At 29.7% G+C, this 57,671-nt stretch carries 55 protein-coding genes and 2 tRNA genes (2 of these 57 only partly in view); 36 read left to right on the forward strand and 21 right to left on the reverse strand.

Annotation, left to right across the window (positions count from 1 at the left end):
* From XO10_RS03070 to XO10_RS03085, 4 genes are all read right to left on the reverse strand, one after another.
* On the reverse strand, nt 1-754 hold the 5' portion of the coding sequence (locus XO10_RS03070) for a DUF3919 family protein (RefSeq protein WP_014296111.1). 17 nt of this gene lie to the left of the window's left edge; only the first 754 of its 771 coding nucleotides appear in the window; its start codon is at nt 752-754; its stop codon lies off the left edge, out of view.
* On the reverse strand, nt 747-2,183 hold the full coding sequence (locus XO10_RS03075; protein WP_175421113.1) for a HAMP domain-containing sensor histidine kinase: 1,437 nt from the start codon (nt 2,181-2,183) through the stop codon (nt 747-749). Before XO10_RS03075 ends, XO10_RS03070 begins: the two co-directional genes overlap by 8 nt.
* Nucleotides 2,161-2,853 carry a response regulator transcription factor gene (locus XO10_RS03080; RefSeq protein WP_175418152.1) on the reverse strand — a complete coding sequence of 231 codons (693 nt, stop codon included), beginning with the start codon at nt 2,851-2,853 and terminating at the stop codon, nt 2,161-2,163. The genes XO10_RS03075 and XO10_RS03080 overlap by 23 nt, the downstream gene beginning before the upstream one ends.
* A gap of 64 nt (nt 2,854-2,917) precedes the next feature.
* Nucleotides 2,918-3,808 (reverse strand): HD-GYP domain-containing protein, encoded by an 891-nt coding sequence (locus XO10_RS03085; RefSeq protein WP_014296114.1) that lies wholly within the window; start codon nt 3,806-3,808, stop codon nt 2,918-2,920.
* 121 nt (nt 3,809-3,929) lie between these two features.
* Here XO10_RS03085 and XO10_RS03090 point away from each other — a divergent pair.
* From XO10_RS03090 to XO10_RS03225, 28 genes are all read left to right on the forward strand, one after another.
* Nucleotides 3,930-4,004, forward strand: a tRNA-Thr gene (locus tag XO10_RS03090).
* Nucleotides 4,005-4,123: 119 nt separating this feature from the next.
* Nucleotides 4,124-5,074 (forward strand): tRNA lysidine(34) synthetase TilS, encoded by a 951-nt coding sequence (gene tilS, locus XO10_RS03095; RefSeq protein WP_175421114.1) that lies wholly within the window; start codon nt 4,124-4,126, stop codon nt 5,072-5,074.
* Entirely contained in the window at nt 5,061-6,968 is a 1,908-nt protein-coding gene (gene ftsH, locus XO10_RS03100; protein ID WP_075780365.1) for an ATP-dependent zinc metalloprotease FtsH, read from the forward strand. The genes tilS and ftsH overlap by 14 nt, the downstream gene beginning before the upstream one ends.
* Nucleotides 6,943-7,365: a thioesterase family protein gene (locus tag XO10_RS03105; RefSeq protein ID WP_014296117.1), complete on the forward strand. Its 423-nt coding sequence runs from the start codon at nt 6,943-6,945 to the stop codon at nt 7,363-7,365. The genes ftsH and XO10_RS03105 overlap by 26 nt, the downstream gene beginning before the upstream one ends.
* Nucleotides 7,366-7,395: 30 nt before the next feature.
* A complete protein-coding gene (locus XO10_RS03110) occupies nt 7,396-8,124 on the forward strand; it encodes a response regulator transcription factor (protein WP_014296118.1) in 729 nt (242 codons plus the stop codon).
* Nucleotides 8,125-8,183: 59 nt separating this feature from the next.
* Nucleotides 8,184-9,479, forward strand: coding sequence for a cell wall metabolism sensor histidine kinase WalK (locus tag XO10_RS03115; protein WP_041638465.1), 1,296 nt, complete (start codon nt 8,184-8,186; stop codon nt 9,477-9,479).
* On the forward strand, nt 9,454-10,773 hold the full coding sequence (locus tag XO10_RS03120) for a pyrimidine-nucleoside phosphorylase (protein ID WP_014296120.1): 1,320 nt from the start codon (nt 9,454-9,456) through the stop codon (nt 10,771-10,773). The genes XO10_RS03115 and XO10_RS03120 overlap by 26 nt, the downstream gene beginning before the upstream one ends.
* Complete coding sequence (locus tag XO10_RS03125) at nt 10,773-12,635, forward strand: phosphodiester glycosidase family protein (protein ID WP_014296121.1); 1,863 nt, start codon at nt 10,773-10,775, stop codon at nt 12,633-12,635. The genes XO10_RS03120 and XO10_RS03125 overlap by 1 nt, the downstream gene beginning before the upstream one ends.
* A gap of 27 nt (nt 12,636-12,662) precedes the next feature.
* Nucleotides 12,663-14,744 carry an elongation factor G gene (gene fusA, locus XO10_RS03130; protein WP_014296122.1) on the forward strand — a complete coding sequence of 694 codons (2,082 nt, stop codon included), beginning with the start codon at nt 12,663-12,665 and terminating at the stop codon, nt 14,742-14,744.
* 233 nt (nt 14,745-14,977) lie between these two features.
* Nucleotides 14,978-15,289 (forward strand): helix-turn-helix transcriptional regulator, encoded by a 312-nt coding sequence (locus XO10_RS03135; protein WP_014296123.1) that lies wholly within the window; start codon nt 14,978-14,980, stop codon nt 15,287-15,289.
* Between the two features lie 79 nt (nt 15,290-15,368).
* On the forward strand, nt 15,369-15,854 hold the full coding sequence (locus XO10_RS03140) for a Na+/H+ antiporter subunit E (protein WP_083635636.1): 486 nt from the start codon (nt 15,369-15,371) through the stop codon (nt 15,852-15,854).
* Entirely contained in the window at nt 15,851-16,099 is a 249-nt protein-coding gene (locus XO10_RS03145; RefSeq protein ID WP_014296125.1) for a cation:proton antiporter, read from the forward strand. The genes XO10_RS03140 and XO10_RS03145 overlap by 4 nt, the downstream gene beginning before the upstream one ends.
* Nucleotides 16,096-16,440 carry a monovalent cation/H(+) antiporter subunit G gene (gene mnhG, locus XO10_RS03150; protein WP_014296126.1) on the forward strand — a complete coding sequence of 115 codons (345 nt, stop codon included), beginning with the start codon at nt 16,096-16,098 and terminating at the stop codon, nt 16,438-16,440. The genes XO10_RS03145 and mnhG overlap by 4 nt, the downstream gene beginning before the upstream one ends.
* Nucleotides 16,427-16,672 carry a hydrogenase subunit MbhD domain-containing protein gene (locus XO10_RS03155; protein ID WP_014296127.1) on the forward strand — a complete coding sequence of 82 codons (246 nt, stop codon included), beginning with the start codon at nt 16,427-16,429 and terminating at the stop codon, nt 16,670-16,672. The genes mnhG and XO10_RS03155 overlap by 14 nt, the downstream gene beginning before the upstream one ends.
* Nucleotides 16,669-17,427, forward strand: a complete 759-nt coding sequence (locus tag XO10_RS03160) for a Na(+)/H(+) antiporter subunit B (RefSeq protein ID WP_014296128.1) — start codon at nt 16,669-16,671, stop codon at nt 17,425-17,427. Before XO10_RS03155 ends, XO10_RS03160 begins: the two co-directional genes overlap by 4 nt.
* The gene (locus XO10_RS03165) at nt 17,428-17,772 is read left to right on the forward strand and encodes a sodium:proton antiporter (RefSeq protein ID WP_014296129.1); all 345 of its coding nucleotides are present in this window, start codon (nt 17,428-17,430) and stop codon (nt 17,770-17,772) included.
* Nucleotides 17,765-19,165 (forward strand): complex I subunit 5 family protein, encoded by a 1,401-nt coding sequence (locus XO10_RS03170; RefSeq protein WP_014296130.1) that lies wholly within the window; start codon nt 17,765-17,767, stop codon nt 19,163-19,165. The genes XO10_RS03165 and XO10_RS03170 overlap by 8 nt, the downstream gene beginning before the upstream one ends.
* 1 nt (nt 19,166) lies before the next feature.
* A complete protein-coding gene (locus XO10_RS03175) occupies nt 19,167-21,008 on the forward strand; it encodes a proton-conducting transporter membrane subunit (protein WP_014296131.1) in 1,842 nt (613 codons plus the stop codon).
* On the forward strand, nt 21,005-21,916 hold the full coding sequence (locus tag XO10_RS03180; RefSeq protein ID WP_014296132.1) for a respiratory chain complex I subunit 1 family protein: 912 nt from the start codon (nt 21,005-21,007) through the stop codon (nt 21,914-21,916). The genes XO10_RS03175 and XO10_RS03180 overlap by 4 nt, the downstream gene beginning before the upstream one ends.
* Before the next feature lie 38 nt (nt 21,917-21,954).
* Nucleotides 21,955-22,500: an NADH-quinone oxidoreductase subunit NuoB gene (gene nuoB / locus XO10_RS03185; RefSeq protein ID WP_041638792.1), complete on the forward strand. Its 546-nt coding sequence runs from the start codon at nt 21,955-21,957 to the stop codon at nt 22,498-22,500.
* The gene (locus XO10_RS03190; protein WP_014296134.1) at nt 22,484-22,999 is read left to right on the forward strand and encodes an NADH-quinone oxidoreductase subunit C; all 516 of its coding nucleotides are present in this window, start codon (nt 22,484-22,486) and stop codon (nt 22,997-22,999) included. The genes nuoB and XO10_RS03190 overlap by 17 nt, the downstream gene beginning before the upstream one ends.
* Nucleotides 22,996-24,108, forward strand: coding sequence for an NADH-quinone oxidoreductase subunit D (locus tag XO10_RS03195; protein WP_014296135.1), 1,113 nt, complete (start codon nt 22,996-22,998; stop codon nt 24,106-24,108). Before XO10_RS03190 ends, XO10_RS03195 begins: the two co-directional genes overlap by 4 nt.
* A gap of 13 nt (nt 24,109-24,121) precedes the next feature.
* The gene (locus XO10_RS03200) at nt 24,122-25,975 is read left to right on the forward strand and encodes an FAD-dependent oxidoreductase (RefSeq protein ID WP_014296136.1); all 1,854 of its coding nucleotides are present in this window, start codon (nt 24,122-24,124) and stop codon (nt 25,973-25,975) included.
* A gap of 114 nt (nt 25,976-26,089) precedes the next feature.
* On the forward strand, nt 26,090-27,595 hold the full coding sequence (locus tag XO10_RS03205; protein WP_175421115.1) for an NAD(P)H-hydrate dehydratase: 1,506 nt from the start codon (nt 26,090-26,092) through the stop codon (nt 27,593-27,595).
* On the forward strand, nt 27,588-28,685 hold the full coding sequence (locus XO10_RS03210; protein ID WP_175421116.1) for a hypothetical protein: 1,098 nt from the start codon (nt 27,588-27,590) through the stop codon (nt 28,683-28,685). The genes XO10_RS03205 and XO10_RS03210 overlap by 8 nt, the downstream gene beginning before the upstream one ends.
* Nucleotides 28,672-29,325 (forward strand): thiamine diphosphokinase, encoded by a 654-nt coding sequence (locus XO10_RS03215; protein ID WP_014296139.1) that lies wholly within the window; start codon nt 28,672-28,674, stop codon nt 29,323-29,325. The genes XO10_RS03210 and XO10_RS03215 overlap by 14 nt, the downstream gene beginning before the upstream one ends.
* 128 nt (nt 29,326-29,453) lie before the next feature.
* Nucleotides 29,454-29,876: a MarR family winged helix-turn-helix transcriptional regulator gene (locus XO10_RS03220; RefSeq protein WP_014296140.1), complete on the forward strand. Its 423-nt coding sequence runs from the start codon at nt 29,454-29,456 to the stop codon at nt 29,874-29,876.
* A 26-nt stretch (nt 29,877-29,902) separates the two neighbouring features.
* The gene (locus XO10_RS03225) at nt 29,903-30,904 is read left to right on the forward strand and encodes an NAD-dependent epimerase/dehydratase family protein (RefSeq protein WP_014296141.1); all 1,002 of its coding nucleotides are present in this window, start codon (nt 29,903-29,905) and stop codon (nt 30,902-30,904) included.
* 8 nt (nt 30,905-30,912) lie between these two features.
* On the opposite strand, the gene XO10_RS03230 is transcribed toward XO10_RS03225, so the two are convergent.
* Genes XO10_RS03230 through XO10_RS03240 form a run of 3 tightly spaced genes read right to left on the reverse strand, consistent with a single transcriptional unit; the run spans nt 30,913 to nt 34,538 of the window.
* Entirely contained in the window at nt 30,913-31,764 is an 852-nt protein-coding gene (locus XO10_RS03230) for a methyl-accepting chemotaxis protein (protein ID WP_014296142.1), read from the reverse strand.
* Nucleotides 31,765-31,769: 5 nt separating this feature from the next.
* Nucleotides 31,770-32,537: an MBL fold metallo-hydrolase gene (locus XO10_RS03235; RefSeq protein WP_014296143.1), complete on the reverse strand. Its 768-nt coding sequence runs from the start codon at nt 32,535-32,537 to the stop codon at nt 31,770-31,772.
* Nucleotides 32,538-32,561: 24 nt separating this feature from the next.
* Complete coding sequence (locus XO10_RS03240; protein ID WP_014296144.1) at nt 32,562-34,538, reverse strand: hypothetical protein; 1,977 nt, start codon at nt 34,536-34,538, stop codon at nt 32,562-32,564.
* Nucleotides 34,539-34,668: 130 nt separating this feature from the next.
* On the opposite strand from XO10_RS03240, the gene XO10_RS03245 reads away from it, so the two are divergent.
* From XO10_RS03245 to XO10_RS03255, 3 genes are read left to right on the forward strand one after another with little or no spacing between them, the layout of a single operon-like run.
* Nucleotides 34,669-35,835 carry a chromate transporter gene (locus XO10_RS03245; RefSeq protein WP_075780372.1) on the forward strand — a complete coding sequence of 389 codons (1,167 nt, stop codon included), beginning with the start codon at nt 34,669-34,671 and terminating at the stop codon, nt 35,833-35,835.
* Between the two features lie 19 nt (nt 35,836-35,854).
* Complete coding sequence (locus XO10_RS03250; RefSeq protein WP_014296146.1) at nt 35,855-36,127, forward strand: acylphosphatase; 273 nt, start codon at nt 35,855-35,857, stop codon at nt 36,125-36,127.
* A 13-nt stretch (nt 36,128-36,140) separates the two neighbouring features.
* Nucleotides 36,141-37,361, forward strand: a complete 1,221-nt coding sequence (locus XO10_RS03255) for an alkaline phosphatase family protein (RefSeq protein ID WP_014296147.1) — start codon at nt 36,141-36,143, stop codon at nt 37,359-37,361.
* Here the strand turns inward: XO10_RS03255 and XO10_RS03260 are convergent.
* On the reverse strand, nt 37,347-38,453 hold the full coding sequence (locus XO10_RS03260) for a hypothetical protein (protein WP_014296148.1): 1,107 nt from the start codon (nt 38,451-38,453) through the stop codon (nt 37,347-37,349). The two genes, XO10_RS03255 and XO10_RS03260, sit on opposite strands and share 15 nt — an antisense overlap.
* Before the next feature lie 101 nt (nt 38,454-38,554).
* On the opposite strand from XO10_RS03260, the gene XO10_RS03265 reads away from it, so the two are divergent.
* From XO10_RS03265 to XO10_RS03285, 5 genes are all read left to right on the forward strand, one after another.
* Nucleotides 38,555-38,630, forward strand: a tRNA-Pro gene (locus XO10_RS03265).
* A gap of 106 nt (nt 38,631-38,736) precedes the next feature.
* Complete coding sequence (locus XO10_RS03270) at nt 38,737-40,752, forward strand: hypothetical protein (RefSeq protein WP_175421117.1); 2,016 nt, start codon at nt 38,737-38,739, stop codon at nt 40,750-40,752.
* A gap of 105 nt (nt 40,753-40,857) precedes the next feature.
* Nucleotides 40,858-41,418, forward strand: a complete 561-nt coding sequence (locus XO10_RS03275) for an RNA polymerase sigma factor (protein WP_014296150.1) — start codon at nt 40,858-40,860, stop codon at nt 41,416-41,418.
* Nucleotides 41,415-41,621 (forward strand): hypothetical protein, encoded by a 207-nt coding sequence (locus XO10_RS03280; protein WP_014296151.1) that lies wholly within the window; start codon nt 41,415-41,417, stop codon nt 41,619-41,621. Before XO10_RS03275 ends, XO10_RS03280 begins: the two co-directional genes overlap by 4 nt.
* 1 nt (nt 41,622) lies before the next feature.
* Complete coding sequence (locus tag XO10_RS03285) at nt 41,623-42,075, forward strand: SoxR reducing system RseC family protein (protein WP_014296152.1); 453 nt, start codon at nt 41,623-41,625, stop codon at nt 42,073-42,075.
* A 33-nt stretch (nt 42,076-42,108) separates the two neighbouring features.
* On the opposite strand, the gene XO10_RS03290 is transcribed toward XO10_RS03285, so the two are convergent.
* The 13 genes from XO10_RS03290 to XO10_RS03350 form a co-directional block, all read right to left on the reverse strand.
* Entirely contained in the window at nt 42,109-43,359 is a 1,251-nt protein-coding gene (locus tag XO10_RS03290) for an MFS transporter (RefSeq protein WP_075780374.1), read from the reverse strand.
* Between the two features lie 17 nt (nt 43,360-43,376).
* Nucleotides 43,377-45,350 carry an excinuclease ABC subunit UvrB gene (gene uvrB, locus XO10_RS03295; RefSeq protein ID WP_014296154.1) on the reverse strand — a complete coding sequence of 658 codons (1,974 nt, stop codon included), beginning with the start codon at nt 45,348-45,350 and terminating at the stop codon, nt 43,377-43,379.
* 86 nt (nt 45,351-45,436) lie between these two features.
* Complete coding sequence (locus XO10_RS03300) at nt 45,437-48,802, reverse strand: PQQ-binding-like beta-propeller repeat protein (protein WP_014296155.1); 3,366 nt, start codon at nt 48,800-48,802, stop codon at nt 45,437-45,439.
* A 105-nt stretch (nt 48,803-48,907) separates the two neighbouring features.
* Complete coding sequence (locus XO10_RS03305) at nt 48,908-50,119, reverse strand: 6-phosphofructokinase (protein ID WP_175421118.1); 1,212 nt, start codon at nt 50,117-50,119, stop codon at nt 48,908-48,910.
* A gap of 127 nt (nt 50,120-50,246) precedes the next feature.
* Nucleotides 50,247-51,419, reverse strand: coding sequence for an inorganic phosphate transporter (locus tag XO10_RS03310; protein ID WP_083635706.1), 1,173 nt, complete (start codon nt 51,417-51,419; stop codon nt 50,247-50,249).
* A gap of 56 nt (nt 51,420-51,475) precedes the next feature.
* Nucleotides 51,476-52,153 (reverse strand): DUF47 domain-containing protein, encoded by a 678-nt coding sequence (locus XO10_RS03315; RefSeq protein ID WP_014296158.1) that lies wholly within the window; start codon nt 52,151-52,153, stop codon nt 51,476-51,478.
* A gap of 11 nt (nt 52,154-52,164) precedes the next feature.
* Nucleotides 52,165-52,659, reverse strand: a complete 495-nt coding sequence (locus XO10_RS03320) for a J domain-containing protein (protein ID WP_014296159.1) — start codon at nt 52,657-52,659, stop codon at nt 52,165-52,167.
* A 92-nt stretch (nt 52,660-52,751) separates the two neighbouring features.
* The gene (locus XO10_RS03325; protein WP_175418159.1) at nt 52,752-53,354 is read right to left on the reverse strand and encodes a CPBP family intramembrane glutamic endopeptidase; all 603 of its coding nucleotides are present in this window, start codon (nt 53,352-53,354) and stop codon (nt 52,752-52,754) included.
* A 7-nt stretch (nt 53,355-53,361) separates the two neighbouring features.
* Nucleotides 53,362-54,945 (reverse strand): CTP synthase, encoded by a 1,584-nt coding sequence (locus tag XO10_RS03330; RefSeq protein WP_014296161.1) that lies wholly within the window; start codon nt 54,943-54,945, stop codon nt 53,362-53,364.
* A gap of 86 nt (nt 54,946-55,031) precedes the next feature.
* Nucleotides 55,032-55,286: an acyl carrier protein gene (gene acpP, locus XO10_RS03335; RefSeq protein ID WP_014296162.1), complete on the reverse strand. Its 255-nt coding sequence runs from the start codon at nt 55,284-55,286 to the stop codon at nt 55,032-55,034.
* Nucleotides 55,287-55,398: 112 nt separating this feature from the next.
* Nucleotides 55,399-56,253, reverse strand: coding sequence for a hypothetical protein (locus tag XO10_RS03340; protein ID WP_014296163.1), 855 nt, complete (start codon nt 56,251-56,253; stop codon nt 55,399-55,401).
* A 4-nt stretch (nt 56,254-56,257) separates the two neighbouring features.
* Nucleotides 56,258-57,523 (reverse strand): histidine--tRNA ligase, encoded by a 1,266-nt coding sequence (gene hisS, locus XO10_RS03345; protein WP_014296164.1) that lies wholly within the window; start codon nt 57,521-57,523, stop codon nt 56,258-56,260.
* A 10-nt stretch (nt 57,524-57,533) separates the two neighbouring features.
* Nucleotides 57,534-57,671, reverse strand: the final stretch of a protein-coding gene (locus XO10_RS03350) for a TrkH family potassium uptake protein (RefSeq protein ID WP_014296165.1). It continues 1,368 nt past the right edge of the window; the window shows 138 of its 1,506 coding nt (coding positions 1,369-1,506); its start codon lies off the right edge, out of view; it ends in the stop codon at nt 57,534-57,536.

Raw genomic sequence — 57,671 nt, forward strand, 5'->3', positions numbered from 1 at the left:
ATTCCAATACCTTTAATATGTTTCCTTTTCTGAGATACAAAAATTTGTCCATATAATATACAGCAAAAGTCTCTGCATCAAATATTTCAAAGGTTATAACATCTATATTGTCAAAAATAACTTTTACTTTATATATGGAATTTTTTTTATTTTGAAGAATTTTCCCTATCTTTTCTGAAGAATATATTTGAAGCGATGTATTTATTGTATTATATATTTCCATTATTAGCTTCTCATCATTTATTAAAGCACCATTTAATTTATCAAAAAAAATTATTTTAGCCCTATTGTCAAAAAGTAATTTTGAAATATTTGAAATGTTGAATAATTTTTCTTTCAATATCTCCTTAAAGAATTCTATATCTTCATCTGAACCATATATATATTTTCCAATTTTAAGGTCTTTATTAACCAAAAAATCTTTTTTTGAACCATCGAGAAAAAAGATACTTCCAATTATTGTCAAATTAGGATTATTAGAACTTTCTATATATTTATATACAGGAAGTTCTGAAATTCTTCGCCATACATTTAAAATAATCTCCGGCTCTGTAATCTCACATTGAGGCAAATAATCAATCTTAAACGTTATTTTTATTGGTGTTGAAGACATATATTTTTTTAATACTTCATTTGAATCATTTATAAAATAAACTTTATCAAATACTCTATTTAATGAAATAACTCCCCAAAAACCTATAAAAATCGTTATAAATAAAAATATTATTATATATTTTTTTATGGTTTTATTCATTATCTTTGCACCTCTTTTTATCAAGCGGAAACTTTAATACTATTTTTGTTCCGGTATTCGAAGACTCCATTTGAATTTCACCATTATGCTTTGCCATAATCTCTTTTGAAATTGTCAGTCCGAGACCAAAGCTGTTTTTCCCTTTTGACGAAATAAATGGCTGAAAAATTTCTTTTTTTATTTTTTCATCGATACCAATTCCATTATCTGATATTACCAGACAATAATAATTTAACTCTTTATAAGATGAGATAAATATTTCTGTACATTTACTATGTTTAATTGAATTATCCAGAATATTTAATAAAACCTCTTTTATCTTGAGATAATCTATACATAATAATTCTTCTTTAAAATTTTTTATTATTTTAATACCAAACTTTTTAAATCTTGGATTCAATAAAGAGATAACATCATTTATAAGTTCCTCGATTCTTATAAATGAAAATTCAAAATCAAATGAATTTTTGTTTATTTTAGAAAGATATAATACTTCTTCTACCATATCTAAAAGTCTATGTCCTTCTGAAAGGATATAATCTAAGGATTTATTTATATCTTCTTTGTTTTTTAATCTTTTTACTAATTCAGCATGTCCTAATATAGAGGTTATGGGTGTTTTTAATTCATGAGTTACGTTATCTATAAACATTTTTTGTTTTTCTTTTTCTTCTTTCAAAGAATATATATATTTTTCAAGGTTTTCTGCCATTTTATTAAATGAATTAACAAGTGAATTTATTTCATCATTGCTTTTTATATATATTCTTGAGTCAAAATTACCATTTGCTATTTTTTCTGTTTCTAACTTTAATTTTTTTATTGGCCTTACTATACTGTTAGAAAAATAATAATTCAATAATATAACAAAAATTATAGCTATGAAATCAAGAAATATAAGCTTTCTAGCTATAGAATTTATTATTCTAAATTCATTATTCATTGGATATATAAATCTGATAACCCCTATTACCTCATTTTTAAATAATATGGGTGAGGAAAAGAAAAGAATTTTTTCTTTTCCATATTTTTTTATTATATAATTTTTCATATTATTTGATGCATAATGTATATCCTGATAAACAAAATACTTTTTATTTGAAAAAGCAGTATCAAATAACAGTCTTTTTTTGTTATTATACAATTGAACCCGAAGATTGTATTTATTAGAGATATAATCGGCAAGAAATGGCGAGAGTTCTTCAAGTTGAAAATATACATCTTCAAAACTGAAATTTTTTAATGTATCCATTATATATATCTGTGATTCCTGACTATTTTTTATCATTTTTTTTATTACATTATCCAGAATGTTATTCTGAAAAATATTCAGAATAACAAAAAATATAATTAATAATATGGTAAATGTGAGAGAAATATTCAAAAATAATATCTCATTTCTAATGCTATTCTTCATTTGAAATTTCAAATTTATAACCAACTCCATATAAAGATTTTATTAAATATCCACATTTGCCTATCTTCTTTCTTATTCTTTGAACAGTCATATCTACAGCTCTTGTGTCTATAGATGAATCAAACCCCCAGATTTTTTCCAATATAGCATTTCTTGATAAAACTTTGTTTGTATTTTTTACAAGCAAATAGAATAATTCAAATTCTTTCTTTGTAAAATATATTTCCTTTGAATCTATTAATACCTTTCTTTCATCAGGATAAATTAAAATTTTATTCCTCACATTAAGAGCTGTTTTATCATCATTAGAAAATCTTGATTTTTTTATTCTTTTTAATATATTTCTTATTCTTAATATCAATTCTTTGCTGTCAAATGGTTTTGTAATATAATCATCCGCCCCTAATTCCAGACCTAATAATTTATCATTTTGATTATTTTTAGCAGTTAAAATAATAATTGGAATATTATAATCCATATTTTGCAACTCTTTTAAAACCTCAAATCCATCAATATCAGGAAGCATTAAATCCAATATAACAAGATCTGGCATTTCGCTTTTAAACAAATTTATCCCATCTTCTCCTCTTTCTGAGGAAATAACTTCAAAATCTTCTAAAATAAGATTCATTTTAATAAGATCAAGAATGCTTTTTTCATCTTCAATTATAAGTATTTTCATTATATCCCCCCATTTTTTAACAAAAATATCCCCCATCTTTTTGAAAATGGGGGATATTTAATACTTAAATAAATTTTTCTGTCTTAAGAAAATCTTTCATAAAATCTATAAATGATTGTCCAAGATTTGGATCAAACTTCTTTCCAAGATTAAACTCAATATAATTTAAAGCTTCTTCCGGAGATAAAATTCCAAAATGTTCAGAAGTTGCTGTGTGAGTGGCCCAATCAAACCAATCAACAATTCCTATTAAACGTGCATGATATGGAATTTCTTCACCTTTTAGGTGATCTGGAAATCCTGTTCCATTCCAGAACTCATGGTGAGATCTTACTACATCCATGGCATACCAGAGTTCTTTTCTATTTCCTAAAAATACAGAACCTGCTACTGTATGTTCTAAATCCCATTGTTCTAAATCAAAAACCCTTGTTTTTGAAAATAGCATTAATTGTTCAATACCAATTCTTCCTACATCGTGTAACATAGCTACATCATATATTAATTCAATTTCTTCAGGATCTTTTTTCATATATTCCGCCCATTTTTTTGAATAAAATGCTACACGTTGTGTATGACTCATACTTGTCTTTTTATCTTCAACTTCAAGAAGTACTATTAAATTTTTTATAAACTCTGCAACCTCTTTTCTTTTTTCTTCAAGCAAATATAAAAGTTCAAATGGAGCTTCCTCAAATGAATCAGATAACATACTCAATAAGAGAAGTTGAAATGCCTTTTCAGAATTTGGAATTGATTTCGGAAACCTTTCATCATTAATTAACTGTATTTCTTTATCTTTTATCAAAATGTAGGGCATCTCACATTCCATCTGCTTATCGGAAATTCTTATAACCGTATTTTTAGGGGTATCTACATATTCAAATAAAAATTTATTTAAAACCTTTCTACTTAATCCTGTAGGATCGTAGATTTTATGTTTTTCGAATCCCATCTTCATGCCTCCATTCAAAAAAAATGTTATTTCTATATAATTATACCATATTTATGTTTTTTAAGCATAAATACTTGACAAAATCATCTTTAAAATATATAATTATTTCGTCAATATTCTTGCCGGTGTAGCTCAACGGTAGAGCGGCTCATTCGTAATGAGTAGGTTGGGGGTTCGATTCCCTTCACCGGCTCCAGAATCTCCTGTATTAAAACAGGAGATTTTTTTGTTTTTTTCATTATAATAATTCTTTTTTGTATATCATTTTCCTGAGTTAATTTTATGTTATAATTAATTTTGAAATGGAGTGATTTTATGAAAATTGAATTTAAAGTATTAAAATTTATTAGAAAATATAATATGTATTCTCCGGGAGATAGGGTATTATTAGGGGTTTCCGGCGGACGTGATTCAATGGTAATGCTTGATATAATGGATAAATTAAAAGATATTTTGAAAATAGAGATAGGAGTTGCGCACTTTAATCATTCGCTCAGAAAAGAAGCAGATTCTGAAGAAGATTTTGTAAAAAGTGAAGTATTAAAAAGAAAAATTACATTTTATTCTAAAAAAGAAGATGTTAAAAACTATGCAAAAACGCATAAAATTGGCATTGAAGAAGCTGCAAGAACTTTAAGATATAATTATTTTAGGGAAATTTTAAAAAAAGAAAAATATAATAAAATAGCTATAGCTCATTATTCCAGAGATTTAAGCGAAACTGTGGTTTATAGACTGATAAAAGGTACAGGAATATATGGCATTGGAGGATTGCTTCCCATAAACGAAAATGTTACACGCCCGATATTAATTTTAAATTTTGAAAATCTCGAAAAATATGTTACAATTAACAATGTTAACTATGTAATTGATCAGTCGAATTTTGATACAAAATATACCCGAAATAAAATAAGGCATAAAATCCTTCCTTATTTCAAAGAAATAAATGAAGAATACGAAAATGCAATATTTAGATTTGCTGAAATAACATGGGAATACAGGAATTTCGTAGAAAATATCTTTAATTCGCGAGTTGAAATAAAAGAAAACATTTACATTCTTTCTTTAGAAAATGACTTTATTGACAATGAAATTCTAAGGTTTATTTTTTTAAAATTAAACAAGTTACCACCTTCAAAAGAAGAAACAGAAAAATTATTAAAAATGAAATCAAAAGGAAAAAGAAAAATCAACGGATTAATAATAATAAAGAATAAAGATAAGTTAGAGATATCAAAGGAGGTAAATTCTCTTGGCGGAAAATAAGAATAATGATGGAAAAAATTTCAAAAAGCATATAGGAATTATTTCTGTATATTTAGTAATTGGTCTGATTATATTCTTTATTATAAAAGGTATGTCAGTTGATACAACAAATCTTACTATTAGTTACACACAGTTTTTAGATCTCGTTGATAACCATAAAGTTTCAAAGGTAATTGTTGAAGATACAGGTAAAGTAAAAATAAAAACTATTGATGGTCAGAATTATGAACTTTTTGCTCCAGTTGTTTTAAAAGATAACGACTTTATTGATAAACTCATTCAAAATAAAGTGGAAGTTGATTTCAAACAGGATGTAACTTCTGGATGGATATATGGAATTTTAAGCTATGTAGTTCCATTTGTAATACTAATATTCCTGTGGATGATAATGTTAAGACCTCTTACCGGTAGAGGACCACAGGGAATGAACTTTACAAAAAGTCCTGCAAGAAAATATGATCCAGAAAAGGAAAGAGTTACATTTGATGATGTTGCTGGTGTTGACGAAGCAAAAGAAGAATTACAGGATATAGTAAAGTTTTTAAAAAATCCACAATCATTTAACAAACTTGGAGCAAGAATGCCAAAGGGAATTTTACTTGTTGGACCTCCTGGTACAGGTAAAACATTGGTTGCAAGAGCTGTGGCAGGAGAAGCCAGAGTACCTTTCTTTTATATAAGTGGTTCCGATTTTGTTGAATTATTTGTTGGTGTTGGTGCTGCAAGAGTTAGGGATTTATTCTCTCAGGCTAAAGCTAATGCTCCAGCAATTATATTTATTGATGAAATAGATGCCGTCGGTCGTCAAAGAGGCGCAGGACTTGGTGGCGGCCACGATGAAAGAGAACAGACACTTAACCAATTACTTGTTGAAATGGACGGTTTTGATCCAAGATCAGGTATAATTATAATGGCTGCTACAAACAGACCGGATATTTTAGATAAGGCATTATTAAGACCTGGAAGATTTGATAAAAAAGTTGTCCTTGATATGCCTGATGTAAAAGGAAGAGCTCAAATATTAAAAATACATATGAGAGGAAAACCTATTTCTCCAGATATTGATGTTGATGTACTTGCAAGAAGAACTCCAGGATTTTCAGGTGCAGATCTTGAAAATCTTATTAATGAAGCGGCATTACTTTCTGCAAGAAAGGGTAAAAAGATTATTGAAATGGAAGAAATGGAAGAGGCTATTGATAGAATAATTGCAGGTCCAGCAAGAAAAAGCAGGGTAATATCTGAAAAAACCAGAAAGATTATTGCCTATCATGAATTAGGTCATGCTATAGTTGGTGCATTATTGCCAAATGCAGATCCAGTCCATAAGGTTACAATAGTTCCAAGAGGTCATCAGGCTTTAGGTTTTACATTGCAATTACCTCTTGAAGATAGATATTTAATGACAAAAGAAGAGATATTGGATAGAATAACAGGTATTTTAGGCGGAAGAGCTGCAGAAGAACTTGTATTTAATCAAATAACAAGCGGAGCAGCAAATGATCTCCAGAAAGCTACAGAATATGCAAGAATTATGGTTTTAAAATTTGGAATGAGTGAAAGACTTGGTCCAGTAGCCTGGGGTGCTGAAGAAGAAGAAGTATTCCTTGGTAAAGAATTAGCAAAAATGAAAAACTACAGTGAAGAAACCGCTAGCGAAATAGACAATGAAGTAAAAAGAATTATTATAGAGTCTTATGAAAAAGCAAAAAAGATTTTATCTGACAATAGAGATAAACTTGATTCTATTGCTGCAATATTGCTTGAAAAGGAAACATTAAGCGGTGAAGAATTAAACGAGTTATTGGGTGTATCAAATTCCAAAAATGAAGATTCACCTATTGAAGATTCCGAGGGGGTGGAAAACGATGGAGGTGATCTGGAAAGAAGTTAAGGAATTAGAGGGGAAAGAATTTAACTACTCTTTTTCCGTTAATGATGAAAGCTTCTTATGGTCTGAAAAAGAAGAGTTTAAAGATTTTCATCTATTATCAACAACAGCATTATTAGAAGAGGTTTTTAGGGCTTCTACAGAAATAGTCAGTCCTTTAATTCCTGAACATGTAATGGTTGTATCCTCGGCTAAAATAAATCATATCGCTCCAACACCATATGGTTTTAAAGTATATATGAAAATAAAGATTGTATATGTAAAGGGAAATAAGATAAAATTCTTTGTAGAAGTTTTTGATGAAATGGAAAAAATTGCAGAAGTAGAATTTAAACGTGTAATAGTCAACAGCAAAGCTTTAAAAAGAAGAACAAACGACAAATCAACAAAATTAATGTAAATTTTCAATATTCGAAGGGAGGAAATTAAAATGGGTAAAAAGGTTATTATGATCATTGAAGATGATCCAGCAATTTCCGAAATGCTGAATTTTAATTTAACAAAGGAAGGTTATGATGTTGTATTAGCTTCAGATGCAGATGAAGCAGTAAAGGTAATAGAAGAAAAGGATGTAGACTTTTTCATAGTTGATATTATGTTACCTGGTTCAATGGATGGATTTGATTTCATAAGAACAATAAAGAGCAATGAAAAATTCAAAAATGCACCTGTTCTTATTTTAAGTGCAAAAGATGATCCAGCTGATAAAGTTGCTGGACTTGAACTCGGAAGTGATGACTACGTAACAAAACCTTTTAACGTAAGAGAATTAATTGCAAGAATTAAATCAATTTTCAGAAGACAACAACAGGCAATGCAAATAAAAGAAGAAGGTCCAAAGAAGATTATTGCAAAGGATCTTGAAATTGATACAGAAAGATATGAAGTTCTTATTAGAGGTAACCCTGTTGAATTAACACCTCTTGAATTTGAATTATTGACCTTCCTCGCTAAAAACGAAGGAAAAGTATTCAGCAGAGATGTATTATTGGATAAATTATGGGGTTATGACTATTTTGGAGACACAAGAACAGTTGACGTACATATAAGAAGATTAAGAACAAAAATCGAAGAAGATCCTTCAAATCCAAAATACATAATTACAGTTAGAGGAAAAGGTTATAAATTCAGAGATCCTGGAAAGGAAAAATTAGACTAATAAAAAACTAAAAGCGGCAGAAGGATTTCTGTCGCTTTTTTGAAATAGGTGATAAAATGGTGACATACTTTTTATTAATATCCATTTTTTTAGTTGTACTATATTATGTTGTAACCGCATATATGTCTTTAAAAAAAGAAACTTCGAAATTAAAATCATCTATATCAAGAGTATTATCAATCAGTGCCAGCGATCCTGCCACTGAATTTTTGGTGCATTCTCTTGAAGAAAAGATAAAAGACTTAAATAAAAAAATGGATATAGAAAAAAGAAAAAGAAAAAATATCTATTCTATTTTGAATAATATCTCTGAAGCTATAATGCTCGTCTTTTATAATGAAAGTTCTGATAGATTAATACTTGATTATGCCAACAAAGGAGCTCAAAATCTTTTCATAACTTCTGATTTTTTAGGGAAAACGTTATCAGAAATCCTTGAAGATCATACACTTATAGACTTAATTTTAAAAAGTTATAGAAAAAATGAGAACTTAAAGGAAGAGATCATTATATATAGCCCTAAAAAATCTTTCTTTAATTGCGAGATAAAAAAAGTAACTTTAGATACAGAACATGAACAAAACTATAGAATAGTTATTTTACGAGATATCACGAAAGAAAAGGAACTCGATTTAATGAGAAGAGAATTTCTCACCGTTATGTCACACGAATTAAAAACACCACTTACTGCTATACATGGATATGCAGAAACATTGCTTATGAGCGATGAAAATATGTCTCCACAGGCAATTAGATTTTTGAGAATAATTGAAGATGAATCTTCAAGACTAACAAGATTAATTAATGATTTACAGGATATAAGTCGTCTTGAAAGAAAGGACTATGAATATCATTTCAAAGAATTAAATATTTCCAATTTAATAAAAAAGGTATATATGATATTTGAATCTCTGGTAAAAGATATGGATGTAAAACTTTATCTTGATATAGAAAAGGAATTAATTATTACCGGTGATGAAGACAGGCTTATGCAAGTTGCCTACAATATTCTCGATAATGCTGTGAAATTTACCTATATAAAAGAAAATGGTCCAAAAGAAATATTTATTAGATTGTATTCTGGAAAAGAAGATGAAATAATATTCGAAGTTGAAGATACAGGTATTGGAATTCCAGAAAGAGAAAGGAATAAAATATTTAATCTATTCTATAGAGTTGATAAATCAAGATCAAGACAAATTCCAGGAACCGGTATAGGATTGTATATTGTAAAACAAATACTTGAAAAACATAGAGCATATATTGAAGTAGATAGTGAAGAACAACAGGGTACGTTAATAAAGATTATATTTAAAGGGAGGAGTTTAAATGAGACCAGTAGACATAATTCATAAAAAAAGAAATGGTGGAATTAATACAAAAGAAGAAATAGAATTTATGGTAAATGGATATGTAGATGGAAGCATTCCAGATTATCAGATTTCTGCATGGCTAATGGCAATATATTTTAATGGAATGAATAAGGAAGAAAGATATTATCTTACCATGACCATGAGAAATAGCGGGGATATAATAGACTTATCAGGAATTGAAGGAATTAAAATTGATAAACATTCTACCGGTGGTGTAGGAGATAAAACAACTCTTGCTGTAGGACCGCTTGTAGCTTCTGCTGGATTAAAGGTATCAAAACTTTCAGGAAGAGGGCTTGGTCATACTGGTGGAACTATAGATAAGTTAGAATCCATACCTGGATTTAAAACAGCTATCTCAAAAGATGAATTCTTTAAAATTGCCAATGAAGTAGGAATGGTTGTTGCTGGCCAGACAGGAAATATTGCACCAGCAGATAAAAAATTATATGCATTAAGAGACGTTACAGATACTGTAGATGAAATTTCATTGATTTCTGCAAGTATAATGAGTAAAAAACTTGCTGTAAATTCTGATGGAATTGTTTTAGATGTAAAAACTGGAAGTGGAGCTTTCATGAAAAATCTTGATGATGCCGTTGCTCTTGCAAAATCAATGGTTGAAATTGCTGAACTTAATAATAGAAAAATAGTTGCTGTTGTAACAAATATGGATCAACCACTTGGTGAAATGGTTGGTAATTCCCTTGAAGTATGGGAAGCAATAGAAACATTAAAAGGAAATGGTCCTGAAGATTTCACTGAATTATGTCTTGAACTTGCCGCAAGCATGATTGACCTTGCAGGTATATATGAATATAAAGAAGCAAGAAAAATATTAGAAGAAAACATCAAAAATGGAAAAGCTTTAGAAATTATGAGAAAATGGATAAAAGCTCAAGGTGGAGACGAAAGAGTAGTTGACAATCCAGAAGAAATATTGCCTATTTCAAAAAATATCGTTGAATTCAAAGCAGAAAAATCTGGATATGTATCACATATAGATGCAGAAAAAGTTGGAATTGCTTCAATGGTGTTAGGTGCTGGAAGAAAGAAAAAAGAAGATGAAATAGATTATTCAGTTGGAATAAAGGTTATGAAGAAATTAGGTGCAAAGGTTGAAAAAGGAGATACTATTGCTTTATTATATGTATCAGATAAAAGTAATGTAGAAGAATCGCTTGAATTAATGAAAGAAGCATATGAAATTACAGACAATCCTCCAACAGAACATAAAATGAAATTAATATATGAAAAAATTTCAGGAGGTAAATAATGCCTAAAAAATTGCTTTTTATATTAAGCATTTTATTATTTGCTATTATTTCATATGGAAAAATAATTTATGTTGATTTAACAAAAGAATCTACAGAATTAAATTATATTACATTTTCCAATAACAAATATCTTGAGGTTGAAGAGATTTCCAAAATCTTCAACCTCAAGAAAAGTCCTTCTAAAAACATTATCTATCTCATCAGACATATTGGAAGTAAAATGGATGTTCTTGAACTAAATTTAATAAACGGAACTGTTAGAATCAATTTTAATATTAATGATTCTTTTGCATCTGCAGTGTTAAAAAACAATGATCAATATTATCTTCTTGTTGATGCTTTTGTGAAATTTATGGGATATCAAAAATTCGATTATAATGGAAATACTTATATTTATGCTTCTATTCCTCGAATAATAAAGATAGACTATTCGGTAAATAAAATTATCTTCTCAGTGAGTCATATAGTACATAAAGAAATGGTAATAAAAAATAAAAACGGTATAGTAATAGTTCCAGCTATTAATGAATATTCTGTTCCATCAGATATTAACTTTAAAATGCTGGGAGATAATGTTGTTGAATATGAAATAAAAGATTTTAATAATTATGATATTCAAATTTCAGGAAGAAGTATAATCTTAACTTTAAATCAGAAGAACAATAATTCTCCTGAAAATATTAAAACTGTCAATTCAAGCAATAATGTAGTTGAGAAAAAAAATATCGAAAACAATATCAACGAAAAAACTGAAAATAAAAATGATATTGAAACCAAAGAAAATGATTTAGTAAATAATTCTAACACCATAAATGAAAATAAAAAAGCAAACAATAATAACGCAAGTGAGGAAAAAAACTCTAAAAAATTGCAAATTGATACAAAACTTTTAAAAGTGGAAAATAAAATGATAGACTTAAACGGTCGAATTGTTCCTGTGCATATCGCCACAATTAATCCAAAAGAATTAGAAATAAAGGTTATGTTCAACAATCTTGGAAATCCTGAAGACGCTGAAAAATATTTAAATGAAGAAAATCCATTAGTTGCAATTAATGCTGGATATTTTGATGTTTCAACTCTGGAACCAATAGGAAAAATAATTACAGATGGAAAAATTCAGCACATTTCTTCATATTATAGACCATGCTTTATTGTTGATGAATATGGAGTTCCGTATATAAAAAAGGTAAATATGGAATACACAATATACATAAGAGGTGTCCCATTCTGGATAAAAGCTATAAATACAGCATGGAAAGGGGATGTAAAGCTATATACCAGTGCATATAAAGGAAAAATAAAAGAAAGTGAAGATGATTATTTATTCCTTTTAATAGAAAATGATTATATTGTATATATTGGTAAAAAAAGACCCATAAATAATCAAAAATTATTATTAATTGAAAGAAAATACCTGAAGTACATAAAAGATGTCGCAGAAGGAGATGAAGTAATATTTGATATAGATATAAATCAAAATATTGCTATAAAAGAGTTAATTGAAAGCGGACCGTTACTTAAAAGTAATGATATAATGCCAGAAGCGATGAAAGAAGAGAAATTAGCCTATTCATGGAGCATTATTAACCGAAAAACACCTCGAACGATAGTTGCAATTAATAACGATGATATGGTATTATTTATTGTAGTAGATGGATACATGGAATCAAATCCTGGAATAAATTATGACGAAGCAATATTGCTCCTTGAAAAAATAGGAAATATAAAACAGGCTATGATGCTTGATGGGGGAAGTTCTTCTATATTCTATTACAACGGGTCCATCTTAAATTATCGATCAGAAAACTGGAGAAGTAAAATACCTGCTTTTTTAGGGGTATTTAAAAAAGATAGATAAAGATTACTACAGTGGGGGTGCATTGATATGGGAATGATCAAGTCAGATAAAAAAAGGATAGTGGGGTTATTTGGACATCATGGATGTGGAAAAACCACATTAATGGATGCCATATTAAAAAACTTTGATAGCGCAGATAGGATTGGACAGCGCTATTTAGACATTGAAGAAGTAGAAAAAGACAAAGGTTCAACATTTTCAAATCATATTGTGTCAGTAGATTATAAAGATTCAAGATTTTATTTCTTTGATACTCCAGGAATGGCAGATTTTCTCGGAGACATTGATGTTGCAGTAAATGCTGTTGACAACGTTGTTCTTGTTGTAAATGCTTCATCAGGTGTTGAAGTTACAACAGAAAGAATATGGAAAATTGCAAGGGAAAATAAAAAGCCAATCTTTATTTTAATAAACCAGATGGATAAAGAAGGCGTAAATTTTGGTAATGTAGTTTCTGAATTAAAGGAATTATTTGAAGATGGTGTAAAGGTTGTTCCTTTACAGGTTCCAATTGGCGAAGGACCTGAATTTAAAGGACTTGTAAATCTTTTAACACATGAAGCATTTGTTTATGAAACCGATCAAAGTGGAAAAGATAAAAAATTAGATGAAATACCAGCCGAAGCAAAAGAATATTATGAAGCATATCATCAGGAATTAATGGAAGATGTTGTTGAAACAAATGAAGCATTAATGGAAAAATATTTAGAAGAGGGAGAAGAAGCTTTAAATCCTGAAAATGTTTTTAAAGCTTTACACGTAGCATTTGAAGATGATGAAGTTGTACCAATAGTTGTTGCTTCAGCAGAAAAGAATATTGGTTTAGATAGATTTATGGAAATGATTTATCTTGTTGGTATGCATCCAGATGAAAGAACATTTAATGCAAAATATGAAGATAAAGAATTGGTAATAGAAGGAAAAGAAGATGAGCCATTTGTAGGTCTTGTTGTAAAAAATGCCGTTGATCCATTTGTGGGAAAACTTACATACATTAGAATACTTGCTGGAACGGTAAAATCAGGTGATTCATTTGTTGAAGTTCAGGAAGATTCCAATGAAAAAGTATCTCATATATATATACCTAGATTTGATAAAAATGAAGAAGTATCAGAAGCTGGAGTTGGTGATATAATCGTTGTTCCAAAACTTAAAAAGAGTAAAATCAATGATACTGTAGCTCATAATTCCAGACAGGTAAAAGTTGATGTACCTGAATTCCCTGAACCAATGATTTCTAAATCAGTAAAACCAACTTCCAAAAATGAAATTGACAAAGTTAATAATGCACTTTCCAAATTACAGGAATCAGATCCTACATTCTCATGGGAATTTGATCCAGAAACAGGTGAAACAATTGTTTCTGGTCTTGGAACTACACATCTTGAAATTATGATAGAAAGATTAAAGAAAACATTTAAGGTAAATGTAGAAGTTGGAAAACCTAAGATTGCTTACAGAGAAACAATTAGAAGAAAGGTTAAAGCAGAATATAAACATAAAAAGCAAACTGGTGGTCATGGGCAATACGGTCACGTAAAAATTGAATTAGAACCACTTCCAAGAGGAGAAGGATATGAATTTGTTGATAAAATCGTTGGTGGTGTAATTCCAAAGAACTTTATTCCTTCAGTAGATAAAGGAATAAAAGAAGCTATGAAAAAAGGTGTTGTTGCTGAATATCCAGTTGTTGATATTAAGGTTACACTATATGACGGTTCTTATCATGAAGTTGACTCATCAGATATAGCATTCCAGATTGCAGCAAGACAGGCATTTAAAGATGGTATGAAGAATGCAAATCCTGTTATTCTTGAACCAGTAATGAAAGTTGAAATTTACACACCAACAGAATATACCGGTGATGTAATGGGTGAAATCTCCTCAAAACGCGGAAGGCCAATGGGAATGCAATCATTAGGTAGAGGAACTGATAAAATTGAAGCAGAAATTCCTCTTGCAGAAATGCTTGATTTCTCGCCAAGATTAAGCTCAATTACAAGTGGAAAAGGATACTTTACAATGAAATTTTCAACTTATCAGGAAGTAACACCTGATATACAACAAAAAATAATTCAGGAAAGAGAAAGAGAGAAAGAAAATCAGTAATTAGGATATAACTGGTCTTAGATTAAATACCTGTAAAAATATGATTAAAGAGCGCATTTTGCGCTCTTTTTTTATTTTTTAGCATTTCTTATGAATATAGCAGATTAAAATGTATTATAGGTAATTATAGATAATAACAGTTTAAAATCATAGTTTTAATATCTGGTGTTTTTGTAATATAATAATATTAGAATTTTCTAATATTCTTTTATTTTCTATAAGGGGATGATATTTTGGATGAATGCAAATTAATATCAAACGTTTTCAAAAGTCTCGCACATCCTATTCGTTTAAGAATCGTAAAATTATTAAGTGAAAAAGAACTATCTGTATATGAAATTGTTGAAAGGTTAGGAACAAGTCAATCAAGTATCTCACAACATCTTAAAATCCTTGAAGAAAACGGTATCATTGTAAAAAAGAAACGAGGAAATTCTGTATATTGTATTCTAAAATATCAATGTGTACTGGAACTTTTATCCCACGGAAAAAGAATAATTTCACAAGAATTGAATGAAGCTCATGATATCATAAAGAATTCCTGATTGCTTTTTGTGAAATAAAAAGTGGTTTTATCAAAAATAAAGATATTTTTCACAAATTTTTCCTAAAGGAGGGAGTACATTGAAAAAATTTATTTCCACATTTTTGACCCTATGGGTTATCTGGATTGCTCTAACAAATTTCAGCACTCCAGAATTACTTACAGGGCTAGTTGTATCTTTAGTTTTAGCTGGAATTATAGCTAAAACTGTAGATTATGAATTTGGTTTTTCTGTAATTCCAAAGGTTTTAAAGTTTGTTTTCATCTATGTTCCTGTGTTTATTGTTGAAATGGTAAAGGCGAATTTCGACGTTGCAGCAAGGGTTTTAAATCCAGCATTACCATTAAACCCTGGATTTGTTAAGGTTCCAACAAAATTAAAAGGAAACGTTGGAAAATTAACTCTTGCAAATTCCATTACATTAACTCCAGGTACATTATCTATTGATGCTGATGACGATTATATTTACATCCACTGGATTGATGTAAAAGGTGAAACTCCCGAAGAATATCAGAAGTATGTTTCTGGAAAATTTGAAAAGATTTTGGGAGGGATTTATGAATGAATACATTAATAGGCTTATTAATCGCAATTGGAGCTTTTTTCTCTATTATCAGATTAATTCAAGGTCCAACGACACCTGATAGAGTTGTTGCTATCGACACTTTAAACGTTATTATCACAGGATCAATAGTTTTCCTTGCTTTCTTATTCAAAAGTGAGTTATATCTTGATATTGCATTAGTTTATGGAGCATTATCATTCCTTGAAACAGTGGTAATTGCTCGTTATTTGGAGGGGAAAAAATGAGTGCTATAGGATATATATTAATGATAATAGGTGCGCTCTTTTATGTTTTAGGTGGTTTGGGTTTATACAGAATGCCTGATGTTTACAATAGACTTCAGGCAGCAACAAAAGCTACAACTCTTGGAACATTTTCATTGGTTTTAGGTGTAGGTATAGCTCAACCAGCATGGTTTATTAAAACTTTGTTAATTGTTGTATTTCTTACAATTACCAACCCTGTTGGAAGTTCTGTATTAGCTAAGGCTTCATATATTTACGGCGCAAAACCTTTTAAATTAGTAAAAAATGAGTTAGACGAACTCTACAACAAAAGTAGAGGTGATGAAAATGCAGATAATTGAGTTATTAGTAGGTATTACATTAATAGTATTCGCAATATTGGCAATTGAATCAAAAAAGATTATTACTTCAGTTATTTATTTATCAATATTAAGTATGCTTTCTGTTGTTTCATTTATCTTTATGAAGGCTCCTGATGTTGCAATTACAGAAGCAGTAATTGGTTCAGGTCTTGTAACCGCTGTATTTATCTTTACACTCTTTTCCATGAAAAAGGCTGGTGATAAAGAATGATGAAAAGAGTTATTGCAGGTTTAATTGTAATAGTTTTAGGAATATTTATCTTCACAAGCCTTTATGCTCCAAAAAGCAGTGAAGGAAAATTCTTTCCAGAATTTGGAAAGGCAAATTTAAGTGAAAGGGTTTCAGACAAATTTGTAAAAAAGAATGTAACCGGTGATAACGGTGAAGTTGTTTATAAAGAAACAAAAGACCCAGAAAGTGGTTCAGCAAATATGGTTACTTCTATTGTCGTAAATTACAGGTCTTTTGATACTTTAGGAGAAGTTACTGTATTATTTGTTTCTGCTCTTGGTGTTGGATTATTATTAAGCGGAAAATCAAGAATGAAATTTAAAACACCGCCTAATTTCATTTTAAAATCTGCAGTTAGGGTTATTGCTGGAGTAATATTAATTACAGGTGTTTACATTTTCATTCATGGGCATCTTACCCCTGGTGGAGGTTTTCCTGGCGGTTCTATGATCGCTTCAGCAGTATTATTATTCTATTTATCAGATGATGAATTTAAAACAAAGATGAAATCATTTAAATTATTAGAAGGAACTGCTGGAAGTTTATATCTTATATTCGGTTTATTAGGATTAGCATATGGAGGATACTTCCTTTATAACTTCCTTCCAACAGGAACTGTTGGTGAATTGTTCAGTGCAGGTATTGTTCCAATTATTTACATCTTTGTTGGTTTAAAAGTAGGATCTGAGCTTTCAAACTTGATCTCAGATTTTCTCTCAGAGGAGGGGAAATAAATGATACAATACATATTTATAATTTTAATATTAATTGGTATATATGGTCTTTTAACTCAAAAAAATCTAATAAAGCTTGTTGTAGCTTTAAATGTTTTGGAAGTAGGAGTTAATCTTTTCATAATCTCAGTTGGTTATGTAAATGATGGTGTTGCTCCTATATTATTCAACGGTGTAAAAACAACAAACAGTCTTTTTGTTGATCCATTACCTCAAGCATTGGTACTTACAGCTATTGTTATTGGTGTTGGTGTAACAGCATTAGCATTAACAGTTGTAAGAAAATTATACGCAAAATACGGCACATTAGAATTGGACGAGATGGGGAGTGAAAGCAATGATTAATCCTATCTTATTAATCGCGATACCATTACTATTCGCATTTTTATCTGTAATGTTTAAAACTTTAGATAAAACATTATTAATAATTGCTGTTTTATTTAATGCATTTGCTTCATTTGCTTTACAACAGGGAACTATTATCGTAGGTGGTTGGAAGCCTCCTTTCGGTATTAATCTTGTTGTTGATCAATATGCAGCTTATGGATTGATGATAGTAAATGTTGTATTTGCACTTGCAGTATTAACTTCAATGTCATCAATTAAAAAATATTCAACTGTATTATTGGTTTCATTAACTTCATTAAACGGTTTGCTCATGACAGGTGACTTATTCAATTTATTCGTTTTCCTTGAAATTGCATCAATTTCAGCATATATTCTTTCTACAATGACAAAAAATTACAAAGGAACATTTAATTACATTATCCTCGGTGCATTGGGTTCAAATTTATACCTTTTAGGTATAATTATCCTTTATGCCACTGCAGGAACATTAAATATGGCTGACATGCACGCAAAACTCTCTGGAATAAATAGCGATGTATTATTATTAGCACTTACATTTATCTTTGCTGGTTTTGCAGTAGAATCTAAATTATTACCATTTAACGGTTGGGTAAAAATGGTTTATGGAAACACAAATGACTTAAATGGCGCTATTTTTGCTTCAGCATATGCAACAACGGCAATAATGGTATTTGGTAGATTATTTACACAAATCCTTGTTGTCGATGGAACACTTAAAACAATATTCTTAACAATTGCAGTATTGACATTTGTGTTTGGAGAAATTGCAGCATTTGCTCAAAGAAATGTAAGAGGTATTCTTGCATTTTCAAGTGTTGGACAGGCTGGTTTAATTGCAACATTGTTCTTATCAGGTGTAACTGGCGGGGCAATGATGCAGGTTGCTAATAATGCATTAGCAAAATTAATAATGTTTACAATAGCCGGTGCAATGTTTGTATATACTGGAACAGATAATGTAGAAAAATTACAGGGATTATTTAAAAAACATAAATTAATTGGTTTTGGATTTAGTGTTGCAGCATTATCATTGGTAGGATTACCTCTATTCTACGGTTTCTACGTAAAGGTATTTGCTTTATCAACATTATTTACATTAAAAAGTTTCTGGATTCCTGCATTTATCTTATTTGCAAGTTTAATTGAAGGTATTTATTACATCAGAATGTTGGTAAAACTCTGGAATCCTGGTGAAGAAGGAAAAGAATCAAAAGACGAATACACAACAAAATTATCCTTGGAAAACACATTTGCTTATGCACTTTTAGCTGTTGTAGTTGCAGCATTTATCATTTATGTAAGTTTTAATCCTGAATTTATTACTCAAGGCATAAGCAATTACCTTTCCAACATAGCGGGAGGGATGTGACGTGGCTTTAAATACATTAATCTTATTTATATTACTCGGCGGATTGGTTACATATGCAGTTTCAAAGTTCAATGATAAAGCAGGAGCTTATTTAACAATATTAATCTCAGTTGTTGCATTATTTGTTGTATATACATTAAAGGATTCAGCAGGTGAAGTACTTAATGTATTTACATACGGGAATTATTCACTTGATCTTGTAACTTCATCATATGCATGGTTCTTCTCAATTGTAATGGTTATTGTATATGCAATGGTTTCATTCTTTAATCCATACTGGATGGAAAAGGTAATACATCCAGCAGCATATAATCTTTTCTATGTATTATCTTTAGGTGGAACTATAGGTGTATTTTATTCAAAAGACTTTTTAACTTTATTCATCTTCTGGGAATTAGTAGTTTGGTCATCAATGTTTATTATTCCTTTAGGTAAATCCAGAAGAGCTTCAGTTGTATATTATGGAATTAGTACAATAGGTTCATTCTCAATGTTATATGCAATATTATTATTAAATTCAAAATACGGAACATTTGATATCTCAACAACAGTATCAAAAATGGCTGAAGATCCAAACTTTGCAGTTTTATTCTTCTTCTTAATTGTAATGGCTGGTTTAACAAAATTGGGTATTTTCCCATTCCATACATGGTTACCAATTGCACACGGTAATGCTCCACATACATTCTCACCTGTATTGTCAGGTGGTCTTGTAAAAATGGGTGGTTTTGTTGCATTTTTAATGACAGCTGTATTCCCAACATTTAAAGTATTCTCAAATCATTTCCAGATTATGGGACACCCATTTGAAAATTATATTTTAATGTTACTCGGTGGAATTAGTATAATAATTGGAACATTAATGGCTATAAAACAGGACGATGCAAAGAGATTAATTGCTTACTCAACAGTAAGTAATAGTGGTTATATATTAATAGGTCTTGCATTAACAGATCAAACAGCATTTGCTGGAGGTATGATGCACGTATTTAATCATGCTATGGCTTCAGCAGCAATGTTCCTTGCTTTTGCAGCAGTAGCTTACAGAACAGGAACAACAAAGATCTCAGAACTTGGTGGATTAATCAAAAAAATGCCTGTAACATTTGCTGCATATCTTATTGCAATTATTTCATTAGCAGGTATACCACCTATGAGTGGATTTGCATCAAAGTGGTTAATCTTCCAGGGATTAATTAGAAAAGGAAACATGTTCATTGCATTTGCAGCATTCTTTGGAAGTGTTGGATCATTTATGTATGTATTCAGACCATTAGCAGGCGCATTTTTAGGACAATTATCTCCAAAACATGAAGATGTAAAAGAAGTTCCTTTCTTAATGCAAATACCAATGTTGATCATTTCCGGTTTAACATTGTTATATGGTGTATATCCAGGATTAATGCTAAGATATATAGCTAAAATTCAGGAAGTTGTAGGAATTAAACCTATTGTAATTGATGGTTTTAAAGTTATGACTCCAAATGGTATGTGGGATTCATGGATAGTTACATTGGTATTTGGTGCAGGATTTATTGTAGCTACAATACTTTATTTTGTATTGCCAAAATCAAAGTCCGTAGGATTAATGGATACTTATACATCAGCAGAATTTATTCATGATCCAGATTTATATCACTATTCAGCAAATTACTATGCCCCATTTGAAAGATTATATGCAAATCATCCTTCTGTTGAAAAGTTCTATGATGCAATTGCATTAAGGGTAAAAGAACTTGGACAGTTGGTAAGAACATGGTTCTTCAATGAAAATCCAGCATTTACTGTTTTCTGGATTTCAATTGTAATAACTGCAATATTTATGTGGGGTGATAAAATATGACAACATTCTTTATGGCCACAGGGTTAGTATTATTAGCCTTCTTCTGGCAGGTAACCCTTTCAGGTATTCAAAGAAAAGTAGTTGCTAAAATACACATGAGAGTTGGTTCTCCATGGTACCAGAACTTTATTGATTTATTCAAAGCTTTCAGTAAAAGTTCAATTTCACACGGTTTTATATATGATTTCGGTGTTTTAATGGCTTTGGGAGGAACAATAGCAACTTTAATTTTCGTTCCAGCGGGAAATATCGTTGTATTTAAAAATCTCGATAATTTCTTTGTTATTGTATATCTTTTAGCAGTTGGTTCATTGGGTATGGCTATGAGTGCTGTTGGTTCTGGAAACCCATGGGCTTCAATAGGTGTTATGAGAGCTTTAACTCAGATGCTCGGTTATGAATTACCATATATAATGACAGTATTTGGAATTATTTTTGCAAATAAAACTGCATCTATTTCTGCTATTGCAGCAGCACAACAAGGTATGGGCATTTTAGGTTGGAATTTATTTAGAATGCCTTTAGGAACAATAGTTGGATTTATATCATTAATGGGTATGCTTGGTAAAAAACCATATGATACACCTGTTGCACCTGCAGAAATTGCTTCAGGTCCATTGGTAGAATATGGCGGAAAACATCTTGGTATGCTTATGCTTCAACACGACTTTGCAACATTTGTTGAAGTTGGATTATTTGTAAATTTATTCCTTGGTGGTGGAACAATTGTAGAATTTTTAATCAAATATTTTGTAGTATATATTTTTGCAACAATGATTTCTTCAGTAGTAGCAAGGTTTAAAATTGATCAATTAGTTGCATTTTACTATAAAGTACCTCTTGCATTAGCCTTTATTCAAACAGCAATTATAATCTTCACCGGTTTGGGGGTGAGCATATGGCTTTAAATGAAAATGAAAAGATAAATGAAATAGACGTTAATGAAATGGATTGTACTGATACATTAACTTTCTGGGAAAAATTTGGAAATATATTCAGAAGCAAATCAATCTGGATGCTTCACTACTGTACAGGTTGTGGAGCTATGGAATTGCCTCCAACTATGACTTCAAGATTCGATATGGAAAGAATTGGTATGGCACCAATGGCAACACCAAGACAGGCAGATGTATTATTAATTACAGGATATCTAAGTGTAAAAACATTAAGAAGAATTATATATACATATGAACAGATGCAGAATCCAAAATATGTAGTAGGTTTTGGTTCATGTACATTAAATGGTGGAGTATATTACGATTCATATGCAGTTATTTCAAGGCTTGATTACTATATACCTGTAGATTTATATATTGCAGGTTGTATGCCAAGACCAGAAGCTGTAATGAGTGGATTTAAAAAACTAATGGATTTAATTAAAAAGGGTGAAGCTGTAGGATGGAAAAGATATCAAAAATATTATGATTGGTATAAAAAGAATCAGATTCGCGCCCTTGGGGAGGTGTATGTAAAAGATGAATTCCATGAATAATATAATTGAAGATATAAAAGCAAAATTTAATCCAGAATTTCATGAAATACCAAAGAAAAATCAAATATCCTTTGATTTTAAAAGCGATCAAATCCATGCAGTATTATCTTACTTAAAATCAAAAGGCTGGAAGCAATTAACAATGCTTACATGTGTAGACTGGATAAAAGAAAATAAATTCCAGTTAGTATACCTTCTTTTCAACTGGGATGAAGGTATTACAATTCAGGTTAGAACAAAAATAGATAGGGATAAACCTAATTTCAGAACTATAATAGACATCTTCCCTGGAGCAGAATATTACGAAAGAGACGTTCATGAATTCTTTGGTGTAACCTTTGAAGGTAATGAAAATGCAAATAAAGAACTATTCCTCGAATTATGGGATGATATACCACCTATGAGAAAAGATTTTGATCCACTTGCATATTCAAAGAAAAAATTCGATGTAAGAGATTATAAAGTTGATTTTATTCCGAAAGAAGGTGAAGCAGAATGAAAAGACAGGTAAAGTTATTCTTAGGTCCTAACCATCCAGGTATGCATGGTAACTTCAGTGTTCATCTATACGTAGATGGTGATATAGTTGAAAAAGCAAGACCATTACCTGGTATGCTTCATCGTGGATTTGAAAAATTAATGGAAAGAAGACTATGGATGAATAATCTTGCTTTAATACCAAGAATCTGTGTTCCTGAACCAGATATTAATGAAATGGTATATGCTCAGGGTGTTGAAACTCTTGCAAATATAGAAATACCTGAAAGAGCACACTGGATCAGAATGATAATTCTCGAATTAGCAAGAATTGCAAATCACTTAATGGCTTTAGGTGGAATTGGTGGTCCTACAGGATTGTATACAGGTCCTAACTGGGCTACATCAGATAGGGATTTAATACTTGATATGTTTGAAGAAATTACAGGTGCAAGGGTATACCATATGTATATTGTACCTGGCGGAGTTAGAAAAGATCTTCCAAAAGGGCTTGAAATGAAATTAGAAAAATACTTAGATTATTTAGAAAAGAGATTGCCAGAATATGAAGATTTAATTCTTAAAAACCCAATGGTTCAGGCAAGAACAAAAGACAATATAATCCTTCCAGAAGAAGTATGTTGGGAACTTGGTGTAACCGGTATTGGATTAAGGTCTTCATCAGGAAAACCATATGATATAAGAAAAGTTGATCCATATGCAAGATATGATGAAGTTGAATTTGACGTTCCAACAGCAACATATTCTGATGCATATACAAGGTTAACAATAAAATACAAAGAAATACAGCAGAGTATAAGAATATTAAGACAGGTATTGGATAAAATGCCAAAAGAAGGTCCTGTAAGAGTTAGTTTCTCAAGAGGTAGCGCACTAAGATGGAGAGTCCCAAAAGGACAGGTATTCAGCCATATTGAATGTGCTCGTGGAGAATATGGTTATTATATAGTATCAGATGGTTCAAATAAACCATACAGAATTGCGGTTAGAGGAGCATCATATCCACAGGGATTGCTTGGAATTGAAAAATATTTACCAGGAACAAGAATTGATGACGTTGCAATATGGTTAGATACTATGGGCGTATGTGCTCCAGAAATCGATAGGTAGGTGAGGTGAGAAAATGTCTGAAATAAATAAAAGTTTCTTTTCACCAGCAAAGGCTTGGAAATATTTAACAAAGAAACCTGTTTCAATTCCATTAGAAAATATTATTGATAATCCAAGAGAAGCTGCAGATAATTATAGAGGATTTCATACTAATGATTGGCAGACATGTATAGGTTGTGGTACATGTTCAAAGATCTGTCCAGCTGAAGCAATAAAAATGATAAGAATTCCTGAATTACCAGATGAGGAAGGTTCAAAACCAGAAAGACCTGCTTTTGATTATGGTAGATGTACTTTCTGTGGGTTATGTGTTGATATCTGTACCACAGGTTCTTTAAACATGTCAAAAGAATATGTACATCTTTCTCAGGATCCAAACTCATTCTTCTTCTTACCAAAAGAAGATGGTATACATCATATTAAATTCGACAAAGCATATCAGAGAACCGAAGAATCAGAATTACTTGATCTCGAAAGAGTTCCAATGGAAATACTTGATGCAGATACAAGAAAGAAATCTTTCTTAGAAGTTGTAAAAGGATTCTCAAAACAACAGGCAATAGAAGAAGCTGCAAGATGTGTGGATTGTGGTATATGTACAAAAACATGTCCTGCACATATGGATATTCCAGATTACATAAGAACAGTATATGATGACAATGTAGAAGAAGGTATGAGATGGTTATATAAAACAAACCCATTACCTTTAGTTTGTGGTAAAATGTGTACTCATAGATGTGAAACTGCATGTACTATTGGTCATAGAGGTGAAGCAGTTTCAATAAGATGGTTAAAGAGATATATTGTAGATCAGATTCCTGCAGAAGAATATGATAGAGTATTACAGCACAAACAGCAGATAATCAAGAAAGTTGACAAAAAAATCGCTGTTGTTGGTGGAGGTCCTGCAGGTTTATCAGCAGCTTATTATCTTGTACTTATGGGATATGAAGTTACAGTATTTGAAGCAGAAAAGAGACCTGGTGGTGTTTTAAATTACGGTGCACCTACCTACAGATTGCCTCTTGAATCATTTGAAAAAGACTGGAAATACATTGAATCACTTGGTGTAGAATTTAGATTAAATACAAAAGTTGGCGTAGATGTAACTCTTGAAGAATTAAAGGATAACTATGATGCTGTATTCCTTTCATCAGGTTTTGTTCTTGGAAGATCAACAGGAGTACCTGGAACAGATCATCCAATGGTAAAACAGGCAATGGTAATATTGAAAGATATGAAATACTATCTCACTGGCGATGGACCAAAACCATATATTCCAAAGAAACTGGTGGTAATTGGTGGAGGTAACGTTGCAATGGACGTTGCCAGAACAATGGTAAGATTACAGAACATAGAATATGGAAAATCAGAAGTGCATGTTGTAAGTTTGGAAAGAACTTTAGATGAAATGCCAGCTGATTGGGATGAAAAACATGAAGGTGGAGAAGAAGGCGTAATCTTCCATCCAGGTTGGGGTCCAATTGAAATAGTAACAGACGGAGACAAAATTAAAAAGGCAAGATTTAAGAAAGTATTATCTATCTTTGATGAAAATAGAAGATTCAATCCAAAATATGATGAATCACAGATTCTTGAATTAGAAGCTGACATGGTAGTTGAATCAATAGGTCAAATGCCTGATTATTCATACTTACCAGAAGAAATCAAAGAAAAAATTGAAATAGTAAGAGGAAGAATTAAAACAGATGAATATAACCAGGTTGTAGGTGTTCCATGGTTATTCGCAGGTGGAGACATTGTTCATGGTCCTGATATTATCCACGGTATAGCAGATGGTCATAAAGCTGCTCAGGGAATAGATTTCTATTTAACTGGTTATAACAAAGACAAAAAAGAACAATAAAAACATTTGTTTAAAAACCCGGGAATTAAATTTCCCGGGTTTTTTTTAGTCTTTATTATGTGGTAAAATTAAATTGAGACCTAAATTATACCATCCAAAAAGGGGGCTTTTTCTATGCATGTTTTAACCTCAACTGAAATGAAAGAAATTGATAAAAAAACTTCAACAGATTTTGGAATCACAGAAGAAGTATTAATGGAACAGGCTGCCATGGCCATTGTTGGTGAAATTCAAAAAGACTTTAATAAAAATTCCCATTTATTATTTATGGTTGGAACTGGAAATAACGGTGGAGATGCTTTAGCTGCAGCAAGGATTCTACACAATGAAGGATATGAAAACATAGAGGTATGTATTATAGGTGATGAAAATAAAGGTAGTAGATTATTTAAAAAGCAATTAAACACTTTAAAACAATTTGGATTCTTAGACTTTTTTGAATTTAATGTTGATTTCAAAAATCATGTTAGCACTGCAGATTGTATAATTGACGGTTTAATTGGTATTGGTTTAAATGGAAATACAAATGATTTAATTAAAGGCGTTATTGATATAATAAACACATTTAAACGTGGAAAGGTATTATCTGTGGATATTCCTTCCGGGATTAATGCAAATACTGGAGAAATAATGGGAAACGCTATTTTAGCCGATAAAACTATTACTTTTGGCAGTGTTAAATTGGGACATATATTCTTCCCAGGCAGAGAATATTCCGGAACTATAAAAGTAGCTCCGCTTTCTTTTCCAAAAAGTTTATTCAATATTTCCCATAGGGAATTAGTAACACCAGAAATGGTAAAAAAATTACTTCCCAAAAGACCTAAATTTTCTCAAAAATATGACTATGGAAATGTATTAATTTTAGCCGGTTCTTCTGAATTTCCTGGTGCATCTATTTTATCTGCAATTGGAGCTCAAAAAGTTGGAGCTGGACTTGTTAAATTAATTACTCCTACACCATTATCTTCATATGTATTAAATCATGAACCGGGAATTATATATAAATCATTAATGAAAGACAAATTCTCTTTAAAAGATTTTGACTTAATCTCTAAAGAACTCAAAAAAGCTTCTGTTATTGTTATAGGACCTGGTCTTGGACGCTCTGATGAAACCATGCAATTTGTAAGAAATGTAGTTGAATATTCAAGAGTACCTATTGTCGTTGATGCTGATGCATTATATGCAGTTGATTCATTAAGTTTAAGAAAAAATATAGTATTAACTCCTCATGTTGGTGAAATGAAAAGAATTGTAAGAACAGATGAAATTAATATAAGACAGAATTACGAATACACAGAAAAGTTTGCAAAACATAAAAGAGCCACTATAGTATTTAAAGATGCTACAACAATTATTACTAACGGCGAACGAACATATTTCAACATTACAGGTAATACAGCTTTAGCAAAAGGCGGAAGTGGTGATCTCTTAACGGGTATTATTGCAGGTTTGGTTTCTCAAGGACTTGATGTAATGGAGGCAAGTATTGTTGCTTCTTATCTTTCTGGAAGAACAGCAGAAATTATAAGCGATGAGATTACTGAATATTATACAACACCTCTTGATATTGCAAAAAATCTATATAAAGCTATATCGGAGGTACTGAATGTATAAAAGCAAATTATTGCAAAAACTTGGCCAAAAACAATTATTAACTCAAAAACAAATTCAAGCTTTACACATAATACAGATGCCTTTATCAAAATTAGAAGAAGAGGTAAATAATCTGATTCTTGAAAATGTATTTTTAAAAATTGAAAAAAACGATATGGAATTATATAGTCTCGATCGTATGGAATATATAACAGAACAAATAAGCGAAAAAATAAGTTATATTGAAAAAATTAAACCTATATTTCTTGCAATTATACCAGATCATTTAGAAAAGGCTGGAGAAGAAATTCTTAATTATATAGACAACAAAGGCATTTTATCCGTTACGAAAAAAGAACTTTTTAAAAAACTTAAAATATCTAAAAAAGATTTAAATTTATTATTGTATACACTAAAGGAATTAGGTCCAACAGGTTTTGCAGAAGAATCATTGGAAAAAGCCATTGAATTACGAAAAAAAAGCGGTGAAATTGGATTGCCGTTATCTTCTCTGGAAAATCTGGACAATATTTCATATATTAATTCATCTCCAGATATTATTTTCTATAAGAAGGGAAATAAAATAATCTGGGAAATAAATATACCTGAACTTCCAGAAGTTGACGAAATATATTTAAATAATCTAAAAAAATTAAATGACAGAAAAACCCAAAAATATATTGAAAAAGAAATGGAAAAACTTTCTTTATTAAAAAGCTCATTGAAAAAAAGAAAAGAATACATGGAAATACTGGCACAATTTATTATTGATACAAATAATGAATTTTTATTAAAAAATATTAATCCCAGGAAATTTGGAATACGTGAAGTTGCAAATCATCTAAATATTTCACCTTCCACAATGAGTAGAATTGTTTCAACGAAATATTTTATGAATACAAATAATATTATATTCCCTTTTTCTGTTATATTTAATACAAAAGACTCCCAGAAAAACACCAGAAAAATTATATTCGATTTTATAAAAAAACATATGAATCTTTCTGATAGCAAAATATCATCATTATTAAATTCGGAATTAAATATAAAAGTTTCAAGAAGAACAATAAATAAATACAAAAATCTAATAAAAAGAGGTGAAGATAATTAACGCATTTATAATTTCAGGTGGAGAACAAAAAAGTGATTTAAGTTATTATAAAAGATTAATAGACAATTCGGATATATTAATAGCTGTAGATAAAGGCATTGAAATATTTCAAAAACTCCATATTGAACCTGATTATTTAATCGGAGATCTTGATTCTGCATCTCAGGAAAGCATAGAATGGGCTGAATCAAATGGTGTTGAAATAATAAAATATTTGCCAGAAAAGGATTTTACTGATATTGATCTCGCTTTTAAATTTGCTATTGAAAAAGGTGCTGATAATATTTTTGTTTCAGCGTTTCTCGGTGAACGTCTTGACCATATATTAGGAGCTTTATTCTTATTATCAAAATACAGGGATATTGGTATTATTTTTGAAGAAGAGTTTATCGAAATATCCAGAATATCCAAAAAATTCTCAAAAACAGTTTCTATTGGAGAAACATGGTCTATTCTTTCACTTACTGAAAAAAGCAATAATATTACTTTAAAAGGTTTTAAATATCCTTTAGAAAATGGAATATTATACTTTAATAATCCCATAGGAATAAGCAATATAACAGAAAATGAAAAAATTGAAATTACATATAGCAATGGAATCCTAATATATATTCGCTGGAAAACAAAAGATATAAAATAAAAGATTTTATAGGGCATTTGTAAAATGCCCTATTTTTTATTTTTAAATTATTAAATTTTTGAACTATTTTAAAATTTAATAGTCTAAATAATTGATTATAAAAAATTACAACTATAGAGGTGATTAATATGCAACTTTCAGAAAAGGATATTTTAAATATGTTATTTGATCTTATGTCCAATTTCACAAAAATAATATCAAATTTTTCAGAAGCAGAAAAATTAAGAACTATAGAATTTTATATAATTGTTTTTCTTGGACTAAAAGGACCTCAAAAAATGGCAAAGATAGCTGAAATATTCAGCACAACCAAAAGCAACGTTACAAATATTATAGACAGTCTTGAAGAAAGGGAATATGTTATAAGAAACAGATCAAAAGACGACAGAAGGGTTATACTAATAGAATTAACAGAAAAAGGGAAAAATGTTTTTAATGAAACAACAGAAAATTTCAAATTAATTTTCGAAGATTTTATGAAAAAAGTATCTAAAGAAGATTTTGAAATCATTGAAAAAGGATTTGAAAAAATAATAAGTTTATACAGATAGTTTTTAAACTTATGGAGGGGGATTTTATGATTTTAATTACAGGAGCCACCGGGCATATTGGAAATGTACTGGTAAAAAAATTATATGAAACGGGAGAAAAAATACGTATCTTCGTTTTACCGGATGAAGATATAAGTATTTTTAATAACATGGATATGGACATTGTCTATGGAGATATTAGAAATAAAGATGATGTGCTAAAAGCAACAGAAGGAGTCAACAAAATATTTCATCTTGCTGCAATAATTTCCATTTTACCCTGGAAAAATGAAAAGGTATACTCAGTAAATATAGGCGGTGTGGAAAATATTTTAAATGCTATGAAATTTCATAATATCAAAGACCTGATTTATGTAAGTTCTGTTCATGCATTTGCAGAAATAGAACGTGGAGCTACGATAGACGAAGAAACACCCATTTCGCCTAAATTAACCACAGGAGCATATGGAAAGTCAAAGGCTATCGCTACGCAAAAGGTTATTGAAGCAGGTGAAAAAGGAGAAATTAATTATAAAATATTATTCCCAAGTGGCGTTATTGGACCATATGATTATAAGCTTTCAGAAATAGGAAAAGTAATAAAAGACTTTTTAGATGGAAAAATTAGATATTGTGTTGATGGAGTATTTGACTTTGTAGATGTTAGGGATGTAGTTGATGGGATTATTGCTGCATCAAAGCTCAATAAAAAAAATGAAAAATTTATTCTAAGTGGTGAAAATATAAGCATGAGAAGATTTTTTAAATATCTAAACTCTATTACGGAGAAAAATGAAAAAATTAAATTTATCTCCCCTGTGAATTCTTACATTATTTCATACGGAAGTGTTTTGCATCATCTATTTTCCAATAAAAACCTCATTTTTAGCCCTTATACAGTTCATACATTAACTGGATATTATAAATTTTCCAGTGAAAAAGCAAAAAAAATTCTACATTATAATCCTCGAAGTATATATACTTCACTGAAAGATACAATAAACTGGATAAATAATTATTATATATTGAAAAACAAAGTGGCTCTCTAAGAGAGCCACTATATTTTTATATCTTTTATCTTTTTTTGCATCATTAAAACATTTTTTATAACTGAGTTTAGCATAGAGATAGTATTTATAAGATCCATAATATCTTCTTTTGACATATTAAGATTTCCTATATTATCCTCCAATATTAATGTATTGGATTGAAGATTATTAACCAGCTCTTCTAAAAATCTCTCATTTTTTTCAAGAATTTCAAGAGAACCTTCGGTAACCCCTGCTACCACACCAAACAATTCTGCAATATAATTAATCTTTTCCAAAACATTCTTTATCTCCTGAGAAAGATAATTAATCTTCTCATTTATCTGTTTGGCACTTTCATTTGTTTCCTGCGATAATTTCTGAATTTCTTCTGCAACCACTGCAAAACCTCTTCCATGTTCTTTTGCCTTTGCAGCTTCAATTGAGGCATTAATAGATAACATATTTGTTTTTCTGGCAATTTTATTTATATTCTTTGTTATTTCCATTACTTCATCAAAACTGCTTAATGCCTCTGATACCATATTTATAGATTCATTTACATCTGTTTTTACCTGTTCAAGGTTTCCACCTATATTCTTTAACTTTTCTATTATACTCTGATTCAGTTTAGATATTTCCTCTTTTTCATCGAAACTGCGTTTAGACATTTCTTCAATCTCATGAGCAATATGATTGGTATTTTCAATTGTTTCTATAATCTTATTACCAACCTGTTCAGTTACGTCCTTTGCTGTTTCAAATCTGTCTCCCAATACCTCGTCAAGGTTTTCTATAAATGATGTTAAAACATTTTCATGATATATTCCCTGGGCTAATTTTTCAATTGTATTTTTTAAGGATCTATTGTTATCCGACATAACTATCACATCCCGTATATATCATCTATTAAATCTACTCCACATTTTAAATTCTTAAACCAATCAAGGAATTGCTCATATTCCCTCTTTTTAAACAATAATCCATGTTGAGGTGTCATCATTTCTACATCAAGTTTTGATACAATGGACACCCATTTTTTTGCTGCAATATTTGAAGCCATGTATCTTTGATGGAAGCCTACCATATGTTTTGAGTAGTCATCAAAATTCTCTACAAAATACTTACTTTCAGATGGCTGAACAACTCCAACACCAATATCTCCAGAAAATAATATTTTTGCAATAGGATCATATACTATAAAATTACCAAGAGAATGCAAGAAATGTGCAGGGATTATATCAAGATAAGCACCATCTGGAAATTCAATTTTACCCCCTTTATCTTCTAAAGGCACCAGAGACGATGAATCAAAAACACCAAAATGAGGTAAAAATCTTTCCCACAATGCTGAAACATAAAATCTTGCATTATTTAATGTAGAGCTCCACAACGCTATACCAGAGGATACATCTGGATCCTGATGTGAATAAAATACACCTATAATATCATCTGTATCAATATATTCTGATACATTTGCCAGCACCCTTGGAAAAACATGAACTCCTCCAGGATCAAGCAAAACACCTTTTCCCTTGTGAATTATTAAAAACTGATTTGTAAATATCCCTTCAAGGTTATTCTTTTCTACTCCAAGATATATATATTTGTGGTCATCATTTTCAAATAACACTATAGCTTTTGAGTTATCCATTGTTATACCCCCTCAAACTAATTATTAATTTATATTACCAAATGTCATCCAGAAAATCTTTTTTACAAATACAGGATTACCAGGATTTGTAATATTAAATATCATTAAACCATTTTTCCCATCTGCTACATATAGGTAATCATCCTTTACAAATAAATCCTTTACTATTCCAGGTGTATTAACTCTGGAAATTATATTACCATTTACTGTATCAAAAATAACAAATCCATTTTCACCTAATGCTGCAAACCCTATATTATTAAAGATTCTAACTTTATTCACACCCTGATTATTAAAAGAAAATACCTTCTCAATTGATACATTTTCAGGATTTGAAATGTTTATTTTATAAACGCCTGGATTACCAGCTGGAATAACTGTTGAATTTGACAATTTATATTTCCAGTCAACAGCCACATATGCATAATCTCCTGAAACTTCTATATCTTTTGCAAAACCATTTATTCTAAATTTTGGTTTTACTCTTTCAGCTGCTTTACCATCAAACTTAAATACTTCAAATCCAACATCATCTGTTGCAAGGAATATATAATCATTTACTTTAGCAACATCCATGCTTCTTCCTGTTACTCTGTTAATTGATAAAATCTGAGGTTTCTCTTTATTTGTTATATCAAGAATTACAAGATCTTTATATCCATCTGCTATAAATGCTTTATTTCCTTCAATGATAAAATTATTTGTATAGCCAAGAATTACATTGTTATTTTCTTTAACGTCTATATAATTGGATAATACTTTAGGTTCCTTTAAATTTGAAATGTCAAAAATTGTAAAACCATTTTGTCTATCTGCAATATAAGCATAATTATATTTTGAAAATACATTTACTGCATCATTTAATGTTTTTTCAAGACGTCGAGGCAAAAATTTAAGGTTTAACGTCTTCTTCGATGAAATTTCAACAGGATTTTCAGGATTGCTTATATCAAAGATAATCAAACCATCTTTTTTATCTGATGCATAAAGATAATTACCTGATACATAAAGCCCTTGAAGGTCTGTATGATTATTATATATCTTCACAAGTTCAGGCTTTGCAGGATTGGAAAGGCTATATACTTCAAGACCACCCCAGTTATCTGTAACTACTAAAAAGTCATTATCAACAATTTTAAGATCTATAGGTGTATCAAGTGTATAATGCCTATATATAGGTTGAATTTTATCTTTCTTATTTTTATTAACTGCTGGACTGTTTATATCGTTTAGATTGTATACTTCAAGACCATACCATCTGTCAGTAACGTATAAATAATTTCCATGTTTTAATATTGCATTAGCTCCTCCACCTGTATCAACACTCTTTACTAAAAATGGTAACAATTTAAAGGATATATCAAATATTGAAATACCACTTGCACCATCAAGAGTATACAAGTGCTCACCATCTATATAGATCTTTTGAACATCTCCACCTGTTTTTAAATGCCTCATATATTTATATATACCATTACTCTTTGAATATATTGCCAACCCTTTTATTCCATCAGCAACATATAAATAATTTCCTGCAAATGCAAAATCATATGTTTCACCAATTGAATTTATTCTTAATTCCTTAACCACTTTATTTTCTTTTATTTCAAAAGGTATAATCTCATTTTTATATACAGAAACATATATTTTTCCATTATACTCCTTAATTTGTGTTGGATAATCCTTTAAAGAAAATACTTCTGAATTTCCATTGGTTAAATTAATAAAATAAACTTTTCCGGATTTTAACCCAATGATTATATATTCGTCATTTTTATAAAACGTAGTTACTTTAGAATCAAAGAAAACAGGAATATTTTTTGATTTTATAATACTTGGGTATGAAGCTATTAATTGTGGAGCCATTGGATTTTCAAAGTTTATTACACTTACCCCTTCTTCAAAACTGTTTATAAACAGCGGTTTTGTTGGATTTGCTATTACCAGTATAGATAATAATAGCATTAACGCCATTGAGAATGTTAGTTTTTTTATTTTCACTAAACTTCCCCCTTTCAAAATTTTTATTTCTTATTATATAGTATACCAGAAAAAAGCTAAAATTTGACGATTTTATTTTAAAAATGGTAAAATACTATGGCAAAATATATATTAATTTCAGGAGGTATTTATGAAAAAACATCACAAAGAGATTTTAGAATGGATGAAAATCACATTATATCTTGGAATAATTGGTTTTGGTGGTTTTTCTGTTTTAGCTTATGTAAAAAAACTTCTTGTTGAAGAAAAAAAATATATCACACAAAAATTTTATTTAAATGCAGTTGCTTCTATCTCTCCTTTACCAGGAGCTATGGCCGTGAACATGATAACTTTTGTTGGAGCTGAGTTATACGGTTTCTGGGGTGCAATACTTGGTGTAATAACCTTTATAACACCCTCATTTCTTTTAATGATTTTACTTGCAAAATGGTATATAAAATACGGAAATACACCATATATTGAATTTCTAACAAATATGTTTATTCCTTTAATTCTTGTATTTATTACCAATGCACTTTTTAAAATCTCTAAAGGTGTTTTTAAAGAAAAAATCTCATATGTTTTCACCATCTCAGCATTTTTAATGTTATTGTTTTTAAAGATAAATGTTATATACGTAATCTTATTATTTGGATTATTGGGTATGATTTTAAATAAAGAAGAAGGACATGTAGAAGATATTCATTTAAGACGTGTCCCAAAAAGCAATAAACTATATGTGACTTTGTTTTTAATTTCCATTGCATTAATAAGCATATATGTATTTTATAAAAATCCATTTATATTTAAAATGTTCTATAATTTTTTCCTTTTAGGTGCAACAGGATTTGGAAGTGGTTACTCTGTAATAGCTGTCATGGACGAATTAATTGTTAGGAAATTACAATGGCTAAATGTAAAGGAATTCACAACAGCTCTAATTGTTGGACAAATAACTCCAGGACCTGTAATGATTACAGCAACTTTTGTCAGTTATTATTTAAAAGGCTTTCTTGGAGCGTTATATGGAACATTAGGAATTTTTCTAACTCCCATGACATTGGCGTTTGTTTTAAGCAAATATCAATCAAAAATCCGTGATAAAAAATGGTTTGTTGGATTTGTAAAAGGAGTTAATCCTGCTTTAGTTGCAATTTTATTGAGGCTTATAGTAAAATATTCTATGATATTACCTTTAAATATATTTTCTATTTTAATATTAATATCGTCTATAATCTTTATTATTAAATTAAACAAACCTCTTTATGCTGTTTTTAGTACCATCGCTCTGGGAACCATAGCTTATTTTATTTAAATTCCAAGGAGGTATTAAAGTGATAGCTAAAAAATTCAAAGTATATGGAAGAGTGCAGGGTGTTGGATTTCGATGGTTTGTAAATCATACAGCAGAATCGTTAGGCATAAAAGGCTATGTAATGAACATGCCAGATGGAAGCGTTGAAATTATTGCTGAAGGAACTTCAGAAGAATCATTAGAAACCTTCAAAGACTATATAATTAAAGGAAACGGCTTTTCCGATGTAGAAGATATAGAAGAAGAAAACATTCCTGTTGAAAATTACCCTGATTTTTCAATAAAATATTAAAAAGGAGACTATTATGTGGAGAGATATTTTAAAGGAAATATACAATAATAAAATAGAAGGTTTAGGCATTTTGCCTCATTATAATAATTATTCAATAGTTAATATTTCAAATTGGATTATTAAAAATTTTGACGGAAAACCTTTTCACAAACCTTATCCTATACCAATTTCACCAAAAAAACACGTAATTTTAATTTTAATTGACGCTATGAGTTATGATACCTTTAAACTGGTATTAAAAGAAAAAAAGCATGAACTTTCTTTAATTAATAAAAGCCATTTTTTTCCTGCAACTTCTGTTTTTCCATCAACAACAGCAAACGCCATAACCTCCATTGTCACAGGCAAAACACCTGCTGAACACGGTATTTTAGGATATATTTTATACTTTAAAGAATTGGGTTCTTTGGTAAATATGATTGATTTTTCTCCTTTATATGGTGGAAATAGCGTATATGAACCATATTTCATAAACAATTTGCTTAATGTTTCAACTATATATGAAGAGTTAAATAAATTAGGCGTTAAAACCTTTACACATACACATTCAGATATAGTCGGTAGTGGATTAAGTAAAATTCATAATAAAGGAAGCAACATAAAAGGATATAAATCGCCTATTGAATTATTTGGGATGATATATGATAAGTTACAGGAATACAGAAAAAACAACGATACTTCGTTTCAATTTGCATATTATGCATATGTGGATAGTATTGGACATAAATATGGAGCAAGAGATCATAAATATAAATCACAAATTTTCTGGTTTTTGAAAATGCTTCAAGAAGAGTTGCTAAAAAAATTATCTCCAGAAATAAGAGAGGATACTGTTATATTAATAACTGCAGATCATGGAATGCTAGAATCTCCCTTACAAAAAGAAATAAGATTCTCCAACGAAGATGAAATTTCCAATTATTTATGGGCTCCACCTGGTGGAGAAATGCGAATGATGTATTTTTATACCAAAAGCAAAAAAGAATTTATGGAATATTTTAATTCAAATTATAAAGATTATGGAAATCTTTTATCTATTGAAGAAAGCGAAAAAATTAATCTTTTTGGCGGTTCTCTTAATAATGATTTTAAAAAAAGAATTGGCGATTTTACAATGATTGCTAAAGATAATTATAGCTTTGTTTTTAAATATGGAAATTCTTTTGTTCATCTAAAAGGGAAACACGGTGGTTTATCGTATAGAGAAATGATAGTTCCTCTAATTGCTTTTTAAACTGAATTTAAAAGCTATTATAAAAACCATAGAAATAATCATAATAAAAACAAACATATATCTTTCTATTTGAGGATATAAAAGATATGAAACAAATGAAGCAAATAATCCACCAAAAATACTCATATGAAAGGCATACAAATAATTTTCCACATCGTCTTTTATACTTTCAAATTGAGAAATAAAACTCCATGAGATACTCTGAAAAACAAAAATCAAAAAGGTTACAAGTATTATAAGCAATTTATCAGATGTATAAAATCCTATAATAGAAAAAAAGATAAGCAAAAGATTCAACGTAATAATAATCTTAAAGACGCTAAAAAAACGAAATATATACTTTGAAAGTTTTATACCTATTAATAATAATACTGTCAATATAAAAATATGAAGATTTGTTAGATACAAATCAGAAAACACATTAAAATATATTAATTTTATATTGGAAATTAATATATAAAAATCAAAGCCGGACAAAAAGAAAAAGAAATTTAAACATATTTTACATTCTTTATTGTTATCAAAATAGCTAATATTTGTATCAAGATACTTATTAAATGGAAATAACAAAAAACCAGAAAAAAGAACTAAAAATCCTGCACTCCAGCCCAGTTGCGGAACAACAATTAAGTTTATCATTGCAGCAAATACATATCCAAGAACAAGTCCAAGTGTTCCAAAATAAAATTTTATTTTTGAATACTCAGATAAAAATGATGTTTTTATTCTGACATAAATCCAGAAAACCCCCAATCCCATACCTGCTAAAAATCTTAAAAATAGAAAATAATCGTAATCAGGAGCAAAAAAAGAAAATGCATTTAATAACACAACCAGTGTAAAAAAGAACCTTCTAACTACTTTATTCATATTTAAAATAATTCTAAACAGCAAAATTCCAAAATTAAAACCAAAAAAAGTAGTAAAATTAATTACATAAAATTTTTTCATTTCAATATTATACTCACCAAGGATCTCAAAAGATATGAAGTTAGGCAATACTAGACTATAAGATATATATAGCATAGAAAAAAATATAAAAGCCAGAGATATATTTAATTTAGAATTCAAAAATATATTCTTATTTTCCATTTTACCTCCTCCTTTTGAATAATTATACCAGAATTTTAAATCTTTTAAACCTTCTATTATTGACTCATTTAATAAAATATGTTATAATTATGTGCGGATTTCGGGGCGTGGCGCAGATGGGAGCGCGTTTGCATGGGGCGCAAAAGGTCGCTGGTTCAAGTCCAGTCGCCCCGACCATAGAACTCCGGTAGTAAATACTGCCGGAGTTCTTATTTTTTAGGGAATAATCAGTTGTTTATAGAATAATTCATTGAAAAAAAATTAAAATCCAGGGGTGAGGAACTTGAAACTAAAATTGATTATAGCTGCCGCTTCAGCATTTGTAATATTGATGACCGCAATTGTTGTTATTCCTATAATAATGAAAAACGAACCACCATCTATACCTGAATTATTCACACCAAAAAACGGATCCATTGATCTGCCTGTAAATATTGTTTTTTCATGGGCCGGGAATGATCCTGATGGTGATTCCTTAAAATATGATTTATATTTATCAACAGAAAAGGATAATCTCACACCCATTGCAACAGATTTAGTTGAAACTTCATTCTCCAGAGTATTAAATTATAACAAAACATATTATTGGAAAGTTGTTGCAAAAGATAAAAAAGATTCCACAGAAAGTGATATATGGTTTTTTTCAACAGAAAATTCTATTCCTTTAAAACCATATAATCCCACACCAAAAGATGGAAGTTCTAATGTTCCTGTGATTACCACTTTATCCTGGCAATGCGAAGATCTTGATGGGGATAAAATATATTATGACGTATATCTTGGCAGATCAATTGATACTTTAAAACTTTTAGCTTCAAACACTACAGAAAATTCTTTAGAAGTTAACTTAAAAGAAGATGCAAGATATTACTGGAAGGTTGTCGCCAAAGATGAACATGGCGGAATTACCTATGGGGAAGTATGGGCTTTCCAGACAAAATCTTTAAAAGAATTAGGAACACCTTTCAACCCAAAACCAACAAATAACGCAACTAATATAGAAACAAATGTAAAATTAGAATGGCAATACGCAGGTAAAGAAGCTTTATTTGACGTTTATATGGGATTAAACCCAGACGATTTTACACCAGTAGCTCAAAACTTAGGATACCAATTCTATGAATTATCTTTAGATCCAGGAAAAACATATTACTGGAAAGTTATTGCAAAATCTGATAATGAAGAAAAAGAAAGCTCTATCTGGAATTTTACAACCAAACCTCTGGAAAACTCTGAAATAATTACCGAAAATGCTACAGAAACACAAAGTGAAGAAGATATTACCATTGAAAGCACCACTATTATAACCAATGAACCCACCTCTACATTAGAAATAATAGAAACAACAGAAGCAACAGAAAAATTAGAAACTATTCCACAAAAAGAAATACAAAAAGAAATAATTGAAAAGAAATATATTCATACAACAGGTAGCGGAATGGGAATGTTTATTATAGATGTAACAGATCCTAAAAATCCAAAAATTATAAATCATGTTTATACAGAAGGCTGGGCTGTAGGACTTTATGTAAAAGAAACACATGCATATATAGCAGATTGGATAAATGGTTTTGTTGTTGCAGATATCACCGATTTAAAACATCCGAAAAAAGTTGCTAAACTAAAAACCTTTGGAAAGGTATATTCAATATTTGTAAAAGGAGATATTGCATATATTCTTGAAGGAAACTCTGGAATGGAAGTTGTAAAAATAAATAAAGATTATTCTTTAGAATCATTAAGTTATCTCGATTTAAAAGGAACTTCTGGAAGAATTTTTGTAGAGGATAATTATGCATATATTTCAATGGGATATGATGGATTTGTAATTGTTGATGTTTCTGATCCAAGAATCCCAAAATTAGTAAGCTTCTTTGACGCTGATGGTTTTGCATATAATATTGTAGTTCATAATAACATAGCTTATCTTGCTGATGGCGATCACGGGTTAAAGATTATAAATGTAAAAGATAAAATACATCCAAAATTAATTTCAAAACTAACTATAAAATCAGAATGGGGAAGAGTATTTTATGATAATAACATTGTATTCTATGCCAAAGGAGAAAAAGGATTTGCTTTAATAGATGTATCCAATCCTGAAAAACCTGTATTATTATCTCAAATAGACACAAAAGGATTCTGCTATGGAGGATATATTTATAAAAATTATTTATACGTTGCAGACGGAGAAAATGGATTATTAATTTATGATATTTCAGATCCTGAAAAACCTGTATTTTTATCTCATCTTGGTAATTTATATCTTCAAAACGTAATATTGGAAATCAGAAAATAAATTATATTAAACTTTTTGAACAAAATAAAAAATTAAAAGTCTAATAATAAGGAATAAACCTCTTTTGTGGTATAATATTTAAAAACCACAAAGAGGTGATCTTTTTTGACAGAAAAAAAATTAATTGAAAGATTAAAAGCTAAAGATAAAGAAGCTTTTGAAGAGTTATACAATCAATATGCACCCAAAATATATGTAACCCTCAAAAATTATGTTGGACCAAATGAGATTGAAGATGCTCTTCAAGAGGTATTTTACAAGATATTTAAAGGAATCCATACATTTAGAGGGGATTCAAAGCTTTCGACATGGATTTATCAAATCACTATTAATGTTGGAAAGGATTTCATAAGAAAGAAAATTAAAAACCCTGTGGAAAATATTGATCTTACTGAAAATTATACAGAAGGCGTTGGAATCCAACCACATTCTGATGTAAACGTCTCAAATGAAGTTTTTGATGAAATGGAAATGGACAAAATCATTAAAATCATGGATAAATTATCTGAGGAAGATAAAACCCTTATTAAATTAAGAGATATTGACGGTCTTAGTTATGATGAAATTGCCAAGAAATTAAATAAACCGCTTGGAAGTGTAAAGAGCCGTTTGCATTATGCAAGGAAGAAATTCCAAAAACTTCTCAAGGAGGAAGGCCTCTTATGATAGACGAAAAGAAATTAGAATTAATTAATATGATATTAGATGGAGAAAATGTGGACTTTGATGAAAACTTAGAAGAGGATATTGCAAAATACAAATCATATGTAAGAGCTTATTTTTTAACTCAGGAAAGTTATATTATTACAGAAAAATATAAAAGTACTATTATTTCAAAAATAATAGTAAGCATTGACGCGGAGGAATAATATGCGAGAAGTATTTATGGTTGGAAACATAGAAGACAATAATGTATATCTTATTAGCAACATGAGTTCCGCATGTGAAACATGTACTCTAAATGGAGCATGTAGTGCTGGAAGTTCACAAAGAACCATGAAAATTAATAAATCTCAATTTGAAAAAATGCCTTCAATTGGAGATTATGTTGTAATAGAATTACCGGAATTTTCTGTATCCAAAATTTCATTCATTATATATGGCTTTCCTCTTATAATGTTTATTCTATTTTTAGTTATTGCATATTTTATTACAAAAAGCGATACTTATGCTTTTGTATCAGGGATAATTGGAATATCGATTTCATATGGAGTAATTGCCTATCTTGATAGAACCGTCTTTAAAAAGAAATATCAACCAAAAGTTATTGAAATACTTCCAAAAAGAAATAATATCAATTTATCTGTTGGTATAATAAAATAGCGAGCTTGTTTATTCAAGCTCGCTATTTTATTATTAAATCTCATTATGAGCTGCAAACTTTAAAGAAATAAGAGTCAAAACTATTAAACCAATAGAGACTATACTTAATGCATAACCTATTCCTATCAAATCTGCTAAATATCCTATAACAGGAGTTAATATCGCTGTTAAAAGAGTTTTAAATTGCGATTCAACTGAAAGTACAGAAGCAAGAATATTATTATCTATATTATTTGAAATATAGGCTACGCTTATAGGCTTCCTTAAATTTTCTATTAAATATATTCCAAGGTAAAAGATAATAGAAATTGTAAATAATTTAAATTCATAGGTTATTCCACTTAATATTCCAAAAACAAACCCCAGACTCATTGTTAATACCAGCGGCTTCAAATATGTTTTAAACTTTTCAGCAAACTTACCAGAACGTCTTGATACAAAAGATGTAAGAAAATATATTACCGAATATACTATACCAATTACCAGCGAAGAGCGTTTATCTTCACTTAAACTCATAAATATTGGTAAAGATATTGCAAATGATTTCAACATAGGTTGCAAAAAGTCTTTTACTGCAGAATAATAACCTGTATATGATGAACTTATTAAAATGCTTCCAAATAATCTTGCACTTTTAAATGCCACAGCAAATTCTTTAATTACCTTTTTAAATGAATTGGTAAACTCTTTAAAATCAAATCTTTCAAGCGTTCCATCTAATTCCTTTGGATAAGTGAGCATTAGAATTAAATCAAAAATATACGGAATTATCGTAAATAAAAATATAGTTTGATACTTTCCAGAATAAAATACAATACCACCGGCTATTAAAGATGAAATAGCAGATCCCAGCTGTGAACATGATCTTGTATTACCATAATAATGAACCTTCATATTTTCCCAGCCTTTGATTTTTAAATATTCAAAAATCATAGCTTTATGCGTTCCTGTTCTAAATGCCTCACCAAAAGCATAAAGAATCATCGCAAATGCAAAAATAGTATAACTTTTAGAAAAATAAAAAATAATGAAAGAAATTATATAACTTGAAAAAGAAAATACCATAGATCGCCTTCTACCAACAGAATCAGCAATAATCCCAGTTGGAATTTCAAGAATATTTGTCGCAATTTTCATTATTGAATAAAGCGTACCTATTTGAAAGAAGTTAAGCCCTTTTTCAAGAAAAAACAAAACAAGAAAAGGCTCAAAAAATCGCAAATTTTTCAAAAATCCATAAGCACAAAACTTATAAAACTGTAAATCCTTGTACTTTTTATCCATCTTTAACCTCCTATCTTTTATTTTATTCTATATTTTTTCTTTACCCTTTTTATTTCATCTCTATATTTTGCAGCATCTTCATATCTTAATTCTGAAGCCGCTTTAAACATTTCTGCTTCTAATAATTGAATATATTCTTCCGGTGTTGTTCCTTCTGCTACTTCAAAGATAAATTCCGGTTTTTCTGTTTTTTCCATGAATTGTTCAAAAATATTTTTAGGTAATTCCTTAATAATACTTTTAGGAATTATATTATTTTTTTCATTATAATACATCTGAATCTTTCTTCTTCTATTTGTTTCATATATTGCCTTTTGCATTGCTTCAGTAATTTTATCTGCATATAATATTACCTTTCCATTTATATTTCTTGCTGCACGTCCTATAGTCTGAATTAATGTAGTTTCTGAACGTAAAAAACCTTCTCTATCAGAATCCATTATAGCAACTAGCGAAACTTCTGGTAAGTCAAGACCTTCTCTTAAAAGATTAACACCTATTACCGCATCAATTTCACCACTTCTTAGTTTTCTAATAACTTCAGCTCTTTCTATTGCATCTAATTCAGAATGAAGGTAGGTAGCTTTTATTCCAAGCAAATTTAAATGATCAGAAAGCATTTCTGCATCTTTTTTGGTTAATACAACAGCTATTGCTCTTTCATTTCGAGATATTATTTTCTTTAATTCTGCAATAAAATCGTCCACCTGACCCATTGTAGGACGAACAATTACTTCTGGATCAATAAGGCCTGTAGGCCTGATTATTTGCTCTACTACTTGTTCAGAATGCTCAAATTCAAATGATCCCGGTGTTGCAGAAACAAAAATTGTCTGGCGAATTTTCGATATAAATTCATCAAATTTCAGCGGTCTATTGTCAAATGCTGACGGAAGTCTAAAACCGTATTCTATAAGATTTCTTTTTCTGGAATGATCTCCTGCCCACATTGCTCTAAGCTGAGGAATAGCTATATGCGTTTCATCTATAAATGTAATAAAATCATCGTCAAAGTAATCAAGTAATGTCCAGGGCGGTTCTCCAGGTTTCCTCATATCAAAATGCCTTGAATAATTTTCTATTCCTTTACAATGCCCCAATGTTTCCAGTAATTCTATATCCATTAATGTTCTTTGTTTTAATCTTTGTGCTTCAAGTAATTTACCTGCTTTTTGTAATTCTTTCAGTCTTTCTTCCAGTTCTTCGCGAATAGACTGAGTTGCTCTCATTATCTTTTCTTCAGTGGTAACAAATTCGCTTGCAGGATAAATGGTAATTTTATCAAAACTTTCAATCTTAGTTCTGTTTAATATATCAAATGAGTATATTTTTTCAACTTCATCATCAAAAAATTCTATTCTAATTCCAAAATCTTCATATGGTGGATATATTTCGAGTATATCCCCTTTAAATCTAAAATTACCGCCTGTATGTTTATCTTCTGAGCGATTATAAAGCATTTTTGCAAGTGATTCTAAAATAAATCGTCTATTATATTCTTCTCCTACTTTTATTTTTAAATTTATATTGGCAAAATCTTCAGGATTTCCAGATGCATATATAGCCGAAACACTGGATACCACTATAACATCCCTTCTGGTTAATACAGATTTTAATGTGGATAATCGCATTTTTTGAAGAATTTCATTTATACTTGCATCTTTTTCTATATACATGTCTCTTGTTGGTATATATGCTTCTGGCTGATAATAATCGTAATAACTTATAAAGAATTCAACTTTATTTTCAGGGAAAAACTCCTTAAATTCTCTGTATAATTGAACAGCAAGTATTTTATTTGGGGATAATATTAAAGTAGGCCTGTTTAATCTCTCTATTACATTGGCCATGGTAAATGTTTTGCCTGAACCGGTGACCCCTAATAACGTTTGAAATCTATATCCTTTTTTTATTCCTTTAACTAATTTATCTATTGCTTCTGGTTGATCACCCTGAGGTTTATATTTTGAATATAATTTAAAGTCTGGCATTATATCACCTTTTTATTTTAAAATTTTACTTATATTATTATTATAACATGAAAAAATAACAGGGACCTGAAAAGTCCCTGTTATTTTCAATAAACACCCATTGAATTTTTGCCTATCATTGGCCAGCTTGACGAATCCGGTCCTGTTATATTATCATATATTGCATAAATATAACCATTATAAGTAGAAAAATAAATTGTTCCATCATTTGATATTATTGGACTTTGAAAATATGTATAGTCTCCAGAATCAAGTGTAAATACCCATTTTTCACTTCCATCTCCTGGATTAAATGCATATAATTTTGTGTCAGTTAAAACATAAATTGTTCCATCACTTCCTACTGCTGGAGAACGTGAAAATATATGATCACCATTTGGTAAGGTTATTGACCATTTTTCAGTAAGATCCGGATTTACTGCATATAATTTATCATAATAAACTGCATAAATTGTTCCATCACTTCCTACAACCGGCATTCCCGGATTAAATCCAACTGATGATGGCGGATCAGACATAATTGTATCTGTAGAAAATTCTGTATCTATATTATAATAAGCAATCGAATAATCATCTCCAGTAGTAAAACTAGTTATAAGATAGTTTTCATTGTTATAATTACTATATATCACTCCATATGCTGCTTTAAATCCTTCAGTTGTTTTTTCACCAAAATAAGCATCCAACTTTATTACACCTGGGTTAGAACCTCCAAATGGTATAAACAAATAATCTACTCCTTCTATTTTAGCTGAGATTATCCCTGAAACATCCGATGTATTGGCATTAATAGTTGTAGTAGAACAGGAACCACTTTCATATGTTACAAATAATGTTGCATCAATAAGATTCCCTGCTGTTTCATCTTTGCCTATAAAATACAAATTACCATCTTCTATACTTGTAAAATATGGGAATAAATTAGAGGCAATATCTGGAATAGACCATTTCACAAATCCCAAATCTGAATCAATTGCAACCATAGAGGAACCGTTTCCTCGTAATGTAGTATAAATATTCCCATCATAACCTTTCATTAAACTATACCCCGCCAGAAAATCGTCTATCATACTCCCTTGTACTACAAAATAAACAAGCATTGTATTCCATTCCAAATTACCATTTGAATTATACTTTGAAACATATGTTTTTGTATTTTCAGTACTTGAGGATGAATAGGTTATATATATATTTCCTTCATCGTCTATTACAGGATTTGCTGCAATATAATTCCCACCTGTATCTATTTTGAACTTTAATGTTCCTGGAACTATATGTCTTATAGTATATATTTCACTGAAGCTTTTAGCTCCGTGTTCGTCTTTTGCAACTATTTGCCAGTATAGAACATCTGTAGTCAATGAAATAGTATAGGAATTTGTTGTTAAATCCGATGCAGTAATTGCAAGAGTATTTGTAGATACAGTACTTGTATATAAATCATAAACTACAGTATCGTTGTCTTTATCTACTACTTCATTCCAGTTTAAAATAACAGAATTTTCATATACTTTTTCCAGGTTATCAGGAGAAGTTAATACAGGATCTTCTGGTGGTGAATTTGTTTTAAATTTATAAATTGCACTTTCTGTTTCTCCACGATTTCCATCATTTGCTATTACTTTCCAGTAATATGTTTTATCTTCTTCTAAATTTGATATAGTTATTGTTGTGCTTTCATAACTACTTTCTACCAATGGTGGACTTGATATATCTCCAAAATATATATCATATTTTATCTGATCTCCATCTATATCCAATCCATTCCATACCAATACTACTGTATCAGTACTTTCTACTGTTTCATTATTCATTGGATTTACTATACTTATTGATGGTACATTGTTTGGTTTTTCGGCAACTGTTACTGAACTTATTCCTGTTTCGCTTATGCCGCCTCGTCCATCATTCACTCTTATTTTCCAATAATATGTTTTACCTCTTTCTACTGGAATTATGTAACCTGTACTTTCACTGCTCACCTGTACTAACGGTGGATTCTTTTGTTCTCCATAATATATATCTGATTTTACTTCATCTCCATCTTCATCACTTATTTCCCATTTTAATTCTATTTCTGTTGTTTCATAACTATATTCTTCCCCATCATCAGGACTTTCCTTTGTTACTACCGGAATATGATTATTTTCTTCCATTTCTTTATTGGTTTTAAATTTATATACTCCACTATCTGTTTCACCATCATTATTATCCTTTGCTATTACTCTCCAATAATATATTTTATCTTCTTCTAAATTTGGTATTGTAATTGTTGTTTTTTCATATCCACTTTCTATTAATGGAGGGCTTGATATATCTCCAAAATATACATCATATTTAATCTGGTCACCATCTATATCTGATCCTTTCCATTCCAGTACTACTGTATCAGTGCTAATCAATGTTTCACTGTTTAAAGGACTTATTATATCTATAGCTGGATCAGTATTTTCCGGATTATCCCCACTATGTTCTATAATAAAATAGTAAGTGTCAGACTCTGTTAATGCACCTCTGGAATCTTTTACCTGAATTCTCCAATAGTATTTTTTATTTTCTTTAAGATCTGATATTATTAAGCTTGTTGAATCATAATCCACTTTTATTAAAGAGGGTAAAGGAAAATCTCCAAAATATACATTATATGTTAATTTATCATTATCCGGATCTTTACTGTCCCAGATTATTTTTACTGTATTTGTACTTTCTAATGTTATATTATTTTCCGGAGATATTAAGTCTATAGCTGGTGAATGATTACCCGGAATTTCTACCTGTTTTGTATAAAAATATTGCGTTTTTGATTCCACAAATCCACCATCTTCACCATAAGATATTATTTTCCAATAATATCTCTTTCCAGATTTTAAATGACTTAAATAAAAATATTTTTCTTTATAATGTTCTTTTACTAACGGTGGAATGGGATTATCTCCAAAATATATGCTATATTCTTTAACCTTAAAATCATCTTTATTCATTTTCCATTCCAAGGTTGCTTCATCTGTTTGAGATATTGTTTGACCATTTTCTGGCGTCAAGAAAACGATTTCTAAGTTTTTATAAACATCATTTTCTTTTTCCTTTTCGCTTATTGTTTTAAAATACCATATTGGTCCTTCTGTAATCCCTCCTCTATTATCCTTTGCAACAACTTTCCATTTATATAATGTATCTGGATGTAAATTTGTGTATTTTATTTCAGTTTTTGGATAATCCACTTCTACTGGAGTTAAATTTCCATTGGATTCTGAGAGATATACGTTATATAGTAATTTATCGTTATCTGAATCCTGGCAATTCCATTTTAATGTTATTTCCGTTGCAACATTTGTTGAATTATTTGCAGGAAATGGTTCATACGGTTTTAACGGTGCTGTATTTCTTAAAAAACATCCTGCTAATAATATCAATATCATACCCAGCCATACAATTTTATACAATCGTTTCATAATACCGCCCCCTAAAAATTATTAATACATCTTTAATTCAATTATATCACAAAATTAAAAAAATGGTCGATTTTTTATAATCGACCATTTTTTATTTATTATTTTTTAAATCCTATTTAATTTTAATCGTGCATATAATGGAATACCATTTAAATATGGTGGATAATATTCTCCTTCTATTAAAGGTAACGCATATTCAATGAATTTTTCATTTACAAACATTCCATCTTCTGTTATAAATTCTGGTGGAATAAGTTTTGTTTCATTTGCCACATTATCTAAAGGAATTAACTTTGTTGTGCTCATATATGGAGAATTCATTAATCTTTCAATTCCAACCATATATCCACTTTTGCCTTCTAATGCATATTTAACGGCCATTGCTCCAACTTCAATTGCTTCATTTACATCTACCTGACTTGAAATGTGTCTTCCACTTCTCTGTAAATAATCAGGCACTGCATAATGTGTTTTAATACCCAATTCGCTTCTTATAAGATTAGCAAGCGTTGAACCAATTCCACCTAATTGAACATTTCCAAAATTATCTTTATATCCTCGAGCTGCAACGAATGTTCCATCTGCATATTTTATTCCTTCTGAAGCTGCAATTGAACAATAGCCGTATTTTTCAATTGTTTTTTCCACTTTTTCAAAAAACTTTTCTTTATTAAAAGGAACTTCTGGCAATAATATAATGTGTGGTCCGTCACTTTCATGCCTTTTGGCAAGCGCTGTAGAAGCCGCAACCCATCCTGCATGCCTTCCCATTGTTTCTAAAATAAATACTTTTGTGGAATCTGCAGCCATGCTTTTTACATCTAATGTTCCTTCTAAAATAGCAACAGAAAGATATTTTGCAATAGAACCAAATCCTGGTGTATGATCTGTTTCAGGTAAATCATTATCTACCGTTTTTGGTACTCCCATTACTTTGATATCATATCCTATTTTCTGTGCGTATTGATGGATTTTATTTGCTGTATCCATTGAATCATTTCCACCATTATAAAAGAAGTACTTTATGTTATACCTGTCAAATATTCTAAATATTTCCTCAAATTCACTTTCTTCTTTTAATTTTCTTCTACATGAACCAAAAGCACTTGATGGAGTAAACTTTAATAATTCTATTTGTTCTGGATCTTCTTTCCCCATATCTGCTAACTCTTCATTAAACACACCATTAATTCCATTGATTGCAACATAGATATTATCAATTTCTTCTGCATTTAATGCAGCTTTTATTACACCATATGCTGATGCATTTATTACACTGGTAACTCCTCCTGATTGTGCATATATAGCATTTTTCATACTAAAACCTCCCTCTCTATGTCAATAAAAATAATAGGCTCACCTTTAATGGTAAGCCTATTTTATCACATCTATAATTCAAAATTTTTAAACAGTATTAAAATTTGACGTCATATTTATTATGTATTTACATAAACATCGCAAATAATTTATACATCAAAAATGAAACTACTGCTGCCGCTGGAACTGTAAGGAACCATGAAACAAATATATCTTTTATAACTCCAAGATTTATTGAACCAACACCCCTTGCAAGTCCATTACCTATAACAGAACCAACTACAGTATGTGTTGTGGAAATTGGCATTCCCATGTTTGACGCTATTAATACTGTTGTTGCTGTAGAAAAGTCTATTGTAAACCCTCTTGAATTATTTAATTCTGTAATTTCTGTACCTACTGTTTTCATAACCCTCTGGCCCCAGATTGCAACACCAATTGCTATACCAAGCCCTCCCATTGCAAGTATATATCTTGGAATTTCTGCTTTTGCACCTACTGTTCCTGTTACAACAGCTGCATATATTGCAGCTACTGGCCCTATTGCATTTGCAACATCATTTGCGCCATGAGCTAAAGCAACATAACATGAAGTTACAACCTGAGATTTTCTAAATATTTCTTCGACATACTGATATGGATCATCTGTAACGTTTTTCATTTTGGCTATTATATAAATCATTATTATTACAGAAATAAATGCACCAAATAATGCGGCCCATATTATAGTTTTTAAAGTAATTGACATATGAAGGGTTTTTACAATAAATGAAAGTCCTATTATAAATGCGGCAAGGCCAAGAAAGAAAGGTATCCAGATTTTCGAATTTCTTTTTATGTCTTTACTGTGGAGAATAGTTGCAGAGATAGCTTTAAACATAAAGAAGGAAACCAGCAAACCAACAAGAGGTGAGATAATCCAGCTCAATGTAATGGTTACTATTTTACCCCAATTTACAACTGCTAGACCACCTGCGGCAATTCCATAACCCACCATACCTCCAACAATGGAATGAGTGGTTGAAACTGGCCATGAGAAATAGGTTGCTATCATTAACCATATTGTAGCCCCTATTAAAGCAGCCATTGACCCCCAGATAACCACTTTTGGATCAGCAAGTAAATCAAGGTGCAATATTCCCTTTCTTATTGTTTCAGTAACCTGTTTCCCAAAAAATGTAGCGCCAACAAATTCTAAAACCCCTGCAATTAATACAGCCTGTTTTGGTGTAATAGCCTTTGCACCAACAGCAGTAGCCATCGAATTAGCAACATCATTGGCACCAATTGCAAGTGCCATTCCAAATCCTATTAATAATCCTATAATTAATATTGTAGTCACGGATTTATCCTCCTTTACTCATTTATTAATATATGTACTCTATCACATACGTTTTGAGTAACATCAGCTATACGAGCAAGTAATAATATTAATTCCCTTAAGTAAAGGAAATCAATAGGATTCATTGTATTTTTCTGGGAATAAAGCCATTTCCCAAATTTAAATAATTTATTATCTACATCTTTTTCAAACCATTTCATTTCTTTTATATCCTGCTCTTCTATTGAAACTGTTTCTTTAGAAAAGTCAGAACTTAAGATTATTTTTAGATATTTTATGGTTTTTTTGAAATGATCAAGCATTTTTTCTATTTCATTTACAACAGAAAAAATAATTTCTTTATGTTCTTCTTCTAATTCTATTTGATTAAATGTCATTTTTTTCGCTACATCTTCAATGAGATCGATTATTGAATCCTGTAAATCTATAAATTCCAGGAGTTCAATACGTTCAAATCTGTAAAGATGCCCTTTTTTTAATAATTGCCTGAAATTTCTTTTAATGTCGTCTGCATCGTCCTCAAGTTTATCAATTTTTTCGACGAGATCTTCGATATTTTCCTGATTTAAATATCTTTTAAAAAGTTCTGGAAGATAATCCGATGCCTCTTCTACAATACGGGCATGTTTTATGATCTCATCAATAGGATTAAAACGTTGAAATACCTTTCCCCAGATAGTAATGGGAATCACCTCCTGTATGATTAATTATCTCTTGCATATTTAGACAGGAATTCATATGCTTCGTTAATCTGTTTAAACTTTTCTTCGCATATTTCTTTTCCATCTTTACATCTATCCGGATGATATTGCTTTGTTAAATCCCTGAATCTTTTTTTCAATTCATCTTTTGTGAAGTTTTCCGATAATCCAAATATATTTCTATAATAATCAAATTTTTGTCTTAATTCATAATAATTTTGAGAACCATAATATTGTCCTGAATCAGAAGAATTGCTGGTTTGTCTATATTGCCTGTAATTTCCGCCATATGTATTTCTCCTATACGGCCCATATCTATAGTATCTAACTCTTACATTTTTTGATAAAATATAGATCCCCAAAACAACAAAAAGCAATAATATAGGATTTCTCAGTATTAATACAAGAATTGATATGAAAAGTTTGAAAAAAATTGAAATTACAGAGAAAAAGCCTATTATTAATAATATTCCCAATATAAGCAGTATTCTGTCCATTTTTACCCTTCTTTCATAGTTCTTTTACAACAAGATAATAACATATAATTTTTGAAAGTTTATTGCTTTTATTTTTCAAAGAGAAAAAGGCATCAGAAAAATCTCTGATGCCTTTTATTATATATTCTGTATAATGCCGGAAAATCTATTAAAAAATGTAATAATATAGCATTTATAATTCCGTATTCAAAATAAATATAGGAAAAAAACAATCCAAAACCAAAACGCAAAGGAAAAGAAATAAAAAAATATTTTTTCTTTTCCATACCATTTATTACATTAAATATATGAACCATTGCAAATAAGAAAGAAGAGATTAAGACGCTATAAAATTCCATATTTAATATTTTTATTAAATATGTATTTAATATTCCTCTAAATAAAACCTCTTCTGTAATGGCTGCTGATAAAGGAATTAAAAAGACAAGATTTTTGTTTAAATATATTCTAAGTCCATCACTTTTTATTATTTTTTCTGGCAAAGTTATAATCGCTATTCCATAAACCACGAACACACTAAGCAATTTTAAATATTGCAGATTAAAAGTATATAATTTTAATCCCGCAATAGGAATTAAAATTAATGAAAATATTATTTTTATAGTCGAAGCTCTTTCTAACGAATACTTTTTTTCTATTAAGTATATAAATAAAAAGTATGCTGCTAATATTATTGCAAGAATTAGTATTTGCATGTATGAATTATTTCTCCTTCAATTTTATTATTGTTTCAACAAATGATTTAAATATTGGGTGAGGCACCCCAACTTTTGATTTTAATTCTGGATGATATTGAACGCCTATAAAGAATGGATGATTTTCTATTTCAACAGCTTCAACAAATTCAGATTTTGAGGATATTATTAATTTGTTTTCTTTGTTTTCTTCGTCTGGATATGCAAATAATTCTTTGAATTTTTCTAAATTAACTTCATATCTATGTCTATGTCTTTCGCTGATATTTTCTTTTTTATAAATTTCATATAATCTGGTATTTTTAAATACTTTTGTATCCTGAGCTCCCAATCTCATTGTCCCGCCTAATTTTAATACTTTTTTCTGTTCTTCCATTATGTCTATTACAGGATATGGGGTTTCAGGATTAAATTCAGAAGAATTTGCGTTTTCTAAATTTCCCACATTTCTTGCAAACTCAATTACAATAATCTGCATTCCAAGACATATTCCAAATAATGGTATTTTGTTTTCTCTTGCAATTTTTACCGCTTTTATCTTTCCTTCTATTCCTCTTTTTCCAAATCCACCCGGTATTATTATACCATCATATTTTAATAATAATTCCTTTGCTTCTTCTTCTGATAATTCTTCGAGTATTTGTGAATCTATAAGTTCAGGTTTTTCTGCTCCACTTAAGAATATACTTTCTATTATGCTTTTATATGCATCATCTGTACCAAGATACTTACCAACCATGGCTATTTTTATTGGTGCAAATGTTTTTGGATAATTCCAGTTTAATGTGTCTTTTATTTTTAAATTTAATTTCTCTGCTATTATTTTTTGAATTCCCATGTAATATAATTTTTCCGGTACTTCATATACGTTATCTGCATCTGGAAGGTTTATAACATACTTTCTATCTATTCCAGCAAATAATGCTATTTTATCTAAACTCGGTGAATCTATTGTTTTTTCAGTTCTGATTATTAGCATGTTTGGATGAATACCTATTTTTCTTAATAATTGAACTGATTGTTGTGTTGGCTTCGTTTTAAATTCATTGGTAACTCTCAAATATGGTACAAAGGTTACATGAATAAAGAAAAAGTTTTCTATTCCTTCTTCAAGAGATAATTCTCTCACTGATTCAAGGAATATTTCTCCTTCAATATCCCCAACTGTTCCGCCTATCTCTATCATTAACAAATCAGCATCTATGCTTTTTATTCTATTTTTTATTTCTTCAGTTACGTGAGGTACCATCTGTACTGTTGCACCAAGATATTTACCTTCACGCTCTTTTTCTATTATTGATTTAAATATCTGTCCTGCTGTAATGTTATTAAAACGTTTCATATCAATTCCTAAAAATCTTTCATAATGCCCAAGATCAAGATCTGCTTCATATCCATCTTCAGTTACAAAAACTTCTCCGTGCTGATTTGGATTCATTGTTCCAGCATCAACGTTTAAATATGGATCAATTTTTAAGGAATTAACCTTTATTCCAGCATCTTTTAAAATTCTTCCTATGGATGCCGAAACAATTCCTTTACCTATTCCACTAAGAACTCCACCTGTTACTACAATATACTTTTTCGCCATTTTAAACCTCCTTCAAAATTTTATATTAATTTAAATTTTCTTTTACAAAAAAGAACAGGGGAAGCGACTGCTTCCCCTGTGAGGTATTATTCTTCGTCTATATTTAATTTTTCTGCAAGTGAGTTAACAACATCTTCTACAGTTCTTATATTTTCAAGTTCTTCGTCTTCGATAGATACTCCAAGTTCAGATTCAAATGCCATTGTTAAGTCAACAAGTTCTAATGAATCTGTATCTAAGTCGTCTGTAAAAGATGCATCGAGAGTTACGTCTTCTTCATCAACATTAAGTGTTTCAACTATAATTTCTTTTACCTTTTCAAAAAGTTCATCTCTTGTCATTTTTATACCTCCTTGATTGTTTTCACAAGACAGCCATTTTTTTAAGACTAAATCGGTATTATTATATTAATAATTTCAAAACATGTCAAGTAAATTTTTTGTAAATATAATTTTAAAATAATTTTTTTATCTTTTTAATATCTTCATCATCTATAATATCCTGATTTTTTAATTCTGATAATATTTTAAATTTCTCTGTTATATCAAGTTTTGAGATTTTTGAAAAGATATAGCTTAATAATTCATTTTTATTTTCAAATTTAATCTTCTTTATTTCTGAAACTATATCCTCTTTTTTACCTGTTGTTTTTTCATAATTATTATCTTCAATTGTTTTATTTTCAAATGATTCTTTTTTATATGTTTCACTTAATATATATAATGTGTTTGTTTCTTTTATTAAGGACAATAATAAAAACCATTCATAAAGATTAAAGGTTACTATTCTTAATATTACAACGGCATTGGCATCTCTATATTTTAATGGAGCTTTATCAATTAAGTTATGCTGAATCTCAAAGTTCTGCAATATAAACTGATCTCTTATTAATCTGTTAATTATTTTTATATAGGTTAGCCATAATAATAACAGAAATAAAACAAATAAAAATATTTCGCTATCAGGAATATATACATCTATATTTTTTAACTCTTCAATATTATGAACGCTTGCATACAATTTCTCAAACCTATTTGATATTTTTATAAAGATCAGTGTAAATCCAAGATAAGACAGTAGATATGCAATTAGATAAGATATAGAATTGTTTGTTTTTATTCTTTTTATATCTTCATTATCTATATTTGAGTTTTTAAAATATGCTTTTATTCTTTTTACATGTACATCCCTGTTTTTTAAAAGTATATGATATATAAACATTGTTATGGCAAAGCTTAATGGCCATAAGTATGGAATGATATACATTATCATCCCTAAAAAAACTATCATTGGGTTTAAAAGTATCATTGAATCACTCCATAGTATTTTTTTCTTTTAATATTTGAGGAACCCAATACCTTTCAACTTCAAATTGTTCCCCGGTTTTCATATTTTTTATTGAAACTGTTTCTTCATCTCTTTCTTTTTCTCCTATTATTGCTACAAATGTTGCTCCCATCTTATTTGCATGTTTTAATTGATTTCTTAAACTTCTATCTGAAATATTAAGGAAAACCCTCAAGCCTTCTTTTTTTAAGTTTCTTGAAAGTTTCAATGCTTCAATATCTGTATTTTCTCCAGAATATGCAACATATACATCGATTTCTTCTGGATTTTCGACTTCAACTTCTTCGCTTTTTAATGCAAGTATTATCCTTTCAACTCCCAGGGCAAATCCTATTGCTGGAGTTTCTTTTCCTCCTAATTCTTCAACAAGAGAATTGTATCTTCCACCACCAAGTATAGCAGATTGAGCTCCTAATCCATAATGAACAATTTCAAATGCTGTTCTTGAATAATAATCCAATCCTCTAACGATTTTTGGATCTATTTCATAACTAATTCCCATTTCATCAAGGTATTTTACTACACTTTCAAAATGTGATTTACATTCATCGCATAGATAATCTAAAATAGATGGTGCATCTTTTGATATTTCTCTATCTACTTTACAATCTAACAACCTCATTATATTGGTATCGTATCTAGTCTGACAATCCTTACACATATTTTCAAGATGTGGTTTAAAATATTTTTTTAATGCTTCCCTATATTTTGGACGGCATTTTGGACATCCTATACTGTTTATTTTTATTTTATAATTTTTCAACCCAAATGCTTTTAACAATTCATCAGCCAATATTATTGTTTCCGCATCAGAAATTGGTGTGTCTGTACCAAAAATTTCTACCCCTATTTGATGAAATTGTCTTTGACGTCCTGCTTGAGGTTTTTCATATCTAAACATTGGCCCCATATAATATAGTTTTATCGGTGAACCAAGATTTATCATGGAATTTTCTATATATGCTCTTACAACAGAAGCTGTGCCTTCTGGCCTTAATGTAACTGACCTTTTTCCTTTATCTTCAAATGTATACATTTCTTTTTTTACTATATCTGAAGTTTCACCTACACTCCTTGTAAATAATTCTGTTGGCTCTATTATAGGTGTTCTAATTTCTTTAAATCCATACTTTATAAATGTATCCCTTGCAATCTTTTCTATATAATACCAGTACTTTGTTTCATCACCAAATATATCCTGTGTTCCTTTAAACCGCTTATACTTCGCCATAAACTACCCTTTAAAAGGATTCACCTCCTCGAAATTCCTGTATCTTTATTTCTATTATATCTTTAATATCTCTTATCATTTTTATAATTGCAAAATATATTACAAAGAACTCAAGTCTACCTAAATACATACCTATTGTCTCAATCCA

Origin of the sequence: Marinitoga sp. 1135 (genome assembly GCF_013363245.1) — a bacterium.
Taxonomy (GTDB): Bacteria; Thermotogota; Thermotogae; order Petrotogales; family Petrotogaceae; genus Marinitoga; species Marinitoga piezophila.

Coding starts and splice junctions, on each gene's coding strand:
- XO10_RS03160 (WP_014296128.1), top strand. CDS start 16,669: ATGATGAAAAGAGTTATTGCAGGTTTAATTGTAATAGTTTTAGGAATA.
- XO10_RS03085 (WP_014296114.1), bottom strand. CDS start 3,808: ATGGGATTCGAAAAACATAAAATCTACGATCCTACAGGATTAAGTAGA.
- XO10_RS03200 (WP_014296136.1), top strand. CDS start 24,122: ATGTCTGAAATAAATAAAAGTTTCTTTTCACCAGCAAAGGCTTGGAAA.
- nuoB (WP_041638792.1), top strand. CDS start 21,955: ATGGATTGTACTGATACATTAACTTTCTGGGAAAAATTTGGAAATATA.
- fusA (WP_014296122.1), top strand. CDS start 12,663: ATGGGAATGATCAAGTCAGATAAAAAAAGGATAGTGGGGTTATTTGGA.
- XO10_RS03180 (WP_014296132.1), top strand. CDS start 21,005: ATGACAACATTCTTTATGGCCACAGGGTTAGTATTATTAGCCTTCTTC.
- XO10_RS03165 (WP_014296129.1), top strand. CDS start 17,428: ATGATACAATACATATTTATAATTTTAATATTAATTGGTATATATGGT.
- XO10_RS03260 (WP_014296148.1), bottom strand. CDS start 38,453: ATGGAAAATAAGAATATATTTTTGAATTCTAAATTAAATATATCTCTG.
- XO10_RS03285 (WP_014296152.1), top strand. CDS start 41,623: ATGCGAGAAGTATTTATGGTTGGAAACATAGAAGACAATAATGTATAT.
- XO10_RS03245 (WP_075780372.1), top strand. CDS start 34,669: ATGAAAAAACATCACAAAGAGATTTTAGAATGGATGAAAATCACATTA.
- XO10_RS03290 (WP_075780374.1), bottom strand. CDS start 43,359: ATGGATAAAAAGTACAAGGATTTACAGTTTTATAAGTTTTGTGCTTAT.
- acpP (WP_014296162.1), bottom strand. CDS start 55,286: ATGACAAGAGATGAACTTTTTGAAAAGGTAAAAGAAATTATAGTTGAA.
- XO10_RS03340 (WP_014296163.1), bottom strand. CDS start 56,253: ATGATACTTTTAAACCCAATGATAGTTTTTTTAGGGATGATAATGTAT.
- XO10_RS03145 (WP_014296125.1), top strand. CDS start 15,851: ATGAATACATTAATAGGCTTATTAATCGCAATTGGAGCTTTTTTCTCT.
- XO10_RS03155 (WP_014296127.1), top strand. CDS start 16,427: ATGCAGATAATTGAGTTATTAGTAGGTATTACATTAATAGTATTCGCA.
- XO10_RS03305 (WP_175421118.1), bottom strand. CDS start 50,119: ATGAAAAATGCTATATATGCACAATCAGGAGGAGTTACCAGTGTAATA.
- XO10_RS03080 (WP_175418152.1), bottom strand. CDS start 2,853: ATGAAAATACTTATAATTGAAGATGAAAAAAGCATTCTTGATCTTATT.
- XO10_RS03205 (WP_175421115.1), top strand. CDS start 26,090: ATGCATGTTTTAACCTCAACTGAAATGAAAGAAATTGATAAAAAAACT.
- XO10_RS03255 (WP_014296147.1), top strand. CDS start 36,141: ATGTGGAGAGATATTTTAAAGGAAATATACAATAATAAAATAGAAGGT.
- XO10_RS03235 (WP_014296143.1), bottom strand. CDS start 32,537: ATGGATAACTCAAAAGCTATAGTGTTATTTGAAAATGATGACCACAAA.
- XO10_RS03195 (WP_014296135.1), top strand. CDS start 22,996: ATGAAAAGACAGGTAAAGTTATTCTTAGGTCCTAACCATCCAGGTATG.
- XO10_RS03190 (WP_014296134.1), top strand. CDS start 22,484: ATGAATTCCATGAATAATATAATTGAAGATATAAAAGCAAAATTTAAT.
- mnhG (WP_014296126.1), top strand. CDS start 16,096: ATGAGTGCTATAGGATATATATTAATGATAATAGGTGCGCTCTTTTAT.
- tilS (WP_175421114.1), top strand. CDS start 4,124: ATGAAAATTGAATTTAAAGTATTAAAATTTATTAGAAAATATAATATG.
- XO10_RS03330 (WP_014296161.1), bottom strand. CDS start 54,945: ATGGCGAAAAAGTATATTGTAGTAACAGGTGGAGTTCTTAGTGGAATA.
- XO10_RS03170 (WP_014296130.1), top strand. CDS start 17,765: ATGATTAATCCTATCTTATTAATCGCGATACCATTACTATTCGCATTT.
- hisS (WP_014296164.1), bottom strand. CDS start 57,523: ATGGCGAAGTATAAGCGGTTTAAAGGAACACAGGATATATTTGGTGAT.
- XO10_RS03325 (WP_175418159.1), bottom strand. CDS start 53,354: ATGCAAATACTAATTCTTGCAATAATATTAGCAGCATACTTTTTATTT.
- uvrB (WP_014296154.1), bottom strand. CDS start 45,350: ATGCCAGACTTTAAATTATATTCAAAATATAAACCTCAGGGTGATCAA.
- XO10_RS03230 (WP_014296142.1), bottom strand. CDS start 31,764: ATGTCGGATAACAATAGATCCTTAAAAAATACAATTGAAAAATTAGCC.
- XO10_RS03110 (WP_014296118.1), top strand. CDS start 7,396: ATGGGTAAAAAGGTTATTATGATCATTGAAGATGATCCAGCAATTTCC.
- XO10_RS03125 (WP_014296121.1), top strand. CDS start 10,773: ATGCCTAAAAAATTGCTTTTTATATTAAGCATTTTATTATTTGCTATT.
- XO10_RS03225 (WP_014296141.1), top strand. CDS start 29,903: ATGATTTTAATTACAGGAGCCACCGGGCATATTGGAAATGTACTGGTA.
- XO10_RS03105 (WP_014296117.1), top strand. CDS start 6,943: ATGGAGGTGATCTGGAAAGAAGTTAAGGAATTAGAGGGGAAAGAATTT.
- XO10_RS03320 (WP_014296159.1), bottom strand. CDS start 52,659: ATGGACAGAATACTGCTTATATTGGGAATATTATTAATAATAGGCTTT.
- XO10_RS03300 (WP_014296155.1), bottom strand. CDS start 48,802: ATGAAACGATTGTATAAAATTGTATGGCTGGGTATGATATTGATATTA.
- XO10_RS03220 (WP_014296140.1), top strand. CDS start 29,454: ATGCAACTTTCAGAAAAGGATATTTTAAATATGTTATTTGATCTTATG.
- XO10_RS03210 (WP_175421116.1), top strand. CDS start 27,588: ATGTATAAAAGCAAATTATTGCAAAAACTTGGCCAAAAACAATTATTA.
- XO10_RS03280 (WP_014296151.1), top strand. CDS start 41,415: ATGATAGACGAAAAGAAATTAGAATTAATTAATATGATATTAGATGGA.
- XO10_RS03120 (WP_014296120.1), top strand. CDS start 9,454: ATGAGACCAGTAGACATAATTCATAAAAAAAGAAATGGTGGAATTAAT.
- XO10_RS03310 (WP_083635706.1), bottom strand. CDS start 51,419: ATGGCACTTGCAATTGGTGCCAATGATGTTGCTAATTCGATGGCTACT.